The 55,328-nt window shown below is 72.1% G+C and carries 56 protein-coding genes (1 of these 56 running past the window's edge); 25 read left to right on the top strand and 31 right to left on the bottom strand.

Going from position 1 to position 55,328, the window contains the following annotated elements; genetic code table 11:
• Positions 1 to 723, bottom strand: a 723-nt coding sequence (locus tag AQI95_RS31970) for a maltotransferase domain-containing protein (RefSeq protein ID WP_159056614.1), incomplete at its 3' end; no start/stop codon positions are given.
• A gap of 109 nt (positions 724 to 832) precedes the next feature.
• Positions 833 to 1,132, bottom strand: coding sequence for a DUF5133 domain-containing protein (locus tag AQI95_RS31975; RefSeq protein ID WP_067131899.1), 300 nt, complete (start codon positions 1,130 to 1,132; stop codon positions 833 to 835).
• 328 nt (positions 1,133 to 1,460) lie between these two features.
• Here AQI95_RS31975 and AQI95_RS31980 point away from each other — a divergent pair, with 328 nt between their 5' ends.
• Entirely contained in the window at positions 1,461 to 2,072 is a 612-nt protein-coding gene (locus AQI95_RS31980; RefSeq protein WP_244188911.1) for a pep a2, read from the top strand.
• Positions 2,069 to 4,240: a glycogen debranching protein GlgX gene (gene glgX / locus AQI95_RS31985; RefSeq protein WP_107121810.1), complete on the top strand. Its 2,172-nt coding sequence runs from the start codon at positions 2,069 to 2,071 to the stop codon at positions 4,238 to 4,240. The genes AQI95_RS31980 and glgX overlap by 4 nt, the downstream gene beginning before the upstream one ends.
• A 24-nt stretch (positions 4,241 to 4,264) precedes the next feature.
• On the opposite strand, the gene AQI95_RS31990 is transcribed toward glgX, so the two are convergent.
• Positions 4,265 to 5,080 (bottom strand): VOC family protein, encoded by an 816-nt coding sequence (locus tag AQI95_RS31990; RefSeq protein WP_067131902.1) that lies wholly within the window; start codon positions 5,078 to 5,080, stop codon positions 4,265 to 4,267.
• A 128-nt stretch (positions 5,081 to 5,208) separates the two neighbouring features.
• Between AQI95_RS31990 and AQI95_RS31995 the strand changes: the two genes are divergently transcribed.
• Positions 5,209 to 5,523, top strand: a complete 315-nt coding sequence (locus AQI95_RS31995) for an ANTAR domain-containing protein (RefSeq protein ID WP_067131905.1) — start codon at positions 5,209 to 5,211, stop codon at positions 5,521 to 5,523.
• Between the two features lie 39 nt (positions 5,524 to 5,562).
• Here the strand turns inward: AQI95_RS31995 and AQI95_RS32000 are convergent, their stop codons facing one another.
• Positions 5,563 to 6,354 carry an RNA polymerase sigma factor SigF gene (locus AQI95_RS32000; RefSeq protein ID WP_067131908.1) on the bottom strand — a complete coding sequence of 264 codons (792 nt, stop codon included), beginning with the start codon at positions 6,352 to 6,354 and terminating at the stop codon, positions 5,563 to 5,565.
• A gap of 269 nt (positions 6,355 to 6,623) precedes the next feature.
• On the opposite strand from AQI95_RS32000, the gene AQI95_RS32005 reads away from it, so the two are divergent.
• The 4 genes from AQI95_RS32005 (at position 6,624) to AQI95_RS32020 (ending at position 9,633) form a co-directional block, all read left to right on the top strand.
• Positions 6,624 to 7,115 carry a MarR family winged helix-turn-helix transcriptional regulator gene (locus tag AQI95_RS32005; RefSeq protein ID WP_067131911.1) on the top strand — a complete coding sequence of 164 codons (492 nt, stop codon included), beginning with the start codon at positions 6,624 to 6,626 and terminating at the stop codon, positions 7,113 to 7,115.
• Positions 7,116 to 7,151: 36 nt separating this feature from the next.
• The gene (locus AQI95_RS32010) at positions 7,152 to 8,099 is read left to right on the top strand and encodes an ABC transporter ATP-binding protein (protein WP_244188912.1); all 948 of its coding nucleotides are present in this window, start codon (positions 7,152 to 7,154) and stop codon (positions 8,097 to 8,099) included.
• Positions 8,059 to 8,919 carry an ABC transporter permease gene (locus AQI95_RS32015; protein WP_067131914.1) on the top strand — a complete coding sequence of 287 codons (861 nt, stop codon included), beginning with the start codon at positions 8,059 to 8,061 and terminating at the stop codon, positions 8,917 to 8,919. The genes AQI95_RS32010 and AQI95_RS32015 overlap by 41 nt, the downstream gene beginning before the upstream one ends.
• A gap of 189 nt (positions 8,920 to 9,108) precedes the next feature.
• Positions 9,109 to 9,633 (top strand): hypothetical protein, encoded by a 525-nt coding sequence (locus tag AQI95_RS32020; RefSeq protein ID WP_067131917.1) that lies wholly within the window; start codon positions 9,109 to 9,111, stop codon positions 9,631 to 9,633.
• Between the two features lie 94 nt (positions 9,634 to 9,727).
• Here the strand turns inward: AQI95_RS32020 and hemC are convergent, their stop codons facing one another.
• From hemC to AQI95_RS32035, 3 genes are all read right to left on the bottom strand, one after another.
• On the bottom strand, positions 9,728 to 10,669 hold the full coding sequence (hemC, locus tag AQI95_RS32025; protein ID WP_208614320.1) for a hydroxymethylbilane synthase: 942 nt from the start codon (positions 10,667 to 10,669) through the stop codon (positions 9,728 to 9,730).
• Positions 10,670 to 10,711: 42 nt separating this feature from the next.
• Positions 10,712 to 11,668: an ATP-dependent DNA ligase gene (locus tag AQI95_RS32030; protein WP_079071607.1), complete on the bottom strand. Its 957-nt coding sequence runs from the start codon at positions 11,666 to 11,668 to the stop codon at positions 10,712 to 10,714.
• A gap of 133 nt (positions 11,669 to 11,801) precedes the next feature.
• Positions 11,802 to 12,614, bottom strand: coding sequence for an EamA family transporter (locus AQI95_RS32035; RefSeq protein ID WP_067132417.1), 813 nt, complete (start codon positions 12,612 to 12,614; stop codon positions 11,802 to 11,804).
• Between the two features lie 146 nt (positions 12,615 to 12,760).
• Between AQI95_RS32035 and AQI95_RS32040 the strand changes: the two genes are divergently transcribed.
• On the top strand, positions 12,761 to 13,618 hold the full coding sequence (locus AQI95_RS32040) for a LysR family transcriptional regulator (RefSeq protein ID WP_067131925.1): 858 nt from the start codon (positions 12,761 to 12,763) through the stop codon (positions 13,616 to 13,618).
• Positions 13,619 to 13,698: 80 nt separating this feature from the next.
• Here AQI95_RS32040 and AQI95_RS32045 read toward each other — a convergent pair whose 3' ends face one another.
• From AQI95_RS32045 to AQI95_RS32055, 3 genes are all read right to left on the bottom strand, one after another.
• Positions 13,699 to 14,487, bottom strand: a complete 789-nt coding sequence (locus tag AQI95_RS32045; protein ID WP_079071584.1) for an XRE family transcriptional regulator — start codon at positions 14,485 to 14,487, stop codon at positions 13,699 to 13,701.
• Positions 14,488 to 14,689: 202 nt separating this feature from the next.
• The gene (locus AQI95_RS48395) at positions 14,690 to 15,277 is read right to left on the bottom strand and encodes an SH3 domain-containing protein (protein WP_067131931.1); all 588 of its coding nucleotides are present in this window, start codon (positions 15,275 to 15,277) and stop codon (positions 14,690 to 14,692) included.
• Positions 15,278 to 15,485: 208 nt separating this feature from the next.
• The gene (locus AQI95_RS32055; RefSeq protein WP_067131934.1) at positions 15,486 to 15,773 is read right to left on the bottom strand and encodes a putative quinol monooxygenase; all 288 of its coding nucleotides are present in this window, start codon (positions 15,771 to 15,773) and stop codon (positions 15,486 to 15,488) included.
• A 268-nt stretch (positions 15,774 to 16,041) separates the two neighbouring features.
• On the opposite strand from AQI95_RS32055, the gene AQI95_RS32060 reads away from it, so the two are divergent.
• Positions 16,042 to 16,509, top strand: a complete 468-nt coding sequence (locus tag AQI95_RS32060) for a peroxiredoxin (RefSeq protein WP_067131937.1) — start codon at positions 16,042 to 16,044, stop codon at positions 16,507 to 16,509.
• A 79-nt stretch (positions 16,510 to 16,588) separates the two neighbouring features.
• Positions 16,589 to 18,919, top strand: coding sequence for a SpoIIE family protein phosphatase (locus tag AQI95_RS32065; protein ID WP_067131940.1), 2,331 nt, complete (start codon positions 16,589 to 16,591; stop codon positions 18,917 to 18,919).
• On the opposite strand, the gene AQI95_RS32070 is transcribed toward AQI95_RS32065, so the two are convergent.
• Positions 18,920 to 19,354, bottom strand: a complete 435-nt coding sequence (locus AQI95_RS32070) for a cupin domain-containing protein (RefSeq protein ID WP_067131944.1) — start codon at positions 19,352 to 19,354, stop codon at positions 18,920 to 18,922.
• A 108-nt stretch (positions 19,355 to 19,462) separates the two neighbouring features.
• The gene (locus AQI95_RS32075; protein ID WP_067131947.1) at positions 19,463 to 20,326 is read right to left on the bottom strand and encodes an oxidoreductase; all 864 of its coding nucleotides are present in this window, start codon (positions 20,324 to 20,326) and stop codon (positions 19,463 to 19,465) included.
• A 198-nt stretch (positions 20,327 to 20,524) separates the two neighbouring features.
• Between AQI95_RS32075 and AQI95_RS32080 the strand changes: the two genes are divergently transcribed.
• Positions 20,525 to 21,400 (top strand): helix-turn-helix domain-containing protein, encoded by an 876-nt coding sequence (locus AQI95_RS32080; protein WP_067131950.1) that lies wholly within the window; start codon positions 20,525 to 20,527, stop codon positions 21,398 to 21,400.
• A 15-nt stretch (positions 21,401 to 21,415) separates the two neighbouring features.
• Here AQI95_RS32080 and AQI95_RS32085 read toward each other — a convergent pair whose 3' ends face one another.
• Positions 21,416 to 22,246 (bottom strand): aldo/keto reductase, encoded by an 831-nt coding sequence (locus tag AQI95_RS32085; RefSeq protein WP_067131953.1) that lies wholly within the window; start codon positions 22,244 to 22,246, stop codon positions 21,416 to 21,418.
• Positions 22,247 to 22,424: 178 nt separating this feature from the next.
• Here AQI95_RS32085 and AQI95_RS32090 point away from each other — a divergent pair, with 178 nt between their 5' ends.
• Positions 22,425 to 23,399 (top strand): TauD/TfdA dioxygenase family protein, encoded by a 975-nt coding sequence (locus AQI95_RS32090; protein ID WP_067131956.1) that lies wholly within the window; start codon positions 22,425 to 22,427, stop codon positions 23,397 to 23,399.
• Between the two features lie 23 nt (positions 23,400 to 23,422).
• Here AQI95_RS32090 and AQI95_RS32095 read toward each other — a convergent pair whose 3' ends face one another.
• The 3 genes from AQI95_RS32095 to AQI95_RS32105 all read right to left on the bottom strand — a co-directional run bounded on the left by AQI95_RS32095 (position 23,423) and on the right by AQI95_RS32105 (position 26,753).
• Positions 23,423 to 24,451, bottom strand: a complete 1,029-nt coding sequence (locus AQI95_RS32095; protein WP_067131959.1) for an LLM class flavin-dependent oxidoreductase — start codon at positions 24,449 to 24,451, stop codon at positions 23,423 to 23,425.
• A 68-nt stretch (positions 24,452 to 24,519) separates the two neighbouring features.
• The gene (locus AQI95_RS32100; RefSeq protein ID WP_107121816.1) at positions 24,520 to 26,022 is read right to left on the bottom strand and encodes a metallophosphoesterase family protein; all 1,503 of its coding nucleotides are present in this window, start codon (positions 26,020 to 26,022) and stop codon (positions 24,520 to 24,522) included.
• A gap of 200 nt (positions 26,023 to 26,222) precedes the next feature.
• A complete protein-coding gene (locus AQI95_RS32105; protein WP_159056615.1) occupies positions 26,223 to 26,753 on the bottom strand; it encodes a hypothetical protein in 531 nt (176 codons plus the stop codon).
• Between the two features lie 216 nt (positions 26,754 to 26,969).
• On the opposite strand from AQI95_RS32105, the gene AQI95_RS32110 reads away from it, so the two are divergent.
• Positions 26,970 to 29,381 (top strand): M4 family metallopeptidase, encoded by a 2,412-nt coding sequence (locus AQI95_RS32110; RefSeq protein WP_067131969.1) that lies wholly within the window; start codon positions 26,970 to 26,972, stop codon positions 29,379 to 29,381.
• A gap of 47 nt (positions 29,382 to 29,428) precedes the next feature.
• Here AQI95_RS32110 and AQI95_RS32115 read toward each other — a convergent pair whose 3' ends face one another.
• From AQI95_RS32115 to AQI95_RS32125, 3 genes are all read right to left on the bottom strand, one after another.
• On the bottom strand, positions 29,429 to 30,628 hold the full coding sequence (locus AQI95_RS32115; protein WP_067131972.1) for a glycoside hydrolase family 64 protein: 1,200 nt from the start codon (positions 30,626 to 30,628) through the stop codon (positions 29,429 to 29,431).
• Positions 30,629 to 30,801: 173 nt separating this feature from the next.
• Entirely contained in the window at positions 30,802 to 31,557 is a 756-nt protein-coding gene (locus AQI95_RS32120; RefSeq protein ID WP_067132420.1) for a dienelactone hydrolase family protein, read from the bottom strand.
• 118 nt (positions 31,558 to 31,675) lie between these two features.
• The gene (locus AQI95_RS32125) at positions 31,676 to 32,296 is read right to left on the bottom strand and encodes an L-threonylcarbamoyladenylate synthase (protein ID WP_067131974.1); all 621 of its coding nucleotides are present in this window, start codon (positions 32,294 to 32,296) and stop codon (positions 31,676 to 31,678) included.
• A 556-nt stretch (positions 32,297 to 32,852) separates the two neighbouring features.
• Between AQI95_RS32125 and AQI95_RS47520 the strand changes: the two genes are divergently transcribed.
• The 4 genes from AQI95_RS47520 (at position 32,853) to AQI95_RS32145 (ending at position 34,880) form a co-directional block, all read left to right on the top strand.
• Positions 32,853 to 32,996 (top strand): hypothetical protein, encoded by a 144-nt coding sequence (locus AQI95_RS47520; RefSeq protein WP_159056616.1) that lies wholly within the window; start codon positions 32,853 to 32,855, stop codon positions 32,994 to 32,996.
• A gap of 34 nt (positions 32,997 to 33,030) precedes the next feature.
• The gene (locus tag AQI95_RS32135; RefSeq protein ID WP_159056617.1) at positions 33,031 to 33,564 is read left to right on the top strand and encodes a hypothetical protein; all 534 of its coding nucleotides are present in this window, start codon (positions 33,031 to 33,033) and stop codon (positions 33,562 to 33,564) included.
• 80 nt (positions 33,565 to 33,644) lie between these two features.
• Positions 33,645 to 34,067, top strand: a complete 423-nt coding sequence (locus tag AQI95_RS32140) for a hypothetical protein (protein ID WP_067131984.1) — start codon at positions 33,645 to 33,647, stop codon at positions 34,065 to 34,067.
• Between the two features lie 339 nt (positions 34,068 to 34,406).
• On the top strand, positions 34,407 to 34,880 hold the full coding sequence (locus AQI95_RS32145; RefSeq protein ID WP_159056618.1) for a hypothetical protein: 474 nt from the start codon (positions 34,407 to 34,409) through the stop codon (positions 34,878 to 34,880).
• 4 nt (positions 34,881 to 34,884) lie between these two features.
• Here AQI95_RS32145 and AQI95_RS32150 read toward each other — a convergent pair whose 3' ends face one another.
• Positions 34,885 to 35,352: a hypothetical protein gene (locus AQI95_RS32150; RefSeq protein ID WP_067131987.1), complete on the bottom strand. Its 468-nt coding sequence runs from the start codon at positions 35,350 to 35,352 to the stop codon at positions 34,885 to 34,887.
• 208 nt (positions 35,353 to 35,560) lie between these two features.
• The gene (locus tag AQI95_RS32155) at positions 35,561 to 36,670 is read right to left on the bottom strand and encodes a PP2C family protein-serine/threonine phosphatase (RefSeq protein ID WP_067131989.1); all 1,110 of its coding nucleotides are present in this window, start codon (positions 36,668 to 36,670) and stop codon (positions 35,561 to 35,563) included.
• Positions 36,671 to 36,973: 303 nt separating this feature from the next.
• On the opposite strand from AQI95_RS32155, the gene AQI95_RS32160 reads away from it, so the two are divergent.
• The gene (locus tag AQI95_RS32160; RefSeq protein WP_067131992.1) at positions 36,974 to 37,882 is read left to right on the top strand and encodes an N-acetyltransferase; all 909 of its coding nucleotides are present in this window, start codon (positions 36,974 to 36,976) and stop codon (positions 37,880 to 37,882) included.
• 48 nt (positions 37,883 to 37,930) lie between these two features.
• Here the strand turns inward: AQI95_RS32160 and AQI95_RS32165 are convergent, their stop codons facing one another.
• From AQI95_RS32165 to AQI95_RS32180, 4 genes are all read right to left on the bottom strand, one after another.
• Entirely contained in the window at positions 37,931 to 38,818 is an 888-nt protein-coding gene (locus AQI95_RS32165; RefSeq protein ID WP_067131995.1) for a Gfo/Idh/MocA family protein, read from the bottom strand.
• 35 nt (positions 38,819 to 38,853) lie between these two features.
• Positions 38,854 to 39,837: an ATP-grasp ribosomal peptide maturase gene (tgmB, locus tag AQI95_RS32170; RefSeq protein ID WP_067131997.1), complete on the bottom strand. Its 984-nt coding sequence runs from the start codon at positions 39,835 to 39,837 to the stop codon at positions 38,854 to 38,856.
• Between the two features lie 17 nt (positions 39,838 to 39,854).
• Positions 39,855 to 40,046, bottom strand: coding sequence for a putative ATP-grasp-modified RiPP (gene tgmA / locus AQI95_RS32175; RefSeq protein WP_020938095.1), 192 nt, complete (start codon positions 40,044 to 40,046; stop codon positions 39,855 to 39,857).
• Between the two features lie 227 nt (positions 40,047 to 40,273).
• A complete protein-coding gene (locus AQI95_RS32180; RefSeq protein ID WP_067131999.1) occupies positions 40,274 to 41,149 on the bottom strand; it encodes a fructosamine kinase family protein in 876 nt (291 codons plus the stop codon).
• 188 nt (positions 41,150 to 41,337) lie between these two features.
• Here AQI95_RS32180 and AQI95_RS32185 point away from each other — a divergent pair, with 188 nt between their 5' ends.
• Both AQI95_RS32185 and AQI95_RS32190 read left to right on the top strand, forming a co-directional pair.
• Positions 41,338 to 42,048, top strand: a complete 711-nt coding sequence (locus tag AQI95_RS32185) for a cyclodityrosine synthase (RefSeq protein ID WP_244188913.1) — start codon at positions 41,338 to 41,340, stop codon at positions 42,046 to 42,048.
• Positions 42,045 to 43,256 (top strand): cytochrome P450, encoded by a 1,212-nt coding sequence (locus tag AQI95_RS32190; protein WP_067132002.1) that lies wholly within the window; start codon positions 42,045 to 42,047, stop codon positions 43,254 to 43,256. The genes AQI95_RS32185 and AQI95_RS32190 overlap by 4 nt, the downstream gene beginning before the upstream one ends.
• A 137-nt stretch (positions 43,257 to 43,393) precedes the next feature.
• On the opposite strand, the gene AQI95_RS32195 is transcribed toward AQI95_RS32190, so the two are convergent.
• Positions 43,394 to 44,272 (bottom strand): SCO6745 family protein, encoded by an 879-nt coding sequence (locus tag AQI95_RS32195; protein WP_067132004.1) that lies wholly within the window; start codon positions 44,270 to 44,272, stop codon positions 43,394 to 43,396.
• 493 nt (positions 44,273 to 44,765) lie between these two features.
• Positions 44,766 to 45,332: a hypothetical protein gene (locus tag AQI95_RS32200; protein ID WP_159056619.1), complete on the bottom strand. Its 567-nt coding sequence runs from the start codon at positions 45,330 to 45,332 to the stop codon at positions 44,766 to 44,768.
• Between the two features lie 18 nt (positions 45,333 to 45,350).
• Here AQI95_RS32200 and AQI95_RS32205 point away from each other — a divergent pair, with 18 nt between their 5' ends.
• Together AQI95_RS32205 and AQI95_RS32210 are read left to right on the top strand one after the other, a co-directional pair.
• Positions 45,351 to 46,187 (top strand): hypothetical protein, encoded by an 837-nt coding sequence (locus AQI95_RS32205; RefSeq protein WP_067132010.1) that lies wholly within the window; start codon positions 45,351 to 45,353, stop codon positions 46,185 to 46,187.
• 179 nt (positions 46,188 to 46,366) lie between these two features.
• Positions 46,367 to 47,104 carry a class F sortase gene (locus tag AQI95_RS32210; RefSeq protein WP_067132013.1) on the top strand — a complete coding sequence of 246 codons (738 nt, stop codon included), beginning with the start codon at positions 46,367 to 46,369 and terminating at the stop codon, positions 47,102 to 47,104.
• A gap of 42 nt (positions 47,105 to 47,146) precedes the next feature.
• Here AQI95_RS32210 and AQI95_RS32215 read toward each other — a convergent pair whose 3' ends face one another.
• From AQI95_RS32215 to AQI95_RS32225, 3 genes are all read right to left on the bottom strand, one after another.
• A complete protein-coding gene (locus AQI95_RS32215) occupies positions 47,147 to 48,313 on the bottom strand; it encodes a GDSL-type esterase/lipase family protein (protein ID WP_067132016.1) in 1,167 nt (388 codons plus the stop codon).
• Positions 48,314 to 48,379: 66 nt separating this feature from the next.
• Complete coding sequence (locus AQI95_RS32220; protein WP_067132019.1) at positions 48,380 to 48,949, bottom strand: TetR/AcrR family transcriptional regulator; 570 nt, start codon at positions 48,947 to 48,949, stop codon at positions 48,380 to 48,382.
• A gap of 200 nt (positions 48,950 to 49,149) precedes the next feature.
• Positions 49,150 to 49,512, bottom strand: a complete 363-nt coding sequence (locus tag AQI95_RS32225) for a winged helix-turn-helix transcriptional regulator (RefSeq protein WP_067132022.1) — start codon at positions 49,510 to 49,512, stop codon at positions 49,150 to 49,152.
• A 74-nt stretch (positions 49,513 to 49,586) separates the two neighbouring features.
• Between AQI95_RS32225 and AQI95_RS32230 the strand changes: the two genes are divergently transcribed.
• The 3 genes from AQI95_RS32230 to AQI95_RS32240 all read left to right on the top strand — a co-directional run bounded on the left by AQI95_RS32230 (position 49,587) and on the right by AQI95_RS32240 (position 53,825).
• Positions 49,587 to 50,474, top strand: a complete 888-nt coding sequence (locus AQI95_RS32230; RefSeq protein ID WP_067132025.1) for an NAD(P)-dependent oxidoreductase — start codon at positions 49,587 to 49,589, stop codon at positions 50,472 to 50,474.
• Between the two features lie 253 nt (positions 50,475 to 50,727).
• Complete coding sequence (locus AQI95_RS32235) at positions 50,728 to 51,681, top strand: LysR family transcriptional regulator (RefSeq protein WP_067132028.1); 954 nt, start codon at positions 50,728 to 50,730, stop codon at positions 51,679 to 51,681.
• Positions 51,682 to 51,857: 176 nt separating this feature from the next.
• Complete coding sequence (locus tag AQI95_RS32240; RefSeq protein ID WP_079071588.1) at positions 51,858 to 53,825, top strand: collagenase; 1,968 nt, start codon at positions 51,858 to 51,860, stop codon at positions 53,823 to 53,825.
• 73 nt (positions 53,826 to 53,898) lie between these two features.
• On the opposite strand, the gene AQI95_RS32245 is transcribed toward AQI95_RS32240, so the two are convergent.
• A protein-coding gene (locus AQI95_RS32245; RefSeq protein WP_067132031.1) for a glyceraldehyde-3-phosphate dehydrogenase crosses the window boundary here: on the bottom strand, positions 53,899 to 55,328 show its 3' portion. Its footprint extends 16 nt past the window's final position; 1,430 of the gene's 1,446 nt are visible here — the last part of the coding sequence; its start codon lies off the right edge, out of view; the stop codon is at positions 53,899 to 53,901.

Raw genomic sequence — 55,328 nt, forward strand, 5'->3', positions numbered from 1 at the left:
CAGGTAGACGACGTCGAAGCCCATGTCCGCGATGGGTCCGAGCCGGTGCACGGCCGTGCGGAAGGTGCCGTGCGGCTGCTCGGCGGTGCCCTCCGAGCGGGGGAAGAACTCGTACCAGGAGCCGTACAGGGCGCGTTCGCGCTCGACCAGCAGCGGCATCGCATCGGAGGCCGTGACCAGCTCCCGCAACGGATGACGGGCCAGCAACGCCTCCACCTCCGGCGCCAGCGCCGCCTTCATGCGCTCGTGCACCGGCAGGCGGTCGTCGCCGAGCGCCTGAGCGGCGGCGAGGACGATGTCCCGCTCCGGCCCCTTCGGCACCCCGGCGGCCGCCCGCTCGTACAGCCCGGCGCCCTCCTCCAGCACCACCCCGATGTCGATCCCGGCCGGCACCTTGACCGCGGCGGTGTGCTGCCAGGTCGCCAGCGGATGACTCCACGCCTCCACCCGAAAGGTCCAGCGTCCCGTCGCGTCCGCAGTGATGTCCGCTCCCCAGAGATCACTGCCGGGCGACAGCTCCCGCATCGGCGTCCACGGGCCGCGACGGCCCTTCGGATCGCGCAGGACGACATTGGCGCCCACGGCGTCGTGCCCCTCGCGGAACACGGTCGCCGTCACTCGAACGGTCTCCCCGGCCACCGCTTTCGCCGGGCGCCTGCCGCACTCCACGGCCGGCCGGACGTCGCGTACCGGTACACGGCCGATGGCCGGGGTCCTGCGCATGTGTTTCACCTCCGCCGTGCGCGAAGCCGGGCACCCGGCCCGGCTTCGCGATCCGAGAGGGGGCCGGCCGATGCCGGCCCCCGTGGGGAACGCCTTGTACGGTGCCAGGTCAGGGCCTTGGCGCCGTGGAACGCCGCTCCGATGGCGGCGCTCTTCTGGCCGACCGGCGTGACCGCGGCCGTCCGTCCTGCTCGCGCAGGTAGCTGACCAGAGTGGTGCGCAGATAGCGCTCGGCTGCGTCCGCGGCCTCGCGGGCGCAGCGTTTGCCCATCAGTACGCACAGCGTGTAGCCCGAGTCCTCGAAGGCGACCCGGACCGTGCGGTCGTGGGGCGAGGCGAGCATCACGCGCTCCCACGCCCGGTAACGCCGCAACGCCCGGGCCACTTCGGCCTTGGCGGGTAGCAGCATTGCCCTCTTCACCTTCCACGCTCTCGACTGGGCGCGTTCCCGACGGTCGGGTGGTGTTCGCGCACGGAAGCGCACGGCACCGTTACGGCGATCGAGGCTTTCACTTATGGTGCACGGACGATGACGCAGCGTCTTGTTGGATCTTCAACGACGAGTGGTGTCGCCTGCTCGTGTTGCACGAATGGCGTAGCACCCGCACCGTAAGAGGTGACTCTGAAGCGATCAACGCTCACGCTCAGTGTTCCGGGACTCCTTCCGGACGCGCATCCGGGATCCCTCCCGGACGGGTGAGGGGAGCGAGAGCTTCGCCGGTGAGGAGCAAGCGACGATGAAGACCGCAGTGCCCTGCTACTACCACATCGATGTGGAAGTCAGTTCGGAACGGGTGGGACAGGTCAGCCGCATCCTGGCCGCCCACCTTCGCTACTGGGACCTCGACAACCTCGCGGTCCCCGTCTGCCGCGGCGCGGAACTGCTGCTGCGGGCGATCGACCAGCACGTCACCGACAAACGCACCTCGATCGAGATGTGGTGGAACGGCCAGCATCTCATCACCGCCTTCGGCGACGACGATCCGGATCTGCGTCCCGATCAGGACCTGCGCGCCGCTCTCGCCGACATCGCCGCCATGAGCGACGGCTGGGGCTGCTGCACCTCGGACAGCGGCAGCAAGATCATCTGGTTCTCGCAGCGTGCCCGCGCCGGTCAGCGCGTCCCGCTGGTGCCGACCGCCCCCGCGCCCACGCTGCGAAACGGGCTGACGGTGCCGCGCGAGATGCCGATGGCGGTGCTGGCCGCCCCGGCGGCGGCGGTGGACGACGCGCTCGCCGCGTCGGCCGCCTTCGCGGGCAGCGTAGTCGCCGCGCGGGCTGCGGTTCCGGTCGGCGCGCCTGCCGCGTGGGGCGCCGTTCCGGGCGGCGCCCTGAAGGGCAGCCGGTGACCGCCCGCTCCACTCGGAAGGGGCTGCCCGTGTGGAGCGGGCAGCCCTACCCTTTGGGCGCCGCGTTCGACGGACAGGGCACCAACTTCGCCCTGTTCAGCGAGGTGGCCGAGCGGGTCGAGCTGATCCTCGTCGACGACGCGGGCACCGAGACCCCCGTCCGGCTGCACGAGGTGGACGGATTCGTCTGGCACGCCTATCTGCCGGGCATCGTGCCGGGCCAGCGCTACGGCTACCGGGTGCGCGGCCCCTGGCAGCCCCAGCTCGGCCACCGCTGCAACCCGGCGAAGCTGCTGCTCGACCCGTACGCCCGGGCCGTGGACGGCCAGATCGACAACCATCCCTCGCTGTACGAGCGCGCCCCGGACGGCCCCGCCCCGGCCGACAGCGCCGGGCACTCCATGCTGGGCGTGGTCACCGATCCGTACTTCGACTGGGGCGACGACCGCCCGCCGCGCACTCCCTACGCGGACTCGGTGATCTACGAGGCCCATGTGCGCGGCCTGACCCGCGCCCACCCGGACGTCCCCGACCGGCTGCGCGGCACCTACGCGGGCCTCGCCCACCCCGCCGTCATCGAGCACCTGACCTCGCTCGGGGTGAGCGCGGTGGAACTGATGCCGGTGCACCAGTTCGTGCAGGACGGAGTGCTGCAGGACCGGGGCCTGTCCAACTACTGGGGCTACAACACCATCGGCTTCTTCGCCCCACACAACGCCTACGCCGCCTTCGGCACCCGCGGCCGGCAGGTCGACGAGTTCAAGGCCATGGTGAAGGCGCTGCACGCGGCCGGTCTCGAAGTGATCCTCGACGTGGTCTACAACCACACGGCCGAGGGCAACGAGAAGGGTCCGACCCTGTCCTTCCGGGGCATCGACAACGCGTCCTACTACCGGCTGGTGGACGGCGACTGGGCGCACTACTACGACACCACCGGCACCGGCAACAGCCTGCTGATGCGGCACCCCTACGTGCTCCAGCTGATCATGGACTCGCTGCGGTACTGGGTCACCGAGATGCACGTCGACGGCTTCCGCTTCGACCTCGCGGCGACCCTGGCCCGGCAGTTCCACGAGGTGGACCGGCTGTCGGCGTTCTTCGACCTGATCCAGCAGGACCCCGTGATCAGCCGGGTCAAGCTCATCGCCGAGCCCTGGGACGTGGGGGAGGGCGGCTACCAGGTCGGCAACTTCCCGCCGCTGTGGTCGGAGTGGAACGGCCGATACCGGGACGCCGTACGGGACTTCTGGCGGGCCGAACCCGGCTCGCTCGGCGAGTTCGCCTCCCGGCTGACCGGCTCCTCCGACCTCTACCAGCACAGCCGGCGCCGGCCGCGCGCGAGCGTCAACTTCGTCACCGCGCACGACGGTTTCACGCTGCGCGACCTGGTGTCGTACAACGACAAGCACAACGAGGCCAACGGCGAGGACAACCGGGACGGCGAGAGCCACAACCGGTCCTGGAACTGCGGTGCGGAGGGCGACACCGAGGACCCGGCCGTCCTCGAACTGCGCGCCCGCCAGCAGCGCAACCTGCTCGCCACGCTGCTGCTCTCGCAGGGCATCCCGATGCTCTGCCACGGCGACGAACTCGGCCGCACGCAGCGGGGCAACAACAACGCCTACTGCCAGGACGACGCGCTGTCCTGGATCGACTGGCGGCCGACCGATGAGCAGCGCCGCCTCATGGACTTCACGAGGCGGCTGATCGCCCTGCGCGCCGCGCACCCCGTGCTGCGGCGCCGCCGCTTCTTCCGCGGCGAGACCGCGACCAACGCCGCGCAGCCGCTGCCCGACCTGATGTGGCTCAGACCCGACGCCCGCGAGATGACGGCCCGGGACTGGCAGCGCGACGACGCGCACTCGGTGGGCGCGTTCCTCAACGGCGACGCCATCGCCGAACGCGACTCCTACGGGCGCCGGATGGTCGACGACTCCTTCCTGCTGCTCGTCAACGGCTACTGGGAACCGGTCGACTTCCGCCTGCCCGACGCCTCCTTCGGCGAGCGCTGGACGACCCTGATCGACACCGCGGACCCCGACGGCGTCCCCGACGAACGCGAACACAAGGCCGACACGAGGCTTCGCGTGGAGGCACGCGGCCTCGTTGTGCTGTCGCGCCCGTCGCGCCCGTCGCGCCCGTCGCGCCCGTCGCGTTCTTCGCGCTGAGCACCCGTCCGCGGGGCCGTCGGCTCAGCGGACGCGGTGCGAGGTCACCGTGAACTGCGCCCCGTCCTGGTCCCGCAGGATCGCCTCGTCCTCGTCCTCCCTCAGCACGCTGCCGCCGTGCTTCTCCGCGGTCCGGGCGCAGTCGATCACATCCGCGACGGCGAAGTGGATCTGCCAGTGCGGTCGTACGGAGGGGTCCGGCGCGGCTTCCTCCGCGCCCGAGTCGATCCGCGCCACGATGTCGCCCCGGCTGCGCAGCACCACCTCACCGCCCTCGTACTCCACCTCGCAGCAGCCCGGCTGCCCGGACGCCCAGCCGAGGATCTCGCCGTAGAAGATCGCGGAGTCGAAGGCGTTGCGGGTGTGCAGCCGCACGAAGGTCGGCGCCGCCCGCCGCCACGCCTCCCAGTTGGAGACCAGCTCCCCCTGCCAGATCCCGAAGGTGGCCCCGTCCCGGTCGGCGAGCAGCGCGGCCCGGCCCGGCGGGAAGGACAGTGGCCCGACGGCCGCCGTACCGCCGCGCTCGCGGGCCCGCGCCACCGCCACGTCGGCGTCCGGCACGGCGAAGTACGGCGTCCACGCCACCGCCATCTGCCACATGGCGGCGACGGCGGCGATCCCCGCCACCGGCACGCCCTCCGCCAGCGCGATACGAAAGTGCTCGCCGAGCTTGGCGCCGCGCCAGCGCCAGCCGAGCACGGCCGTGTAGAACTCCTGGGTGGCCTGAAGATCACGGCTGGTCAGGCTCACCCAGCACGGGGCGCCGAAGACGGAGTGCGTGGAGACGATGTCTCGCTTGCGCGGTCCGCCGGCGGCGGGGGCGGGGGCGTCATGGTTCATGGCAGTCGCGTCCTGCTCTCGGGGCCGGGCGGCCACCGGTCTGGCACCAGTGTCCAACCTCGAAGGGGTCGGATGCCTGTCGAGCACCCCGGCTGGCATCGGTGCAGGTCGCCGAGGACGATGGGGGCATGGGAGCGAGCGAGCCCGAAAGGATCTCCGAGCTGCAGGCGGAAGTCGACCAGTTGAAGGAGGCCGTGGCCTCGCACGCGGTCGTCGACCAGGCGATCGGGATGATGGTGGCTCTCGGCCGGGTGACGCCGGACGAGGGGTGGGAGGTCCTGAAGGAGGTCTCCCAGCACACCAACATCAAGCTGCGCAACATCGCGGAGCTGATCCTCATCTGGGGCCGCCGCGGCGACATCCCGCCCGCTGTGCGCGCCGCCCTGGAGGACACCCTCGACCGCTACGGCCCCACACAGGTGCCCGGGGCCCTGGAGGAGTGAGCCCCGGCGCGCCGCAGGGACCGGCGGGGCCGAGCCGGTTCAGCGGGCCTCGGCGAGCAGCTCCTCGCGCAGCCGGTCGCAGCAGCCGCTGAGCAGCCGGGAGACGTGCATCTGCGAGATGCCGAGCTGCTGGGCGATCCGGGTCTGCGTCATTCCCCGGAAGAACCGCAGGTAGAGAATGGTGCGCTCGCGTTCCGGCAGGGCCTGCAGACATGGCCTGACGGCGGCCCGGTCGACCACGAGGTCATAGCCGGGGTCGGGGTCGCCGAGGGAGTCCCCGAGGGCGTAGCTCTCGGTGCCGGCGATCTCGGCGTCCAGGGACAGCGCGGAGAAGCACTCCAGCGCCTCCATGCCGGTGCGCACCTCGTCCTCGCTGAGCCGCGTGTGGGCGGCGATCTCCGCCACGGTGGGCTGGTGGCCCGAGGTGCTCTGGGTCAGCTCCTTGGCGGCCGAGCGCACCCGGTTGCGCAGCTCCTGCACCCGACGGGGCACATGCAGGGTCCACATGTGGTCGCGGAAGTGGCGCTTGATCTCTCCGGTGACGGTGGGGACGGCGTACGCCTCGAAGGCGCGCCCGCGTCCCGGGTCGTAGTGGTCGACGGCCTTCACCAGGCCGAGGGCGGCCACCTGGTACAGGTCCTCCAGGGCCTCCCCGCGGCCGCGGAACCGTACGGCGATCCGCTCGGCCATGGGCAGCCACAGCCGGACCAGTTCGTTGCGCAGCGCCCGCCGCTCGGGGCCGTCGGGCAGCCGTGTGAGCCGGGCGAAGGACTCGGCGGTGTCGGGGGCGTCGTCGTGAGGGTGTGGTTTCGTGCTACCGGTGACACGCATGGTGCGCACCTCTCTCAGCAGGTGCTGGATGAACAGACACCGTGGGAGGCGCGCTCGGACCGGATCGACGGGACAGGGGCACCGGGGCGGCCGGGCGAGAGCCGGCTCCCACGGACGTGCCTCCGGTCCGAAGCACTGACCTCCGTTTTCCCTCTCGCGGACATCACCAAACAAACCAGGGCAATGAGGATGCGGTCCGACCGTTCTTGACCCGCTCTTGGAAGGCATTATCTCTGTAACAGAGATAATATTCTGATGTGGAACCCGAGATGGCCCGGCGGGCGGCGACGGAGTCCGAGACCTTCCCCGAAGAGCTGGCGGACGCGCTGACGCGCATCCAGCGGCTGATCCGGCGACGGCTGCGGGGCGGCATGAGCGTGCCCCGGCTGCGGGGCGCCGAGGTGGAGCTGTTGCGACTGGTCGAGTCCCGGCCCGGCATCGGCATCTCGGACGCGGCGCGGGCGCTGCACCTGGCGAGCAACTCCGTGTCGACCCTGGTCAACCAGCTCGTCCGGGACGGCTACCTGCTCCGCGAGACCGACCCCGCCGACCGGCGTGCCGCACGGCTGCATCTGACCGAGGCCGCCGAGAAGCGGCTCGGGGACTGGCAGCGACGCCGGGCCGAGCTGGTCGTGCGCCATGTGTCCGGGCTCGACGAGGCCGACCGGGCGGCCCTGCGCGCGGCCCTGCCGGCGCTGCGCAAGCTCGCCGCCGGCCTGCACGAGGAGGCCGAGGACGAGGACGGAGGCCGACGATCATGACGGAGGTCCAGACACCGTGACGGAGGTCCAGACACCATGACGAGGGACACCACCGACACGCCCGCCGACACCGCGGACGACGGCCCCGGCGTATCCGCAGACACCCTGGCGGCGACGTCCGGCGCATCCGCCGAAGCCGCCGCCGACGGTACGCCCGGTGCGGGGCGGGCCGCCGTCAGCTGTAGTCGGCTCGACTACGCCTTCGGTGACACCCGTGCCGTCGACGGGCTCGATCTGGCCGTCCACGAGGGCGAGGTGTTCGGGCTGCTCGGGCCCAACGGCGCCGGCAAGACCACCGCCATCCGCTGCATCACCACCCTCCTGCCCGTCCCCACCGGCATGGTCCGCGTCTTCGGGCACGACGCCGCGAAGGAACGGATGGCGGTACGCCGTCTGCTCGGCTACGTCCCGCAGCAGTTGTCCGCCGACAGCGGGCTCACCGGCCGGGAGAACGTCGCGCTCTTCGCCCGCGTCTTCGACGTGCCCCGCCGCGAGCGCGCCGCACGCGTCGCCCAGGCGCTGTCCGCCGTCGGTCTCGCCGACGCCGCCGACCGGCTCGCCGGCACCTACTCCGGCGGTATGGTCCGCCGTCTCGAACTCGCCCAGGCCCTGGTCAGCGCCCCCCGATTGCTGATCCTGGACGAGCCCACCATCGGCCTGGACCCGATCGCCCGCACCGACGTCTGGGACCACATCAACGCCGTCCGCGCGGCCACCGGCATGACCGTCCTCGTCACCACCCACTACATGGACGAGGCCGACCAGTACTGCGACCGCGTCGGCCTGATGCACCGCGGCCGTGTCCGCGCCCTCGGCACCCCGGACGAGCTGCGCCGGGGCCTGGCGGAGCGCCGGGGCGCCGACGCCCTGCCCACGCTGGAGGACGTCTTCCGCGACGTCGCGGGCAGCAGTCTCGACGACAACTCCAAGGGAGGTTTCCGCGATGTCCGCAGCACCCGCCGCACCGCGCGCCGCGTCGGCTGACCGCACCCGTGCCGACGGCACCGACCTGCTGCTGCGCCCGCCCGTCCCGCGCGCCGGCTGGCGGCTGCTGCCCGCCCGGGTCGTCGCCATGTGCGCCGTCGAGCTGCAGAAGCTGCGGCACGACCGGACCGAGCTGTACACCCGCGCGGTCCAGCCCGCCCTGTGGCTGCTGATCTTCGGCCAGACGTTCACCCGGATCCGGGCGATCCCCACCGGCGGCGTCCCGTACATCGACTTCATGGCGCCCGGCATCATCGCCCAGTCGGCGATGTTCATCGCGATCTTCTACGGCATCCAGATCATCTGGGAGCGCGACGCGGGCATCCTGAACAAGCTCCTCGTCACCCCGACCCCGCGCTCGGCACTGATCACCGGCAAGGCGTTCGCCGCCGGCGTGAAGTCGCTGATCCAGGCGATCGTCGTCATCGTCATCGCCGCCCTGCTCGGCGTGGCCCTCACCTGGAACCCGCTGAAGCTGCTCGGCGTCGCCGTCGCGGTGGTCCTCGCCTCCGTCTTCTTCTCCTGTCTGTCGATGACCATCGCGGGCATCGTCCTCAGCCGCGACCGGCTGATGGGCTTCGGGCAGGCGATCACCATGCCGCTGTTCTTCGGCTCCAACGCGCTGTACCCCGTCTCGGTGATGCCGGGCTGGCTGCAGGCCGTCAGCAAGGTCAACCCGCTGAGCTATCAAGTCGACGCCCTGCGCGGCCTGCTGCTCGGCACGCCCGCGCATCTCGGCACCGACTTCGCCGTCCTGGTCGTGGCCGCCGCGCTCGGCATCGCCGCGGCCTCCTCGCTGCTCGGCCGCCTGGCCCGGTGATCTTGCCGTGGACGTGATGTGCGGCACGCACCCGCAGGGTGTCGAAAGCGCTGCCCGCGCATACTTCCTGGGCAGCGCTTGATCACCGATCAAAGCGGGCGAACCCCCTGGCCACAGCGCATTCTGCTCATTTGACAGTGCGCTCGGAGCACAGATAGACAGCAGCTCTCGAAGGTCGAGAGGGGCACTGTGTACGAGCCGAACGTGGTCGGGGACTGGCACGAGTACGACGAGCATGCCGGTCTGCGGGTCCGCGTCCACCGTCTGGAGGCGGCCGAGCCGCCGCGCGGACGTGACGACGCGGCCGTCGGCCTGACGTACTTCAGTGTCCGGGTGACGGTCGAGAACCGCGGTGCGCGGCACTACGGCATCCATCTGGAGGACGGTCAGATCGACGTCCGGGTCGGCCCCGACGGCGAGGGCGCGTTCATCGACTGGCGCAACTCCCAGTTCATCGAGGGCTTCGACGTCTACCCGCTGCGCCGGGCCACCGCCGTGGTCTACGCCGCCGCCCCCGAGGCCGCCCTGACGCACGTGGATGTGCAGGTGCAGCTGCGGGTGGAGGAGGAGTGGGCCGACCGCCGGCTGTGGGCGGGCGGCATCGGTGTGCTGGAGTCGACCGCGGCGGCCGCCCCCACGACCGCCGGGCAGGGCAGCCTCGCCCACCAGGTCAGCGCCTTCCTGCGGGACCAGACGGAGCCCGGCACCGCCTGACGCGGGCGGCGCGAGCCCCTGCCTCGGGCGCGCGAGCCCCTGTTCCGGGCGGCGCCGCGCGCCGTAGGGCCGATACCGGGCCGCCGTACGCGGCTCAGTGCGGGATGCCGTCGATGATCTCCCGGGCGCCCTGCCGCAGCAGCGCCACCGCGACCGAGGTGCCGAGCGTGGCCGGGTCGAGCCGGCCGGCCCACTCGTGGGCGTTCAGCCGTGTCTTGCCGTCCGGAGTGAACACACAGGCCCGCAGGGACAGTTCCCCGCCGCCGTCCACGCGCGCGTAGCCGGCGATGGGGCTGTTGCAGTGCCCCTGCAGCACATGCAGGAACATCCGTTCGGCCGTCGCCTCGCGATAGGTGTCCGGGTGGCCGAGCCCGCTGACGGTGTCGATCAGATCGGTGTCGTCCTCGCGGCACTGCAGCGCGAGGATGCCCGCGCCGATCGGCGGCATCATCGTCTCCGTCGACAGCACCTCGCTGATCACGTCCGTCCGGCCGATCCGCTCCAGACCCGCCACCGCCAGCAGCAGCGCGTCCGCTTCGCCCTCGGCCAGCTTCTGCAGCCGGCGGTTGTCGTTGCCGCGGAAGGGCACGCACTCCAGGTGCGGGTGCGTCGCGGCCAGTTGGGCCACTCGGCGTACCGACGAGGTGCCGATCCGGGTGCCGGCCGGCAGTTCGTCCAGGGTGAGACCGTCCGGGTGCACCAGGGCGTCACGGATGTCGTCCCGCTTCAGGAACGCGGCGAACACCGTCCCGGCGGGCAGCGGCCGGTCGGCGGGCACGTCCTTGACACAGTGCACCGCGAGATCGGCCTTCCCGGCCAGCAGAGCCGCGTCCACCTCCTTGGTGAACGCCCCCTTGCCCTCGACCTTGGCCAGATCGCCGAGCCATTTGTCGCCGGTGGTCTTCACCGGAACCACCTCGGTGCGCACACCCGGGTGGAGTACGGCCAACTCGGCGCGGACCCGCTCGACTTGGGCCAGGGCCATGGGGGAGTCGCGGGAGACGATACGGATCAGTTCGGGAACCGGCATGCGCACACGATAGACCCCGCGGCCTGAGCCGGGCTCGACAGCCCGGTCTCACCCGAGGCCCTCGGGCAGGTCGGCCGCCGACCCCTGCGGCGTCAGATCCGGGCGCAGCCGCAGCCACGACGGCTGGCGCAGCAGCCCGGCCCGGGTACGGGTGCTGTAGCCGACCTCTCCCACCAGTTGGGGCAGCACCCAGCGGGCGTCCGGGATCCGGGGCGCCGGCTCGAAGGGGCAGCGGGCGCTCGCGGCGGCTGCCAGCAGCCGCGCCAGTTCGGCCCGCTCCGCCTCGCTCCAGCCGGTGCCCACCCCGCCGACGTACCGCAGCCGGCCGTGCGCGTCACGCTGACCGAGCAGCAGAGCGCCGGGCAGCCCGCTCAGCCGCCCCTTGCCCGGCAGCCAGCCGCCGACGATCACATCCTCGGTGCGCAGGTTCCGGATCTTGATCCAGGCGCGGGAGCGCACTCCGGGCTCGTACACCGAGTCCAGCCGCTTGCACACCAGGCCCTCCAGGCCGTGCTCCCTGGTCGCCGCGAGTGCCTCGGCGCCGTGTCCGGTCACGGCACCCGGCGTCGACCAGTACGGCCCGGCCAGGCCCAGCTCCGTCAGCCGGGCCCGCCGCCGTACGTACGGCTGCCGTACCAGGGACTCGCCGAGATGGGGCACGTCGAACAGCACCAGGTGCACCGGCACCCGGGCGGCCCGGCGTGCCGCCCGTGCGGGGGAGTGCGCGAGGCCCATCCGGCTCTGCAGCAGCTGGAAGTCGGCCCGGCCCTGCTCGTCGAGGGCGAGCACCTCGCCGTCCAGTACGGCGGGCGTGGTGCCCAGCGCGTCGGCGAGCGGCCGCAGTTCGGGATAGGCCGCGGTGATGTCCTCGCCCGAGCGGGCGCGCAGCCGCACGCTGCCGTCGCCGGGCAGATAGACCATCACCCGCTGCCCGTCCTGCTTGGTCTCGTACGCCCACCGCTCGTCCTGGGCGGCGGACGGCAGGGTGCCGGCGGTGGCGAGCATCGGTGCGATGAGCGGCAGGGGTACGGCGGTCACGGCTCAAGTTCTCGACCGCTCCCGGCCCCCTCACTCGCACGGGCCCACCGGTTCCCCTGATCGGGCCTGGGCGCGTGAGGGGGCCGGATGACCGCTCGGTTCAGGTGCGGGTCGTCGCGATGCTGACCGCGTTCGCGGCGACCACGGCCCCGATCCCCGCCCACTCCGGCAGGCCGAGCCCCTGTCCGAGGACCACCCGGCCGACCACGGCCGCCAGCACCGGGTTGACGCTCATGAACAGCCCGAAGGTCCGGGCCGGCACTGTGCGCAGGGTGAGCAGATCGGCGAGGTAGGGCACGGCCGACGACAGCACGCCCGCCGCCACCGCGCACAGCACGGCCCCGGCCGTCGGCGGATGCCGTACGGCGAGGAGGATCCCGGCCGGCAGGAAGGCCACCGCGGACGCGCACGCGGCCGCCGCCGTTCCCTGCGCACCCGGGACACGCCGCCCGACGATCCGGTTGAGCACGATGTACGACGCCCAGCAGCAGGCCGCCACGAGTCCCAGGCCCATCCCCAGGTAGTCGGCGGACGGCTGAGGGCGCATCAGCACCACGACTCCGGCCGCCGCCAGCGCCGCGCACCCGGCGTCCAGCCGGCGCCGCGAGGCGGCCAGCGCGATGCTCAGCGGCCCCAGGAACTCCAAGGTCACCGCCAGCCCCAGACCGATCCGGTCGATCGCGCTGTACAGGCTCAGGTTCATGGTGCCGAAGACCCCGGCGAGCAGCAGCACCGGCCACCACTGCCGCCGGGTGAAGGCGCGCAGCCGCGGCCGGTCGACGGCGACCAGGACCAGCGCGGCGACGTACTGGCGTACCGCCACCACCCCGAGCGGACCCAGCACCGGGAAGGCCAGCGAGCCGATTGCCGCGCCGGTCTGGTTGGAGAGGCCGCTGCCGAACATGGTCGCCAGCCCGGTCGGCCGGGCCGGCGCGAGGCGCCGGCCCGCCGGGGACGTCGTCGGCGCGGGACGGGGGAGGACTCGTCGCATGAACGGAGCGTCCGCCCGCCCGCACCTTGCGCAAAATGCATGCGTGTCTCGATCTATACGCTGGCCGTATGGATGAGGTCGAGCTTCGGCAGCTGCGCTGTCTCGTCGCCATCGTCGACGAGGGCACCTTCACCGACGCGGCGATCGCCCTGGGGGTGTCCCAGGCGGCGGTCTCCCGCACCCTGGCGGGTCTCGAACGGGCCCTGGGGGTACGTCTGTTGAGGCGCACCTCGCGCGAGGTGACCCCGACGGCGACCGGATCGCGGGTGGTGGCACAGGCCCGGCGGGTGCTGGCGGACGTCGCCGACCTGGTCCAGGAGGCCACGTCGGGGCACACCCGGCTGCGGATCGGCTACGCGTGGTCGGCGGTCGGCCGCCACACCGTCGCCTTCCAGCGCCGCTGGACCGCCGCGCATCCCGGGATCGATCTGCATCTGATCCGTGTCAACACGGCTTCCGCCGGTCTCGGTGAAGGCGCCTGCGATCTGGCGGTGGTGCGCCGGCCGCTGGAGGACCGCCGGTTCGACTCGGCCATCGTGGGTCTGGAGCGCCGCCTGTGCGCGATGGCCGCCGACGATCCGCTGGCCCGGCGCCGCTCGGTGCGCCTTGCCGACCTCACCGCCCGCATCCTCCTGGTCGACCGGCGCACCGGCACCACCACCCCCGAGCTGTGGCCGCCGGACTCCCGCCCCGCCGTGGCGGAGACGCACGACGTCGACGACTGGCTCACCGTCATAGCCGCCGGTCGCGGCATCGGTGTCACCGCGCAGTCGACCGCGAACCAGTACCCGCGGCCCGGCATCGTCTACCGGCCGGTGCGCGACGCCGAACCCGTCGCCGTACGGCTCGCCTGGTGGCGCGACGATCCGCACCCCGCCCTCCAGGCGGTCCTCGAACTGCTCACCGAGCTGTACCGGACGAACTGAAGACGACATTGCTGACGATCCTGTGTGGCTGGATCTGCGCTCGCAATCCCTGACCGGGCGCCCCGTCCGCTTCCCGGTGCTCACCCCTGCTCGTTCGGTTCCACGTCGAGGCCGGTGCAGGCCAGTTCCCCGTCCACCTCGGCGCACGCCTCCACGCCCCGGGGCGAGGACACCGAGAGCATGGGGCTGCTGTCCCCGGCCGGGTCGTTCGCCGGATAGCCGGCCGAGAGGACGTTCTGCCCGGCCCGCACCGACACCTCGTGCGGCTCGGCCGACCTCAGCCGCACCTCGGACCAGGCGGTTCCACAGGCGGGCGAGTAGCGCAGCCGGACGGTGTAGGCGGGGTCGGTGACCGTGCTCGTGGTCTGCGCGTCCCTGGCGCACGCCGATGCGTCGGGCAGCTCGCCCTGGCAGGAGCGGCCGTGGCAGCGGGGCACCGCCGACACGGGCTGTGCGGCGGGCGCGGTGCCCGGCCGCGCGCACAGGGCGACGGCGGCGGCCACCGCCGTCGCCGCGCCGCACAGCGCGAGCACGGACAGCGGCAGCCAGGGCGCCCGCCAGGACGGCGGCCGCCACAGCCGCCGCATGCGGCCCGGCCGCTCGGGCGCGGCGTCCGCGGCCGGGGGGACGTCGGCCGCCTCCCACAGCGCCAGCACGGCCTCGGGATCGGCGCCGGCGAGCCGGCACAGCGCCTCCACGGCGGGTCTCGGCGGCGGTGTGCCGCCGGACAGATAGCGATGCCACGCGGACTTGCTGTACGGGGTGCGCGCGGCCAGCGCCGCGAGGCTCAGCCCCGTACGGTCCTTCAGATCACGCAGTCCCACCACCAGTGGCTCGTCCGCTGTGGTCGACGCTTGGGGGTGCCGCATCGTGCGTCCTCGACTCCCTTTCCACCACGGGCTTCCCCTATGGGTGTTTTCGCCCCTGTTGTCGGAATGGCTTCCCAGGGGCGGGGCGCCTGCAACGCCTTGTGAGGTATGAGGAAGGTGAAGTGCGCGGGCGTACCGAAGGCCCGTTCGGGGGTCGTCGAACGGGCCTTCGGCGGTCAGGTGGTGCGGCGGTGTTGTGCCGTCAGCACCAGGGGAGGGCGGCGCGGTTGGCGCGGACGTAGTGGGCCGTGACGTAGCCCGTGTGGTGCGGCAGCCGGTACCAGGTGCGGTTGCCGTGCACCCAGGAGCCGTGCGTCTTGCAGACGAGCACCAGGTGCCGGCCCGTGTGCCGGTGGCCGATCACCCGGTAGCCGGTGCCCGGACCCGAGCGTACGTTCAGCCGGGTGTGACGCGTGGCGACCCGGCCGGTGACGGACCGGACGTGACGGTACGACACCGGCTGCGCCAGGAGCCGGTAGTGCATGCGGTACGGCGCGGTGCGCAGGGTGAGCCGGTAGGCCATGGCCCGCTCGAAGGAGCGGTACACCGCGCCCTGGGCCGCGAGCCGGTGGCCGCGGTACACGCGGTGGGCGTGGTGCCTGCGCAGGTGGTGGAAGCGGTGTGCGGCGTGCCGGTGGTGGGCGCGGTGGTGGATGTCGTACTGGGCGACGGCGCTGGGCGCCGGGTGCTGGGCGGCGGCGCTCGCCGCCGTGGCACCGGCCGCCGTGGGCAGGAGGGCGAGCACCGCGACCGCGGTCAGCAGGCCGCTCTTGAGAGCCCGTCGGATCATGGAAACCTCCGGCTGTCGTTCTCGTGACCACGAGCAGTGATCACGACAGCCAGCGTTTCCGTGACGCGCCGTCAGGATGCCGTTCCGCCGTCCCCGGGGACGGCCGGGACGTCCCACGGGACGAGCGCCGCGAACCGTGACCCGTACGGCGCCCCGCCCAGCGGCGTTCCGGCGTCCTGCCCGTCCCGGCGGGAGTCCGGGTGACGTGTCAGAGCGTCTCGGTGAAGGTGACGGACCGCTCCTTCAGCAGGGGGAACACCGTGCCCCGGATCAGCTCCGCGAAATGGCCCGTCTCCTTGTGCGCCTCGAAGCCGGCCCGGTCGGTGTAGCGCTCGTACAGTACGAACGCCCCCGGCTGGTCGACGACCTCGTGCGCCTCGTAGGCGAGGTTCGCGGGCTCCGAGGGGACCAGTTCGCGCATCTTGCGCAACGCGTCACGCACGGTGTCCGCGTCGGCGGGGGCGCACTGGTACTGGGCGACGACGGCGAAGGCCATGGGGTTTCTCCGGTGTCAGGAACGACGGTGGACTCGCCGATTCCAGCACGCCCACGGCGACGGGCGGGCGGTGCGACACGCGGCGCCCACCCGCCGGCGCGGGCGGAGCACCGGGCCGATGCCGTGCGGCAGGCGGGGGCACCCTCGCGCCTACCGTCCAGTAATATCCCGCGCGGTACCCGCCCGCGCGCTCGCCCCGGCGTGGCCGCCCCCCGGGTGCCGCCGCTGCCGTGGGCCCGGGAAGCGCCCGGAGACGAGGAGGACCGTCATGACGGAACGCATCGAGGTCGGGGACAAGGCCGAGGACTTCGCCCTGCCCGACGAGACCGGCGCCACCCGCCGGCTCGGCGACCTGCTGGCCGACGGGCCGGTGGTGCTCTTCTTCTACCCGGCCGCGCTCTCCCCCGGCTGCACCGCCGAGGCCTGCCACTTCCGCGACCTCGCCGCCGAATTCGACGCCGTCGGAGCCCGGCCCGTCGGCATCAGCGGCGACAGCGTCGACAAGCAGCAGGAGTTCACCGGCCGGCACGGCCTCGGCATGCCGCTGCTCTCCGACGCCGACGGCACGGTCCGTGAGCGGTTCGGCGTCAAGCGCGGGTTCTCGCTCGCCCCCACCAAACGTGTCACGTTCGTGATCGCCGAGGACCGCACGGTGCTGGAGATCGTCCGCAGCGAACTGCGCATGAACACCCACGCGGACCGGGCTCTCGCCGCCCTGCGCGCCCACAAGGCCTGAACGGCTCCGGCCCCGCGCCGGACGCCCCGGTGCGCTCCCGCGCTTGATGTGCCGAGGCAATCGGAACATCCTGGGGCATATGAAGCATGGCGCCGCCGTGGCGGTCATCGACGCCCTGGGTACGGTGACCGGGTGGAGCGAAGGCGCGCGGCGGCTCACGGGCCGTCCCGCCGCGGAGGTCGTGGGCCGGCCCGCGACCGAGCTGCTCGCCGAGGGCATCCCGCGGGACACGCGCGCCGCGCTCGCCGGCACGGTCGCTCTGCGTCACCGGGACGGCCGGCGCATCGACCTCTCCGTCACCGCCTGCCCCCTCGCCGGACCAGACGGCCGGCCCGTCGGCTTCGTCGTCACCGCCGAGCCGCCCGGCACCACCCTGGCCGCCGCGGCCTTCGAGCAGGCCTCCATGTCCATGTCGGTCTTCGACCTCCAGCAGCGCTATCTGCGCGTCAACGACGCCGCCAGCAAGGTCATGGGCGTCCCCGAGGCATCGCTGACCGGCCGGTTCTTCCCGGAGACCGTGGCCGACGCCGAGTACAACCGGGGCTTTGCGCGCCACCTCCGACAGGTCGCCGAGACCGGCCGGCCCGTCCGCTACGAGAGCTTCGCCGGCGCACCCGCGCTGAACCGGGAGCACCTCTGGAGCATCGAGATGTGGCCGCTGCACGCCGCCGACGGCGAGCTGTCCGGCGTCGCCATGGCCGCCTTCGACAACAGCGAGCAGTACTGGGCCCGGCGCCGCCTCGCCCTGCTCAACGAGGCGACCACCGGTATCGGCACCACCCTGGACGTGGTGCGCACCGCCGAGGAACTGGTCGACATCCTCGTCCCGCGCTACGCCGACTTCGCCAGCGTCGACCTGCTCGACTGGGTGCTCGGCGCGGACGAGCCGCCGATGATGCCGGACGCCGGTGTCGTACTGCACCGCATCGCCCACGGCTCGACCCGCGAGGGCAACCCCGGCGCGGCCGTCCGCATCGGCGAGACCTACGTGTATCCACCGAACTCGCCGCCCGCCCGCGCCCTGCGCGAGAGCCACGCGATACTCGGCCAGGCCGGCGAACCCGAGTTCGTCGAGTGGCTGGAGGAGCGCAACGCACGCTCGCCGGAGGGCCGCCCCTATCGGCAGGGCGTCCACTCCGTGGTCGCGGTGCCCCTGCGGGCCCGCGGCACCACCCTGGGCGTCGCGGTCTGCGTCCGCTCGACGCACCCCGACGACTACGGCCCCGACGACGCCGTCTTCGCCGAGGAGCTGGGCAGCCGCGCCGCCGTCAGCATCGACAACGCCCGCCGCTTCGCCCGCGAACGCACCACCGCCCTCGCCCTCCAGCACAGCCTGCTGCCGCGCGGCCTGCCCGGGCAGGCCGCGGTCGAGGTGGCCCACCGCTATCTGCCCTGCGGATCACTGGCCGGCATCGGCGGCGACTGGTTCGATGTCATCCCGCTCTCCGGCGGCCGGGTCGGCCTGGTCGTGGGCGACGTCGTCGGCCACGGCATCCAGTCCTCGGCCACCATGGGACGGCTGCGCACCGCCGTACGCACCCTCGCCGACGTCGATCTGCCGCCCGACGAACTCCTCACGCACCTGGACGACCTGGTCACCCACCTGGGCGCCGAGGACATCGGCCAGGAGGTGGCCGAACTCGGCGCCACCTGCCTGTACGCCGTGTACGACCCCGTCTCCCGGCGGCTCAACCTGGCCGCCGCCGGCCACCCGGCCCCGGCCGTCGTGCTGCCGGGCAACGCCGCCGAGTCCGTCCCCATGAGCGCCGGACCGCCGCTCGGCGTCGGCGGGCTGCCGTTCGAGGCGACGGAACTGGTACTGCCCGAGGGCTCCGTCGTGGCGCTCTACACCGACGGCCTGATCGAGGACCGCGGCCGGGACCTCGACGGAGCCACCGAGGAGCTGCGCCGGGCCCTCGGCGCTCCCGCCGCCTCCCTGGACGCCCTGTGCGACGGCGTCCTGAAGGCCGTCCTGCCCGACCAGCACAGCGACGACGTGGCCCTGCTGCTGGTGCGCACCCGCGCCCTCGGCGCCGACCGGGTCGCCACGTGGGACGTGCCGCCCGACCCCGCCGAGGTCGCCGCGTTCCGGCAGGCGGCCGGCGAGCAACTGGCCGCCTGGGGACTGGACGAAGCCGCCTTCGTCACCGAACTCGTCGTCAGCGAGCTCGTCACCAACGCCATCCGCTACGGCGAACCGCCCATCCAGCTCAGGCTGATCCGCGACCGCGCGCTCATCTGCGAGGTCTCCGACGCCAGTTCCACCTCACCGCATCTGCGCCGGGCGCACGCCTACGACGAGGGCGGGCGCGGACTGCTGCTGGTCGCCCAGCTCACCCAGCGCTGGGGCAGCAGACAGACCGGCCGGGGCAAGACGATCTGGGCCGAGCAGGCGCTGCCCGGCACCTGATCACTGGAACGGGCAGCCCGGGTTCGGCGCGTCCTCCGAGAACGGGGAGCCGTGCGGCAGCACGTAGAGCACGTCGAGCACGAGCGGGGTGTCGCCGAGGTTGCGCCCGATGTGGACGTACCCCCGGCCGGCCGGTTCCTGGATGACCGCGCCCGTCCGGTACACGCCGTCCGTGGTGCAGCCGGAGTCGAAGTGGCTGAGGGTGCCCTGCTTCACCACGCCGTACACCGGGCCGTCGTGGAAGTGCCAGCCGGTGCTCTGGCCGGGCGGGATGGTGATCTCCCGGAGCGTGTAGTCGGTACCGCCGACGGTGGCCCGGCTGATGATCCGGCCCGTCATACCCGGCCCCGGAGGGGTCGCGTGGGCGGGGGTGCCGGCCAGAGCGGCGGCGACGGTCAGCGCGCCGGTGACGGCGGCACGGAGAGCGGTACGCATGCGGGGCCTTTCGGGACGCGGTCGGGTGTCGCGGTGAACATAGAGCCGGCGAGGGCGCGTCGGGGCCGGAACCCATGCATCCGGATGTCTGTCCGCAGGAGCCCCCGTTCAGTCCCCGATGCCGTCCAGCTCGGCGACCGCGTCGTCCGGCAGCACCAGGCTCGCGGCGGCGATGTTCTCCCGCACATGCTCCGGCGAGGAGGTGCCGGGGATGAGCGCGATGTTCGGCGACCGGCGCAGCAGCCAGGCCAGCGCCACCTGCTGCGGCGACGCCTGCAGCCGGGCCGCCACCTTCGCCAGTGTCTCGGACTGCAGCGGGGTGAAGCCGCCGAGCGGGAAGTACGGCACGAAGGCGATGTTCTCGGCGGCCGTGCGCTCCACGAGGGCGTCGTCCCGCCGGTTGGCCAGGTTGTACAGGTTCTGCACGCTCACCACGGGCGCGATCGCCAGGGCCTCGTCCAGCTGCGCGGCGGTCACCGTGCTCAGCCCCAGATGCCGGATCAGTCCCCGTTCCCGCAGCTCGGCCAGCGCGCCGAACTGCTCGGCCAGGGAGTCGTCGTTCGGGGCGTCCACATCGCCCAGCCGGAGATTGACGACGTCCAGGCACTGCACGCCGAGGCTGCGCAGGTTGTCGTGGACCTGCGCCTTCAGGTCCTCGGGGTGCCGCGACAGTATCCAGCTGCCGTCGGCTCCTCGGCGGGCGCCGACCTTGGTGACGATGCGCAGATCCGCGGGGTAGGGGTACAGGGCCTCCTTGATGATCTCGTTGACCACCACGGGCCCGTAGAAGTCGGCGGTGTCGATGTGCGTGATGCCCGCGTCCGCCACCGCCCGCAGCACCGTCAGGGCCCGCGCACGGTCCTTCGGCGGGCCGAAGACGTTCGGGCCGGCCAGCTGCATGGCGCCGTAGCCCATGCGGGTCAGGGTCAGGCCGTCGGCCGGGGTGATCGTGCCACCGAGCTGTGCGGTCATGTCGTACCTCTCAAGATGAAGACCGGGATGAAGACCGGGATGAAGATCAGGACGAGGATCGGGACGTCCGGGCCGCCGGTCCCTTCCGGCGGCCTCGCTCTCCACCCTGCGCTCGGCGCCCGCGCAATGGCAGTACCCCCGTGATCCTGGGAGTGACGGGGACAGTCACCGCGGGCAGCGCGGCCGTACGGTGGGGCCATGGACGGATCGAACGCGCTCGGTGAGTTCCTGCGCGCCCGCCGGGCCCTGGTACGGCCCGAGGACGTGGGGCTGCCCGGCGGCGGCCTGCGGCGGGTGCCGGGCCTGCGCCGCGAGGAGGTCGCGATGCTGGCCGGCATCAGCTCCGACTACTACCTGAGGCTGGAGCAGGGCCGGGATCGCAACCCGTCCGTGCAGGTCCTGGAGGCCATCGCCCGCGTGCTCAAGCTCGACGCCGACGCCACGACCCACCTCGTCGGCCTCGCCCAGGACCGGCCGGCCCCGGGCCTGCGGTCCGGGCGCCGCACCGGGCAGGTGCCGACGAGCCTGCTCCAGCTCGTCGACAGCTGGTCGCGCAACCCCGCCTACGTCCAGAACCGGTACACCGACTGCCTGGCCGCCAACGCCCTCGCCACCGCGCTCACCTCGAACTACCGGCCCGGCGTCAACATCCTGCGGGCCGTGTTCCTGGACCCGGCCGAGCGCGAGTTGCGCCGGGACTGGGAGGACCTCACCGAGGAGGGCGTGGCCGTGCTGCGCTCCGAGGCCGGTGCGGACGCCGACGATCCCCGGCTGCGCGACCTGGTCGGCGAGCTGTCCCTGCGCAGCGAACGCTTTCGCACGCTGTGGGCCCGGCACGAGGTACGGCCCCGGCGCGGCCGGCTGAGCCGCCTGACCCATCCGCAGGTCGGTGAACTCGACCTGCAGTCGAACAAGCTGTCCGTGGACGGCACCGACGGACTCACCCTGGTCGTCTTCCACGCCGAGCCCGGCAGCCGCAGCGCCGAGCTGCTGGACATCCTCGGCAGCCTCGCCGCGCCCCCGGGTGAGAAATCCCGGCGGCGCGGGGCGCAGGAGCGGATCGAGGAGCCGTAGGGCCGGGCGCCGGTCTCAGAACTCCTCGTGCCGCTCGGGGTCCGCGCCGAGCCGGCGCGGGGCGCGGCGGGCGATGGCCGCCAACTGGTCGGAGTCCAGCTCGAAACCGAAGATGTCCAGGTTGGCGCGCTGCCGGTCAGGATCGGCCGACTTCGGGATGGGCAGCGCCCCCAGCTGCACATGCCAGCGCAGCAGCACCTGCGCCGGGCTCACCCCGTGCGCCTCGGCGACCTCGGCGACCGCCGGATCGTCCAGCAGCGCGCTGCCCCGGCCCAGCGGGCTCCAGCTCTCGGTGACGATGCCGTGGTCCGCGTGGAAGGCGCGCAGCTCCTCCTGCGGGAACAGCGGGTGCAGCTCGATCTGGTTCACCGACGGCAGCACGCCGGTCTCCTTCTCCAGCAGCGTGATGTGCTCGGCGGTGAAGTTCGAGACGCCGATCGAGCGGACCAGCCCGTCCTCGCGCAGCCGGATCATCGCCTTCCAGGAGTCCACGAACCTGCCGACCCGGGGATTGGGCCAGTGGATCAGGTACAGGTCCACGTACTCCAGGCCGAGCCTGCGCCGGGACTCCTCGAAGGAGGCGAGGGTCTCCTCGTGGCCGTGGTGCCGACCGGGCAGCTTGGTGGTCACGACCAGTTCCTCGCGGGGGACGCCGCTGCCGGCTATGCCCCGCCCGACTCCGGTCTCATTGTCGTAGTTCGTCGCGGTGTCCACCAGCCGGTAGCCCAGGTCGAGCGCGCAGCGCACGGCCCGCTCGGCCGCCGCGTCGTCGAGCGGCCAGGTGCCGAGGCCGATGGCGGGGATCGTCGTACCGTCGTTGAGCGAGTGCGCAGGAATGCCGTTCACGATGGGACCTTCCCTCGACTGTGTTCTCCCCCAGCCTCATGGACGGGGGGAGGGGTGATCAAGTGGGCGGGTGGGGACAGGGCATCGGCCGGACGACGGCTGTCCGGGAGTTCGCCGTGCGGGGCGTGGGGATGCCACGATCTGCGGGAAGCCGGTACCGACGAGCATCGGAGGGCACATGACGACGCACAGGGCCTCTGCGGAGCAGCCGGAGCGGGTCGAGGGCGTGGCGGTGAACCCGGTCGCCGGACACATCGGAGCCGAGATCACCGGGGTCGATCTCGGCGGGCCGCTGGACGACGCCGTGGTGGCCCTGATCCGGCAGGCCGTGCTGCGCTGGAAGGTGGTGTTCTTCCGCGGGCAGGAGCTGGACCACGCCGCGCACCTCGCCTTTGCCCGCCGCTTCGGCGTACCGGTCGTCCTGCCGCGCCGCGGCCCCCACTCGCCGCCGGACTTCCCCGAGATCGAGACGACCGCCGACCGGCTGGAACTGGCCGGACGGTACGGCATGGAGCGCGACGAGTGGCTGCACCGGCGCCGGCACACCCTGCTGCGCGGCTGGCACTGCGACTACGGGACCCGCATCGACCCGCCGGCCGCGACCGTGCTGCGCGCCGAGGCCGTCCCGCCCTACGGCGGCGACACCACCTGGGCCAACCTGGCCGCCGCCTACGCAGGGCTCTCGGCGCCGGTGCGGGACTTCGTGGACGGGCTGCGCGCCGAGCACCGGCTCGGCGTGGGCTACCAGCCCCGGCCCGGTGACGACACGTACGCCCGCCAGCTCCTCGACCACCAGGTCGTCTCTGTGCACCCCCTGGTGCGGGTGCACCCGGAGACGGGAGAGCGGGTGCTGTTCGTCAACGGCTACTACGTCGAGGAGATCGTCGGTCTCTCCCGCCCGGAGAGCACGGCGATCCTCCAGATGCTGGTGGAGCAGGCGGTCCGCGCCGAGTACACCGTCCGCTTCCGCTGGGAGCCGGGCAGCGTCGCCTTCTGGGACAACCGGGCCACCATCCACCTGGCCCCGAGCGACCACACCCACGTCGGCTCTCCCCGGATCATGCACCGGGTGATGCTCCAGGGCGATGTGCCGGTGGGGGTGGACGGCAGGGCGTCGGAGCCGGTCGTCGGTACGGAGGCGGGCCGCTGGTGAACCGTGGCGGGCCGCGATCCCGGTCAGGCGGCCGGCTTCCAGCCCAGCGCCGGGCCGAGTCTTGTCGCCATGTCCGTCAGGATCTGTACGTAGTCCTCGTGCTCGAACGTGAACGGCAGCGCGAACGCCACCTCGTCCACCTCCTGGAACGCGGCGTGCTCGTACAGCCGTTCGGCGATCTCCTGCGAGGTGCCGACCAGGTCCGGGGCGAAGAGCAGCCGGCCCGGTCCCTGCGGGGCGGATGTGCGGGGCAGGCGCCGTGCCGCGTACGCCTCGTACGTCGCGCGCTGCCGCGGGCTCGCGGAGTCGGTCGGGATCACCACCAGCCCCTGCGAGACCCGGGCCGCCGCACCGTCGGGATGGCGGTCCCGGAACTCCCTGATGAGAGCCAGCTGGATCGCGGCGAAGTCCCATGGCCCGTCCGGCTGTTGCGCCCTGACCACGCTGCTGGTCAGGAAGTTCATCCCGTGCTCGCCGGCCCAGCGCGCCGAGCCGAGGCTCGCGCCGCCGTACCACAGCCGTCGGCCGAGACCGGGGGAGTGCGGCTGGACCACCTGCGAGAACTCCTCGAAGCCCTCGGTCCCGCTGAAGTCGCTCGCGGGCTTGCCGCGCACCAGGTCCAGCAGCCGTCGCACCCGCTCGTAGGAGAAGTCCTCCTCGTCGGCGGTGTCCGGATACAGCGCCGCCCTGACCTGCTCGTAGTGCATCGGCGGGCCCACGCTGACGCCCGGGTTCAGCCGGCCGCCGGACAGGACGTCCACCGTCGCCAGGTCCTCGGCGAGGCGCAGCGGATTCTCCCAGCCGAGCGGGGTCACCGCCGTGCCCAGCTCGATGCGCCGGGTGCGCTGGGAGGCGGCGGCGAGGACGGCGACCGGGGACGAGATGCCGTACTGCAGATGGCGGTGGCGCAGCCACGCGCTGTCGAAGCCGAGCCGCTCGCCCAGCTCGATGATCTCCAGCGTGGACTCGTGTCCCCGGGCCGGCTGCGCCGGGTCGAACAGGCCGATGGTGAGGAAGCCCAGCTTGCGCAGCGGACGGTCGGTGGACGGCACGGGTTCCTCCCACGGTCGTACGTCGGTTCCGCCTCCGATTCTGGCAGGCGAGTGTGACAACCGTGTGATCACTTCAGTGGGATGACGACCTCGTCCTCGACCGGAGGATCGATCTCCTGCGCACGGTTGCCGGTCGCGGCGAAGCAGCGCAGCCGCAGCTCCTCCGGGGCGACGTCCAGCCGCAGGAAGCACTTGAAGAACGGCGGGCTGTAGGTGGCCGAGCCGGGCGAGAACAGCTGGGTGTAGAGCTTGCGTACGGGCAGCCGGAGACGGGACGCGCGGTCCGGGCGGCCACCGGTGCCGAGCAGGCTCGCGACCAGCCGGGTGCGCCGGGTCACGCGGGTGTCAGGACCGGGCGCGCGGCCCGGCTCGATGCCGAGCCGTTCGGCGACGACGGCCGTCGCCTCGGACTCGCTCAGCGCGAACAGGCGCCGCAGCCCCAGCCGACGGCCGTACAGGCGGCTGTAGAAGGCGAGCGAGTCGCCGCGCAGCGGATAGCAGCGGAAGTCCCGCTCGGTGACGCCGCCGACCGACACCCGGGCAATGGTGTGCGTGGCGTGCATGAACGCCCCGCCGCCGCCCGCGACCACGTACTGGACGGTGCGGCCGTCCACGTCGACCGGGTAGCGCTGGTAGTTGTGGATGTCGCCGCCGATCGCGGCCACGTAGTGGTGCTCCGGGTCCCGCACGATCTCGTCCACCGTCCCGCCGCCCTCGATCGCGCACGGGTGGTGCTCGCCGTCGACGTACAGCGGTGACCCGGTGATGAGGATCTTCGGCTTCGGCCCGCGGGACACCGCGCGCAGCCAGGCGCCCTGTTCGGCGTCGATCGTGCCGAGCAGACCGGTGTCGATGCCGACGATCCGCACCGGACCGGCGTCGATCGCCCAGTACGGCCCCGGCTGCGCGGCCTGTTGACCGGGTGCCGAGCGCAACTTCCGGGCGGTGGCGAGTCGTTGCTCGTCGGTCGGGCGCGGCCGGTGCCACAGCAGGGCGCGCCACCAGGCGCGGCTGAGCGGGCGGGGCCGGGGCTCGGGGGCGAGCGGCGGGGTGTCCGCGCAGAAGACACGCATGAACGCGCCGAGGTCCTCGTACCAGTCGTGGTTGCCCGGTATCGCGTATATGGGCGCGGGATAGTCCTGGTAGGGCCGGAAGAACTTGTCTTCGTAGTCCCGGGCGCTGCCCACGGGGTAGATCACATCGCTCGCGATCACCGCGAAGTCGGTGCCCCGACTCGCCTTCAGGAAACCGGGTACGACGGCGTACTGGGAGTCGTCGCCCTCGCCGGTGTCCCCGATGACCATGAAGGAGAACCGGTCGGTGTCCGAGCGCCGGATCACCTTGTCGGCGGGCGCCCCGGCCGTCTGCCTGCGCGCGACCCAGCGGCCGCGGGTACGCCCGGTCGGATCGCCGAACCACGAGGCCAGCACGCCGTTGCGGGCGGCCCACAGAGTCCGCGGGTTCAGCCACGACACCTTCTCGACGTGGTCCGGCATCAACTGCTTGTAGGCACCGGGCTCGGCCGAGCCCCAGCCGGCGCCCTGTGCGGTATCGCGTGAGGAGTCAGACACGCCGTTCACCGTAACAATGCGCCGTTCAGCGGTGATTGGAGGTCCGGCACCCGGGCGTGTCGAACGGAGGGCGGGCGGCCGGGTACCGGACCGGAACACCCGACTCTGCGACGGAGGGGGAGAGTTGCCCACGACGTGCCGCTGCCCTGTGGATCTCCTTCGCGAGGCCTGATCGGCGGTGGACCTGATCGGCTCGGACGCTATTCGTAGCCCTGTGCGGCCCCGAGCTGCAGGCGATGGAGCGCCAGGTGACCGGTTCGAGCCGGGCGTGGGCCGGCGCGGCGGCCCCGACCCACGACGACCAGGCGCCCAGCCAGTCGCACAGGGCGCTGTGCGCCCAGGTATCCGCGCAGGTCCTGGGCGCTGACGACGTCGTCCCGGGCGATGCCGGAACCGGTGGGCCCTCGGTCGTCGTCGGGGGAGGCCGTGCGTGCGGCGTCCACGAGCCTGGCCAGCCCCCGCCAGCCGGGTTCGCCGGGTGCCTCTTCGGGCACCGCGATGCCATGGCCGGCCCGGGGGCCGAGCAGCCGGGCCCAGCCCAGGAGGAACTCGTCGACGGTCCGGTTGCCCCACGCGAGGACGGCGGGCCGCGCGGCGGAGGTTGCGCCGCAGGCCCGTTCGCAGTCGACGGCGAGGAAGTCCAGATAGGCGCCGAAGTCCCGACTCCCCGTAGAGCGGATTCCCGGTTCGGGCCGGCGGCCCCGCACCGCCCTTCGAGCGCAGGCCCCCATAGGGAAAACCCTTGAATGGCTTGCATGCGACTGACATGCGCGGGTCAAGGCTGGAATCCTTCCTCCACGCACCGCGCATCTCCGGTGCGTTCACGGATCACGGTTCCGCACAGCTCAGCTCACCCGGGCAGCAGACCCGTCTGCCCGTCTGTCATCGGCCGCGACCCGGCGGCCGCAGCAGAAGGAGTACGAGTGAGAAGCCAACCCCACAGATCCATGCCCCACAGACCCGGCTCCCGCACAGGTCGGACGCGGACCACGGTCGGAGTCGCCCTGCTCTCCACCGCGGCCTTCCTCGCCGTCGGCCTGCAGGCCGCCCCGGCGATCGCGACACCCGCCGCCGCGCACCCCGGATCGCTGCGCACCGGCGGCATGGAGGCCAAGCTCAGCCCGGCCCAGCACCAGGCTCTGATGAAGTCCGCCCGGCAGCAGACCGACGCCACCGCCCGCACCCTCGGGCTCGGCGCCAAGGAGAAGCTGGTCGTCAAGGACGTCGTCAAGGACAACGACGGCACCCTGCACACCCGCTACGAGCGCACCTACGCGGGCCTCCCCGTCCTCGGCGGCGACCTCGTCGTGCACACCCCGCCCGCCTCCCTGGCCAAGGGCACGGTGACCACGACCTACAACAACAAGCACACGATCAAGGTCGCCTCCACCACCGCGACCATCACCAGGTCCGCCGCCGAGAGCACGGCTCTGAAGGCCGCGAAGTCCCTCGCCGCGAAGAAGCCGACCACCGACAGCGCCCGCAAGGTGATCTGGGCCGGCAGCGGTACCCCGAGGCTCGCCTGGGAGACGGTGATCGGCGGCTTCCAGGACGACGGCACGCCCAGCCAGCTGCACGTCGTCACCGACGCCGGCACCGGCAAGGAGCTGTACCGGTACCAGGCGGTCAAGACCGGCACCGGCAACACCCGGTACAGCGGGCAGGTGAACCTGACCACGACCCAGTCGGGTTCGACGTACACGCTGACCGACGGGGCGCGCGGCGGCCACAAGACGTACAACCTCAACCACGGCTCCTCGGGCACCGGGACGCTGTTCTCGCAGAACAACGACACCTGGGGCGACGGCACCAACACCAACGCCGCGACCGCGGGCGCGGACGCCCACTACGGCGCGCAGGAGACCTGGGACTTCTACAAGAACACCTTCGGCCGCAGCGGGATCAAGAACGACGGCGTCGGCGCCTACTCGCGCGTCCACTACGGCAACTCGTACGTGAACGCCTTCTGGGACGACAGCTGCTTCTGCATGACCTACGGCGACGGCTCCGGGAACAACGACCCGCTGACCGCCATCGACGTCGCGGGCCACGAGATGAGCCACGGCGTCACCTCCAACACCGCGGGCCTGGAGTACACCGGTGAGTCCGGTGGCCTGAACGAGGCCACCAGCGACATCATGGGCACCGGCGTGGAGTTCTACGCCAACAACAGCTCCGACCCCGGTGACTACCTCATCGGCGAGAAGATCAACATCAACGGTGACGGCACCCCGCTGCGCTACATGGACAAGCCCAGCAAGGACGGCGGCTCCGCCGACAGCTGGTACTCCGGCGTCGGGGGCCTGGACGTGCACTACTCCTCGGGCCCGGCGAACCACATGTTCTACCTGCTGTCCGAGGGCAGCGGCACCAAGGTCATCAACGGCGTGACCTACAACAGCCCGACCTCCGACGGCGTCGCCGTCACCGGCATCGGCCGCGCCGCCGCGCTGCAGATCTGGTACAAGGCGCTGACGACGTACATGACGTCGAGCACCGACTACGCCGCCGCCCGCACCGCCGCGCTGAACGCGGCCACCGCGCTGTACGGCGCCAACTCCGCCCAGTACGCCGGAGTCGCCAACGCCTTCGCCGGCATCAACGTCGGCAGCCACGTCACCCCACCGGGCAACGGTGTGACGGTCACCAACCCGGGCAACCAGACCTCCACCGTCGGTACCGCCGTCAGCCTCCAGGTCCAGGCGAGCAGCACCAACAGCGGCGCGCTGTCCTACAGCGCCTCCGGTCTGCCCGCGGGCCTGTCGATCAACAGCTCCACCGGCCTGATCACCGGTACCCCCACCACGGCGGGCACCTCCAACACCACGGTGACGGTGACCGACTCCACCGGGGCGACCGGTACCGCGACCTTCAGCTGGACGGTCAACTCCAGCGGCGGGGGCGGTTGCACCTCGACCCAGCTGCTGGCCAACCCCGGCTTCGAGTCCGGCGGCACCGGCTGGACCGCGACCAGCGGCGTCATCACCAACGACACCGGTGAGGCGGCCCACGGCGGCTCGTACAAGGCCTGGCTGGACGGCTACGGCTCCTCGCACACCGACACCCTGTCCCAGTCGGTGACGATCCCCGCGGGCTGCAAGGCGACCCTGACCTACTACCTGCACATCGACAGCGCCGAGACGACCACGAGCACGCAGTACGACAAGCTGACGGTGACCGCGGGTTCGAAGACCCTCGCGACCTACTCGAACCTCAACAAGGCCTCCGGCTACAGCCAGAAGTCCTTCGACCTGTCCTCGCTGGCGGGCTCGACGGTCACGCTGAAGTTCAACGGCGTGGAGGACTCCTCGCTGCAGACGAGCTTTGTCGTGGACGACACCGCCCTGACGACCGGCTGAGCCACCCGTCGCGGCCCCGCACCCGAGCGGTGCGGGGCCGTGGCATGTCAACTCAGCGGATCCAGCGTGAGATACGCCTGCTGCGGGCTGTCGTCGTGGACCAGCGACTCCTGGTTCCCGACGTCGTCGAAGGCGAACGCGTACGCCTTGCCGTCGGCCATCCGTGCATGGACGGCACGCGCGTACTGATTGGTCACCGCGTCCTCGTAGAAGCCGGCCGTCGAGGTGTCCGGCTGGTTCGGGTTGATCAGCAGCGTGGAGCGGTTGAAACCGGCGCACAGGGTGCGGGAGATGGGGCCGCGTACGGTGTCGTTGGGCGCGTCGAGCAGCTTGTGGCAGCCGAAGACGCTGTCCGCGTCCGGCTTTCGGAAGCTGGTGACGACCGCGCCCGAGCCGTCGGTGAAGTTCATGACGTCACCCGAGACACGGCCGTAGTACTTGGTGTCCGGCCGGTCGCCGAACGGTGTGACCGTCAGCGTCGACGTCGTGTACTTCTGCCAGACCCGGTCGACGTAGTCGTCCATCGCGTTCGCCGGCAGGGCGCCGGTCTCCACGCCGTACAGCGGCGAGAGCGCCCGCAGCACCGTGCCGTCGGAACGGGTCTGGATCAGCCCCGACCAGCCGCCCGACTGGCTGCGCAGCGCGTCGAAGAAGCCCGTGTAGCCCCCGGACTTCAGGTGCCCGGTGGTGCTCACACCGCCGTCGGAGCGCTGCACCCCGACCGCGTACGGCGCCGAGAACATGTCCACCTGGGTGCTGTTCAGCCACAGCCCGGAGTCGTTCAGGGTGTACTCGGACCAGTTGAACAGGATGTCACGGTTGGGGTCGGAGGGATTCTGGACGGCCGGCTGCACCAGGCCGCCCGTGGTCAGCCGGAAGTCGAGCTTTCGGCCGTAGGAGAAGTAGATCCGGCCGGAGAACTTCGGTATCCGGATCGTCTTCGACTGTCCGGGAGCCGGGCCGTCGATCGCCGCGTCCGGAGCGGGCGTCGGGGGGTTGCCGCCCGCAGGCCAGGCGTGGAAGGCGCCGTCCGCGTCGGCCCAGCCCTGCTGCCCGGAGGACAGCTGGGTGCCGAGGTCGTAGACGTAGACCGGTTCGGAGCGGCCCGAGTCGTTGGTGATCTGCAGGGGGATGGTGTCGGGTACGGCTGCGTCGGCGCGGTCCGGGGCACCGACGGCGAGCACTCCGCCGACCAGGGCCGCGGCCGCCGCCAGGGGCAGCGCCCGGCGCGTGCGGGTATGAGGCACTCTCCTACCTCCGTGTGGGGTCGGGGTCGTACGGATGTTGGTCCGTACCTGTCTGAGAGCGCTCTCAGACTCGTGCCGAGACGCGAGCATGTCAATGAGGTGGACGTGATGGGGTGGCGGGATCGGCCCGGCGCCCGCCGCGAGTCTCGCGCGGGCGGGCGCCGGGCGCGGTGTCAGAAGGTGCGCTTGAGCAGGTCCAGCAGCGCCGCCCAGTGCCGCTCGTCGGCCTCGTGGTTGTACGCGGGCGTGTCCGCCTGCGTGTAGCCGTGCTGCGCGTCCTGGTAGACCTCGCAGGTGTGCCGTACCCCAGCCGCGGTCAAGGCTTCCTCGAAGCGTGCGATCTGCTCCGGGGGCAGCGCCCGGTCCTTGTCGGCGTGGCCGAAGTACAGCTCCGCCGTGATGTTCGGCGCGCCCAGGTGCGGGCTGGTCGGCTCGTCGGTGGCGAGGCCGGCGCCGTGGAACCCGGCCGCCGCCGCGACCCGGTCCGGATAGGCGGCCGCCGTCAGCAGGGACAGCCGGGCACCCATGCAGTAACCGGTCAGCGCGACCGGACCGTCGGCGACCAGCGGACTGTCGGCCAGCCAGCGCAGATAGGCGCCCGCGTCCGGCTCGATCTGGTCCGGCGTCAGTGAGGAGACCATCGGCATGAGCCGCTCCCAGATCGTCGGATCGACGCTCGGGTCGATGAACTCGGGCAGTTCGACGACCGGGGTCCGGCCGAGGCGGTAGAACACGTTCGGCACCAGCACGGTGTAGCCGGCGGCGGCCAGCCGGTCGGCCATCGACCTCAGATGCGGACGCAGTCCGAAGGCGTCCTGGTAGAACAGCACGCCGGGACGGGGGCGTCCGTCGGCGGGATGGGCGAGATAGGCGTCGGCGACGCCGTCCTCGGTACGGATGTCGACTTCGGTTCCCTGGACATCGGTCATGGTGAGCAGACCCTCCCTCGGGGAATCGGCGTCGGGCGGGGGGTGCGCCTCGACGCCACGGCTACGGGCCATGCTGTCACGCAAGATCCTTGGAGCCGGCACCCGGTGTGCCGGACCGTCACTCGAAGCGGGTGGTGTCCCCGGCGCCCCGCCGCACGATCTCCGGCTCGCCGCCGGAGAAGTCCACGACCGTCGTCGGCTCGGTGCCGCACTCGCCCGAGTCGACCACCGCGTCCACCACGTGGTCCAGCCGGTCCTTGATCTCCCAGCCCTGGGTCAGCGGCTCCGCCTCGTCCGGCAGCAGCAGGGTGCTGGAGAGCAGCGGCTCGCCCAGCTCCGCCAGCAGGGCCTGGGTGACCACGTGGTCGGGGATGCGCACACCCACGGTCTTCTTCTTCGGGTGCAGCAGCTTGCGCGGCACTTCGCGGGTGGCCGGCAGGATGAAGGTGTAACTGCCGGGCGTGGAGGCCTTCACGGCGCGGAACACGTCGTTGTCCACCCGTACGAACTGGCCGAGCTGCGCGAAGTCCCGGCACATCAGTGTGAAGTGGTGCCGGTCGTCCAGATGTCGGATGGAGCGGATCCGGTCCATGCCGTCCCGGCTGCCCAGCCGGCAGCCCAGTGCGTAACAGGAGTCGGTCGGATATGCGATGAGTGCTTCCGAGCGCACCGCGTCGGCGATCTGGGAGATGCTGCGCGGCTGCGGGTTGTCGGGGTGCACGTCGAAGTACTTCGCCACACGTCGAGCTTATGCCGTCCCGGACGTCCCACGCGCCCACGCGCGCCCACCCGCCCCGTCGTGGCGCCCCTGCGCACTGGTGCGGCGGCGGAAGCCGGCCGAGGCGTGTCCGGTGCTGTCCTGAATGCGCGGGACCACTTGTGGGATTCCAGATCGGGGGGAGTACTTCTGGGAATCGGGGGCATCCGATCCTCAGCCGTCCTTGGTAGCCCCCCCACCTCGGACGCGAGGTCTCCGCCGGCGTCCCACCCCCCCCCGGGCCGTCGGCGGAGCCGTGTCCGGCGCGGGAGTTGCTGGATCATCTGCGCGGCCCGCCGGACGCGATCCTCGCCGACGAGAAGGACCGGGCGAAGCTGGACGTGCCGAAACAACTGTGGCTCACAGGTGACGACTTCACGACCGCCGAGTTCCAGGCCATGCGCGCCGTCGTCCTCAGGCGGATGAAGGAGCGCCGCCGAAAGACGTCGAACGACCGATCGTCGTCCTGGAGGGCATCGCCGGGCCGGAGGCCGAAGCCGACTGGGGGAGGCTGGAGAAGGAGGAGGACGGTGCGCGCGTGAACGCGATCTACCGGTTCCGGTTCGCCGCTGTCGTCGTCCGCCCGCAGACGAGGAAGGGCAGGGGGTTCGACACGGACCGGGTGGACATCAAGCCGAACCCCTGGACCGACTTGGCCATTTGGCATGTGGGCGCGCCGTGACCGCGCCCATCTCGCCAGTGCGTACGGACGCGCCATGGCCCGTCCGATTCGGTCACCTCGCGAACTCACCCAGGAAGAGTACGGCTGGGCCGATGACCAGGTGTTCAAGGGGTCTCTGCCGCCGCGGGACCGCCTCGTGCTCACGGACACCATCGGTGGCGGAGACCGGGCCTTCACCTTCCCGAGGTTCGATGGGAAGATCACGCTCAACCTCGGTGCCGGCGCGTTCGACGACCCGCGCAAGTACCCCGACCGCAAGTACGGTGAGACCTTCATCCACGAACTGGTCCACGCGTGGCAGATCCACCACACCCCGATGGATCTCACGTTCCTGGCCGAAGCCTTCGCCACGAAGGTCTGCGAGGCCACGGGGGGGGGCGATCCCTACAGCTACGGTCCCGCAGGTGCGTCCTGCGGCGAGTTCGGCATCGAAGCACAGGCACAGATCGTCGAGGACTGGTTCGCCGGAAACACGCCCGCGGGAACCGACCAGACCGGGCAGGCCTGCGATACCGGCAGCCCGTACTTCCAGTACGTCACCGGGAACATCCGCACCGGAAGCACCTGAACACGTCTGTCGCCGCGGGCCGGGTCGGCCGACCGTGCCGACCCGGTCCCGGCTTCCGGTTCAAGTCGAGGAGAAGCGGCATGACGTGGCAGTACGACGACCTCACTCGTGCCGGCGGTGGCCCACCGTCGGTGGGCAATCCCGCCGGGTACACCGTGGACGCCGACAAGACCGAGCGTGTGGTCCACCGTGGTGCGGACGGCCATATTCACGAACTGTCGTTCGATGACACCTGGCATCACACCGATCTCACCGACACGGCACAGGGCGACCCACCGGACTCCACGGACGAGCCCATCGGCGTCATCCTCAACGACTTCGACGAACCGACCGTGCTCTACCGGAGCGACGTCGGCTCCAGCGCCCTCTTCGCGCCGGACACGCCTCCGGAAGCGGCCGGCGGCCCGACCGCCGTCTACTACTGGGCGTTGGACAACGGCATGAACGTGGTCTATCGCAGCACCGACAACCACATCCACGAGTTCTGCTTCACCACGAGCTAGTAGTACTTCAAGCAGGGCCGAGGAGCCGCCCGAGCCGCGCGGCGCTCTTCGGCCCTGTCCGTGTCGGGAACTCGGCCACCTTGATATCGAAGTGGCCGACGTGGTGGGCGCGTTCGGCACGCCGACCAGGACTCGCCGGGCGGAGGCGTGCACGGCGTTGATGAGCCGGTCCACAATGCCCCAGGCCGGGGTTCCTCGTCGGGTCCGTCAGGGCCGTCGAGGCGCACGAAGGCGTGTACGCGGACGGCCGCTCGTTCCTCGGTTCCGGCATTGCGGCGGCGTACTTCCGTGCCGTGGAGACGGCTTCCTCGGCGTGCCGCCTGCGGGGTGAGCACACGCATGCCCGGCTCCGAGGGGGACGGGCTGGGCGGGTCCGCGCTGAGCGCGGCCGGTACGACGGCAGGAGTCGCCCCCGCGGGCCCGTCGGGGAGCGTTCCCGCCGGCACAGCGTGGTGCGGCCTGCGGGACGGTTGTCCGATGGACGGCTGGGCCGTTCGAGCGATGGCCTCACTCGACCCGGCGAGCCGGTGGCGCGAGGGCGTGGCCGCGGCGGCGCACGGGCGTTGCCGGGGCATGCACCGCTCGGACGCCCCGCCGAACCGCTCGGCTCGGCCGGACCGGACCGACCGGTTGGAGCGGATCCGCCGGGCGGCCCGGCCGGTGCAGCAGGATCGGGCCCGGGAGCCGATCTATGTCGGGCTCGTCGCCGAGTGGCGGGCGCAGGGCCGGACCGTGCCCGCGGAACCGGACGTGCCGCGAGCCGCCTTTCCCGGGCCCGCGACGGGCCGGCGGGCTACGCCCGAGCGCGGCTGAACCGTCACCGCCCGCACAGCGGCGCGAGCACGGCGAGGGTGCCGTCCGCCTGCCGCAGCGCCGCTTTCAGGGCGCCGGGCGAGTGGAGCGTGCCGGTGCCGTCGGGCGGCACCAGCCACTCCAGGAAGCGTGCGGGCCGGTACGGCGGCGGTACGGCGACCCAGGCCCCCTCGGTCGCGTACCGCACACCGGCACCCGTGCAGCCCCCGGACGGGTCCGGCGGCACGAAGAACCCCACGCGGCCGGCCGCCGTGTCGACCAGTGTGGGCCCCGGCGGCGGCAGTCCGGGCCGCCACAGCAGGTCCAGGGCGAGCAGGCCCAGCCGGTCGGGGACGCTCAGCACGTCCCAGAAGCGGCCCGCCTCCAGCAACGCGGTGCCCTCGCCGTGATCCCACTCCCATGTGCAGGAGCGCGGGTCGGCCGCCGCGGCGGCCAGCCACTCCACGCCCCGCGTCCACATCGTGTTCGTCATGCACTGCTCCGGGTGTCCTCGCTCGCCCGTGCTCGTCGGGGAACGGTCGTGTCCGGGCACTTCGTGCGCCTGCACGCCAACCCGGCATATGCATGCTCGTGGATTCTCCTGCGTGGCGGAAGGGTGGCGAGGCCTGGCGTTTGAGTCGGGACGTTCGAACTGTGGCTGAGGGTTCGTCAGTTGGGGACCGGCCGACCGGAGGGAGCGGTCAGGCGGTCGGCGGTTCGGGCGTCAGCACCAGCATGGTGACGTCGTCCCTGACCTCGTAGCGCAGCCGTGCCACGTCCGCCCAGACCGCACCGGGCAGCTCGGCCGAGACCGCGCCGGTCAGGGCGGCCAGCCGTACCGACAGCGGATAGAAGGCGCCGTCGGCGTTCCGCGCCTCCCACACCCCGTCGGACGCCAGGAAGAGCCGGTCGCCCGGCGCGAGCGGCACGGTGACCTCCTTCGGCGGGTCCACGCCGACCAGCCCGAGCCCCAGCGGCGGTCCCGGCACGACCGTCACGTCCAGGGCGTGCGCCTCGTGCAGCAAGACGGGCACCGGATGACCGCAGGTCACCACCCGCACCGCGCTCCCGTCGGGGGAGAACTCCAGCAGCACCCCCGTGGCGAACAGCTCCCCGTGCCGCACGCCCGCCGAGTCCACCGTCAGCCTGCGGTCCATCCGCGCGGCGACCGACTCCAGTCCGGGCTGGTCCAGCACCGCCTCGCGAAACGCGCCCAGCAGCGACACCACCGTCGCGACCGCCGCCAGCCCGTGCCCCTGCACATCCCCCATCACCGCCCGCACCCCGTACGGCCCGGCCCGCACGTCGAAGAAGTCCCCGCCGACCAGCGTCCCGTCCTGCGCGGCCCGGTAGAAACCCGAGCACCCCACGATCCCGACCCGCTCCGGCAGCGGCGGCATCACGGCCCGCTGCACGGCCTCGCCGATCGCCCGCTCCGTGTCCAGCTGGGCGTCCCGGTGACTGCGCACGTACGACACGAACACACTCAGCACCGCCACGAACACGATGGTGAGCAGATCGGTGTTGCCGGGCCGGTTGAGATGGGTGGCGGGGATGTTCAGCGCCACGACCACCCCGACGCCGAGGAGCGCGGTGGCCATCGGACCGTACGACAGGACGGCGAGCGGCGGAATGGCTCCGAGCAGGAAGCCCAGGTCACGGGCGTGCGGAGTGAGCAGCGTGGCCGTGCAGACGGCCAGGAGCAGCAGCACGGGCAGCACCCGCACCCAGCGCGGCGGCGGCGCGCCGCGCAACCAGCCGCGTTCGTCCCGGTTCCGACGCGACCACCTGCCGCCGCGCACCGCATTCACATCCCCAAGCTACGCCGCCCTCCGCACCCGGGCCTCTCGCCCGGGACGACACCGCGTCCGTGCGCCGGGGGCGGGCCGAGGACGGGGGCGACGCACGGCGGGCGGCCCGCGCGGCCGGCGAAATGCGCTGGACGTCCCCGGCGCGGCCCGCATAGCGTGGACCGGCACACCCGAGACGGACGGAAGGAGGCGAGCGTCATGGCCACTGTGATCCCGCGCTCCCACCTCCCCGTCACCCGGGTGTGCCGGGCCTGACCGGGAGCGCAGCCCCGCCGCGACGCGGCACGCACCCCGGAGGACCCCATGACCACCCTGGTCGTCCGCGCGCTCGACGACAGCAGCGCGCACCTTTTCGACACCATGCCCGACCCGCTGGCGTTCCGGGACAAGCACCGGCACACCCGCTACCGCGCCGACTGGCGGCGCATCGCCGTGCGCGACGGCCGCACCGTGGCCCGCGCCGCATGGTGGGGCAAGCCCGAGGACCCCGAACCGCTCGTGATCAACTGGTTCGACGTGGCCGAGGGCGAGGAGGAGGCCGGCGCCGAACTGCTGCGCACGGCACCCTGGCAGACCGATGAACTCGAACTCGACCTGCCCTCCGGCTGGCGCACGGACCCACGGCTGCGCGCCGCCGTGGACCTTCGGGCCGCCGCCGCGCGCGCGGCCGGCTACGCGCCGTTGGTGGAGCGCTTCCTGTACCGCTGGACCCCGGACCGGGGCCTGCCCGCGCGCCCCGGCCGCCTCCGCTTCGCCCCCGAGCCGGACGACGCCGTGTTCCTCGGCCTGCTGCGCCGCATCCACTCCGCGACCCTCGACGCCCACGCCCGCCGCGCCGTCGAGCAGGGCGGACCCGACCTGGCCGCACAGCAGGAACTGGACGTCTTCCACTGGTTTCCGTCGCCGCGCGCGTGGTGGCGGATCGCCCGCACCCCCGACGGCGAGACGGCCGGAATCCACATCCCCGCGCGCAATCCGTCCGGACCCTGCGTCGGCTTCATCGGTGTCGTGCCGGAACAGCGCGGGCACGGCTACGCCTACGACCTGCTCGCCGACTGCACCCACTTCCTGGCCGGTCAGGGCGCCGAGTTCATCGCCGCCGCGACCGACCGGAGCAACTTCCCCATGGCCGCGCACTTCACCACCGCCGGCTACCCCGTCGTACGGGAACGCATCAACTTCTGGGCCGACGCCGCTGCCGGTGCCGGGTGACATACCGGCCCAGTGGTGCGCGGGGGCCCCGTCCGCCGGGACCGCGTGTCAACCCCCGTCCGCCGTCAGGCGGGCCCGGGCCGTTGCCAGGATCTCGGTGACGCGGAGCCCGAACGCGGCGTCGCAGGCGTGCGGACGGCCCGTGCGGGCGGCTGTCACGAGGGTGTCGAGGGCGCGGGCGAGTGCCGGGACCGCGCCCTCGGAACTCCCCGGCATCAGCGCCACGCCCGCCTCGCCCCGCAGTTCCACATCGGCGCCGGCCGCCGCGGGCGGCGCCGTCAGGCTCAGCGTGAGCGTGCTCGACGCACCGGTGGCGTGGTCGAGGACCAGATGCACGGTGTCGGCGGGACCGTGCGCCGCCGACACGACCTGCCGTACGTCGCCGAGGACCGGCAGCAGCACGGACAGCGCGTGCGGGCCGACGTCCCACAGCGCGCCCTTCTCCCGCCGCCAGGGCGAGGCGGCGAAGGGGCTGTCGGAGGTGAACACGGCTCCAAGCCACTGTGCGCGAGCCGTGAACCAGCCCGCCACGGAGGCCTGTTCCTCGATCCAGGCTTCCGGCTCCTTCTGGAAGCGGGCGGTGAAGAAGACGACCGAGGCCACCCCGGCCCGTTCCGCCGCGGCCACCACGGCCCGGCCCTCGGCGACCGTCACCGCGAGCGGCTTGTCCAGCAGCAGATGCCGGCCGGCCCGCGCCGCGCGCACCGCCAACTCGGCCTGCACGGAGGGCGGCAGGGCCACGGCCACCGCGTCCACCTCGGCCAGCAGCGCGTCCACGTCGTCGTGGGCGGGCACGGCGTACTGCTCGGCCAGCGCCGTTGCCGCCTCCGGGCGCCGGCCCCACACTCCGGCGAACTCCACGCCGGGGTGCCCGGCGAGGGCGGGGGCGTACGCCGCCTGGGCCCACGGCCCCGTTCCCAGCAGTCCGATGCGCATGAAGCGATCCCTTCTCCGAGCCGATCCCCGCACCCTCAAGAGGCTGCGCCCCGACCGCCCTGCGCACACCTGCCGTCGGGATCCCCGTCACCGGCGAGCCACGTGGCGATGGTCGCGGCGATGGGCTGACCTGTGTCCATCTCGACGAATCCGAACTGGCCCGACTGGTTGCACTCCAGGAACCACCAGATTCCGTCGGCGTCCTCGGCGAAGTCGAACGCGCCGTAGGCCAGTTCCGCGCCCCTCATGTACCGCCGTACGCCGTCGGCGACGCGCCGGGGCACGTCCACGGCCAGCCAGGGAGAGACCGAGGGCGCGAAGCGGACGTCGACGTCGTCCGGGTCGGCGTCCGGGTCGGCGGGCTTGCGCGCGGCCAGCAGGGTGTCGCCGACGACGGTGAGGCGGATGTCGGCCCGCTTGCCGATCCGCCGCTGCAGCAGCGTCGGACCGAAGGCCACCGCCGAGAAGTCGGTGTCCGGTGCGACCCGGCTGGTCGGCACCGCGCGCGGCGGCTCCTGCGGATGCGCGCCGGACACGGGCTTGACCACCAGGTCCGGGAAACGCTCCGCGAACTCCCGCGCCGCCTGCGGAAACGTCGTGATCAGCGTGGCGGGCACCGCGAGGGTGCTGCGCTGTGCGAGGTGCAGCTGCCAGGGCTTGTGACGTGCGCGCCGGGCCGCGTCCGGGTGGTTCATCCAGCGTGCGTCGGTGATGCGCAGCATGCCGTAGAGCGCCTGCGACGCCTCCTGCGTCAGCCAGGCGGACGGCTGGGCGGCGCGCGTGGCCGCCTCTCCGGGCCTGCGTACCCAGACGGAGCGCAGGCCGCTCATGGTCACAAGGCGCCCGCCGACGGACAAGTGCCCACTGCAGGCGCCTTGCACGTACTCGCCCGACAGCGCCACCCCGGTGGTCAGATCGGCCGGATCGAGCCGGACGACGGGCACACCGGCTTCGCCGAGCCGGAGCACCACCATGTCCGCCGTCACATCTTCTTCATTGGTCAGGATGAGCACGGTCATAGGTCGGGGTCCGCGGTTCAGTCGTCGAAGTGGGTCTTGGAACCGGCGGTCGACGTCGTGGTCCCCAGAGCTCTCAGGGTCGCGTGGTCGGTGGCGGCGATCCGCCCGTCCGGGAGGACGTTCAACTGCAGTCCGGAGTCGTACGCGTACGGAGTGGTGACGTCCAACTGCACAGCGGGGCGCGCGTAGTTGAGCGTGAACGGTTGCATGGTCTCTCCCTGATTCGGCTTTCACGTCCTTATACGAATCGAACGGGTGATTGGTTTCCTCACTCTGCGTAATCGCAGGTCGGAGAGGGTGCCGGACGGCTCTTCGGGCGTGGAGGTGACAGAACGCCGCTCTGGCGTGCGTACGGGACGGCGTGCCCGCACGGCTCATGACGCCTGTGGCGCCCATGGCGTTGCCCGGCCGCGGCGAACGGGCGGCCGGGGTGGCGTCATGCCGCGAGCGCGTCCCGGGCCACGGTCAGGGCCTGTTCGGCGTACCCGCGTCCGAACAGCACCGCGTGGACCAGCAGCGGGAACAGTTGGTGCAAGCCCACCCGCTCCCTGCGGCCCGGTGCGAGCGGTGCCGCCTCCTCGTACCCGGCGAGCACCCGGTCCAGATGAGGGCAGCCGAACAGTTCGAGCATCGCCAGATCGGTCTCCCGGTGCCCGCCGTGCGCGGCCGGGTCGATGAGCCGGACCTCGCCGTCGACGCCCCACAGGACGTTCCCGTTCCACAGGTCGCCGTGCAGCCGCGCCGGCGGCTCGGCCGGGCCAGCCAGCTCCGGCAGCCGGGTGCAGACCCGCTCGAACACGGCCGCCTCGTGCTGCCGGAGCGTGCCGCGGTCGACCGCGCCGCGCACGTACGGCAGCACGCGGTGCTCGGCGTACCAGCGGGGCCAGTCGGTGCCCGGCGCGTTGCGCATGGGCGCGAGGCCGATGAACGCGTCCTCGGGGCCGTCGGGCGGCGCCGCCCCGAGGTGCGGGGCACCGGACGCGTGCAGGGCTGCCAGGGCCCGACCGAAACGCAGCGCCGCCCCGGGATCCGGCCGACCGGTCGGCACCCGCTCCGTCACCATCCAGCGCTCGTCGTGCCCGAGCACCGCGGGCACCCGGACCGCGTCCGCGGCGGCCAGCCAGCGCAGTCCCGCCACCTCGGCCCGTACGGCTCCGGGAGCGTCGCCGCGCTTGACCATCACCCGGGCGCCGCCGTCCAGCGTGACCTCGGTCGGTGATCCGGGGGCCGTCGGGGCCCCGGTGACCGGGCGTCCGGTGAGCCGGGACGCCGCCCGGCCCGGATCCTCGTGAGCCTCGTCTCGGTTGACCACGGCCCCAGGGTACGGCCCTCAACAGATGCACGTTGCACGGAACTTCGAGCATTACTACGACTGTTTTCGGCCAAAACCAGGCAGTAACTGCCCGTGCTGATCCCGTACGGTTAGCGTGAGGGCGCCGCGCAGCCACACCGGGGGCACAGGGCCCCGCCGGGACTAGCGCGCGGCGGAGGATTTCCCCTTTGACCACAGCATCCGTGCTGATGGCCGACGTCTTCGAAGTCCAGCCGTACACCTCCCACTGCGAGGTCATCATGGATGAGGGCGCGCACGCCGTGATCGGTGTGTCTCCGGGCAACAGTTACTTCTCGGCCCGTCGCCTCCATGACCTCGCCCGCTGGGGACTGGGCCACTTCGACAGGGTCGACTTCGTCTACACCGACCTGTACGTCGCCGAGATGTACGAGGCATCCGGCTATCCGCCGGACGAGGCGCGGCGCAAGGCGGTGAAGAATCTGCGCGGTGTGCGCGCCAAGGTCCGTGACGCGGTGTCGGCGGCGGATCCGCAGGGACTTCGACTGGACTGGCACCCGATGTCGGAGTTCCGTACCAACCCCGCCTACCAGGACATCCACCGGCAGCTCAAGGACCGGCTGGGTACGGACGGCGCCTTCCGGGCCGTCTGCGACGCTCTGGTGAATCGTTTCCTCACCGCGCGCGGCGAGACACCGACCGAGCAGCAACGCGCCGTGTGCCTGGACTATGTGTGCGCCGAGGCCCCGCTGTTCCTGGACACCCCCGCCATCCTCAAGGTTCCCTCCTCGCTCAACTGCTACCACCAGCTGCTGCCGATGGCCGAGCTGCTGTACTCCCGCGGCGCCGGCCTGCGCGCCTCCCGCAACCAGGGCCACGCCGTCGTCACCCCCGCCGCCCTTGAAGGAGCCGTGGCATGACCGCCGCCCCCGGCATACGCGCCGCCGAGGCGCCCCTGCTCGATTTCCCGTTCTCCTGGGACGGCACCCAGGTCCCCGCCGAGGTCGAGAACCTGCGCGCCGCCACCCCCGTACGGCGCGTACGGACCATCGCCGGCGCCGAGGCCTGGCTCGTGTCGTCGTACGAGCTGTGCGCACAGGTGCTGAAGGACGACCGGTTCTCGCTGAAGGACACCTCCGCCCCCGGAGTGCCCCGGCAGTACGCGCTCACGATCCCGCCCGAGGTCGTGAACAACATGGGCAACATCACCGGCGCGGGGCTGCGCCGGGCGGTGATGAAGGCGCTCAGTCCGAAGTCGCCCGGTCTGATGGAGTGGCTGCGCGAGGAGGCGCACCGCCTGGTGGACCGGATGGCGGCCGACGGCCCGACGGCCGATCTGCGCAGCGCGTTCTGCGAGCCGTACTCGGCGGGCATGCACTGCCGCATCCTCGGCATCCCGCAGACCGAGGCCCCGGCGTTCCTGCGCAGCCTGGACATCGCCTTCATGAACTCGCCGTGCCCGATCACCGGTGCGAAGATCAACTGGGAGCGGGACATCGCCCGGATGGCGGTCCTGCTGGACGACCCGGCGACGCACGGCCTGATGGGTGAACTCGCCGCCCTGCGCGACGATCCCGACTACGCGCACCTCAGCGACGAGATGCTGGCCACGGTCGGAGTCACCATGTTCGGCGCCGGCGTCATCTCCACCTCCGGCTTCCTCGCGATGGCCCTGGTCCACCTGCTCACCCACCCCATCGCCCGCGACCTGCTCCGCGACCGCCCCGACCTGATCGGCCCGGGTGTCGAGGAACTGCTGCGGGTCAACCTCTCCATCGGCGACGCGTTGCCCCGCCTGGCGCTGGAGGACGTCCGGCTCGGCGACGTCGACGTGAAGCGGGGCGAACTCGTCCTGGTGCTGGTGGAGGGCGCGAACCTCGACCCGCGGAAGTTCCCCGATCCGCACCGCTTCGACGTCCACCGCGACAACACCGCGGACCATCTCTCCTTCGGCGGCGGGGCCCACTACTGCCCCGCGACCGCGCTCGGCCGCGCGCACGCCCGGATCGCCCTGGAGGTCCTCCTCGACCGGTTCCCCGACCTCGCGCTCGCCGTACCGCCCGGGCAACTGGTGTGGCGCACCGGTTTCATGAAGCGGATCCCCGAGCGCCTGCCGGTGACCTGGTAGTCGGGAAGACCCCGTCACCCGTACGGCACCCTCGGCCCGGCACAGCGGGCGGGGGGCCGTACGGGGCGGGCCGGAGCGGCCCGCAGTCGACGGGGTGCGTTCCGGGGGGCGCCGCGGCGGACGTGCCCGCGGCGCGCTCAGCGGCCGACCGGGTGGGAGCCCCGGGGCAGGCCCACCGGATTGCCCGCAGGCAGCAGACCCGAGTCCGCGACGATCCGGGCCAGCGGCTCCAGCAGCGAGGCCAGGCGTGTGGTGCGCTCGGCGCCGAGCACGGTCCAGGGGCCTTCGGCCGCGGCGTCCGTCAGCGCCTCCACCCGCGCGCGCACGGCCGCCCCGGCCGGGGTGAGGGAGCCGTCGGCCGTGAGCAGCCCACCCTCGCGCAGCAGTGTCGTGGCCGCGTCCCAGTCCGTCCGCTCCCACGCGCGGGTCTCCCGCAGCAGCGCCCCGTCGGACTCGCCCGACGCCGCCTTGAGCACCATGGCCTCGACCGGCCCGAGTCCCTGCCCCACCAGCACCGCGACATGCGAGTCGCCCCGGTGCTCGCGCAGCGTCGTCAGGCCCTGCCACAGCCGAGCGGCGGGGCGGTCCGGTCGCTCCAGCGTCCGGTTGGCGGCGGCCAGCACCCGGCCCGCGGTGTCCGCCCCGGCGGCGGCCTCCCAGGCGAGGTCGGCGGCCTCGGCGAAGTCCGCGCAGCCGACGACGTCCGCTCCGAACAGCCCGGTCATCGCCGCTTCCAGGGCGTCCAGGCGGGCGGCCAGCACATCGTCGGGGGTCGCATGAGTCCAGGCGTCCGGCAGGGCCCGGGCCACCCGGGCGGGGTGGAAGACGTAGAAACAGCTCGTCACGACGGGCGCGGGGACCGGGCCGAGCGGCGCGGCACGCAGCGCGAAGTACCCCATCCAGAACCCGCGCATCCCGAGGGCGTCCGCCGTCCGGCGGACCTCCGGTGCGAAGTACACGAGGTCGTGCACCGGCTCGTACCGTTCCCACAGATCCCGCGCCCTGGTGTCCGCCACCGCCTGCTCCCCTCTGTCGGCCTGCCGTGTCTGCCGGCACCAGCCTGCTTTATGACGACGGTCATAACAAGAGGGCCGCCCGCGCCGGCGTCCGTGCCGGCGGCGTCGAGGTGTGACGGGACTTCACGCCCGAGAGGGTGAGTAAGGGACGCCAGGGCCTTTGCCCGTTACGTGCATCCTCGTGAGCCCGCGGGTGCCGATGGCAACTGAGCCTTCCAGGAGGGACGTTGGCCGGGTCGTGGACGCGGGCGCGGTGCCCGCCGAGCGGGTGGCCGGGGTGCGGGAGGGCGGGGAAGGGGGCGCTGGGCCGACCGGGAGGGGTGCGCCACGCTGGGATTCCCCCGGAAGAGGGCACGCGGAGCGCGATCTTTGGGTCAGATGGGTGGCTTGGTGACCCGGCTGGGCGGCTCGAATGGTGGGAGCTTGCGTACTCACTGACGGTGGTTCATGTCGAGGCCGGGTCCATCCAGCTGATGAGGTATCCGCTGCCCGGTCACGGCGGAAGGACATCGCTATGCGATCTGCCCGCATGCTTCTGGCTACGGCGGCCGCCACTGCCGCCCTCGCCTTCGCAGTACCCAGTGCCGCGCTCGCCGTTACCGCGGGTGACGACAGCGGCCGCGACGACTCTTCCTACAGCCAGGACCGAGGTTCCGGCGACGACCACGGCAGCAATGACAGCGGCCGTGGCGGCGACGGCCACGGAAAGGGCGGCAACGACCAGGGCAAGGGTGACGACGACTCCGGCCGCGATCACGACAATGGTCGCGGTGGCGACCACGGCAACGGCCACCGACACGGCGGACCGCACGGTGGAATGCACACGGGTGGCGGAGCGCTGGCCATGGTCCGTGCCGACGGGGGTACCAACAGCCACGGCGGCAATGACGGCGGCAATGACGGCGGCCGTGGCGGAAACGACCACGGAAAGGGCGACAACGACCGCGGCGGTGGCGACCACGGCCGCGGGGGCGACGACGACCACGGCGGTGGCGATCACGGCCGCGGTGGTGACGACGACCACGGCCGTGGTGGTGACGACGACCACGGCCGTGGACACGGCGGGCCGCGTGGCGGTATGCACACCGGCGGCGGCGCGCTGGCCATGCTGAGAGTCAACGCCGGGGGTTCCGACGACGACCGGGGCAGCGATGACGGCGGCCGTGGCGGCAACGGCAACGGCAACGGCAACGACAACGGCGGCCGTGGCGGCAACGGCAACGGCAACGGCAACGACAACGGCGGCCGTGACGGCAACAGCAACGGCAACGGCAACGACAACGGCGGCGATGACGGCGGCCGTGGCGGCAACGACCAGAGCAAGGGAGGCAACGGCCAGGGCAAGGGCAACGAAGGCCAGGGCAAGGGCAACGAAGGCCGCGGCGGCGATGACGGGGGCCGCGGCGGCGACGACCACGGAGGGGGCGATGAGGACCACGGCGGTGGCGACCACGGCCGCGGTGGCGACGACGACGACCACGGCGGTGGCGACCACGGCCGCGGCCGCGGACACGACGGGCCGCGCGGCGGCATGCACACCGGCGGCGGCGCGCTCGCCGCGGTGCGTGGTGGCGACTGGGGCTCGGACCGGGACGACGAGAACGGCCGTGGCGGCGACAACGGCCGCGGCGGTGGCGACGAGAACGGCCGCGGTGGCGACAACGGCCGCGGCGGTGGCGACGAGAACGGCCGCGGTGGCGACAACGGCCGTGGCGGTGGCGACGAGAACGGCCGCGGTGGCGACAACGGCCGTGGCGGTGGCGACGACAACGAGCGGCCGCACGGTGGAATGCACACGGGTGGCGGCGCCCTCGCCACGCCGAGTGTCACCGCAGGCGGACTGGCCGTGCTGGCCGTAGGCGCAGGCGGGATGTACATGCTGCGCCGCAGGAAGGCGGGCCGGCCGTCGAACTGATCTGACACTCCTTCCAGAGGCTGCGGCAGCCGCCGACGCGTCCACCGCGTCGGCGGCCCGCGCCCCGGGCGGACGGTCCGCCGAGGCCGTCGTCCACATCCCTGCTCTGCGCGCCGGCCGCGTGACCGGCGCACTTGTTCTGATCCCCGTGCTGCCGTGCCCGAGTGAGGTGGTTTTCGATGGCAGCAGAACCCTCCTCCCCGACCCCCGCGGAATCGCCGGGGGGCGGGCGGAGTTCCGGCCGGTGGCTGACCCTGTGGGGCGTGGCGATCGTCCTCCTCGTCGTCAGTGTGTTCGGCGGCCACCACGGTTCGGACGACGCGCCACAGGCCACTCACACCGGATCGTCGCACCACCCCCGTGCCGGCGCTTCGCACGCCCCGCAACCTTCTGGCGTGCACGCTCCGTCCAAGGTCGACACTCCTGAGCCCGAGTCCCGGTCCGAGCCCGAGGACCGCACCGACCTGCCCAGATCCGAACCGACCCGCCTGCTCATCCCCGAGATCTCCGTGGACGCCCCCTTCACCACCCTGGCCATCGGCGACGCGGGTCAGCTCGAGCCGCCGCCGGCCGGTGACACCAACCTCGTCGGCTGGTACTCCAAAGGTGCCGCGCCCGGCGAGAACGGCACCGCGATCATCGCCGGGCACGTCGACACGACGACCTCCGCGGCCGTCTTCGCCAATCTCGGCGACCTGGAGCCCGGCGACGAGTTCACCGTGCAGCGTGCCGACGGGCGCGACGCCGAGTTCGTCGTGGACGACAGCGAGACGTTCGCCAAGGACAACTTCCCCAGCAATCGTGTCTACGCCGACGCCGACCGCCCCGAGGTCCGGCTGATCACCTGCGCGGGGGCCTACGACACGGGGGCGAGGGACTACACCGACAACCTGGTGGTCTTCGCCCACCTGGTGTGAGCCGGGTCCGTACGGGACACGGTGCGAGCGGTCCCGTACGGGTCAGACGGTGCCCTTCCCGAAGGGCCCGCCAGGAGTGAACGCCAGCGCCGCGAACCGCTCGCCGATGCGGCGGTGCGCGGCGGCGTCCGGGTGGAGGCCGTCGGGCAACGGCAGTTCGTCGACGTCGGCCGCACCGTACAGATCACGGCCGTCGAGGTAGTGCAGATGCGGGTCCTCCGCCGACCGATCGCGCACGATCCGGGCCAGCTCCTCCCGGATGACCCCGAGGGTGAGTTTCCCGCTCGCCGTCTCCGCCGGATCCCCGGCCGCCTGGAACCGCAGCCGTCCCTCGCTCAGGGCGGAGGCGTCCATGAGGCTGGGGCCCGGCGTGTCCTCGTGCATGGGGCACAGGATCGGCGAGACGACGAGCAGCGGGGTGCCGGGATGCCCGTCGCGGATGGTGTCGAGGAAGCCGTGGACCGCCGGACCGAACGCGCGCAGCCGCATCAGATCGGTGTTGACCACGTTGATGCCCAGCTTGACGCTGAGCAGGTCGGCGGGCGTGTCGCGCAGCGTGCGAGCCGTGAACGGGTCGAGCAGGGCGCTCCCGCCCAGCCCCAGATTGATCAGTTCCACCCCGCCGAGGGACGCGGCGAGCGCCGGCCAGGTGGTGGTCGGGCTCGCGGCGACCGAGCCGTGGCTGATGGAACTGCCGTGGTGCAGCCACACCCTGCCGCGCGGGTCCGGTACGTGCTCGACGGGCGCGTCGGTGCGCAGCGCGACCAGCTCGGTCGTCTCGTCGTACGGCAGCCAGATCTCCACGACCTTCACGGTGTCGGGCAACCCGGTGAAGCGCAGCGTGCCCACGGGGCCCGGTCGGTGTTCGGCGGTGCCGTCGGCCAGGTCGACGGTGAGCGTGTGGCCGCCGGTGACATGGCCGCTGCCGGCCGGACGTCCGTCGACGAGCAGGTCGTACAGGCCCTGCGGGCGGGGCGGTGCGCCGAGGTAGACCCGTTTGGTGGGCAGGGTGTCCAACTCGACGGTGGTGGCGCGGGTGCGGAAGACGAGCCGTACGCCGGAGGGCTGGGACTCCACCATGGCCAGCTGGGGATCGGCGCACTGTGCGCGGGCGCGGGCCGGCAGCCGGTGCGGCAGCAGCCCGTGGGCGGTGCGTTCCAGTTCGAGGGCGCCGCGCACGAGTTCGGGTGTGATCGGGGTGGTCTGCATGGTGTCGGCCTGCGATTCGAAGAGGTCGGGGGATGCGGCGAGGGCGTGGGAGGGGCGCGGACGGGGTCAGTCGCCGGGCCAGTTGCGCAGTGTGGAGTCGAGGGCGTCCAGGATGCGCGTCCAGGACTCCTGGGAGTCGGGGGCGCTGTGGCTGAAGCCGCCGGCCAGCTCCAGGCCGACGTAGCCGTGGAAGACGCTGCCGAGGAGCCGCACCGCGTGGGTCTCGTCGGGCTCCGCCAGGTCGTAGCCGCGCAGGATGGCCCGGGTCATCTGGGAGTGCCGCCTGCCCGCGCTCGCGGCCGCCGCCTCGGGGTCCAGCGGGTGGCGGGTGGCCGCGTACCGGCCGGGGTGGGTGCGGGCGTAGTCGCGGTACACGTCGGCGAACGCGGTGAGGGCGTCCTTGCCGGCCCGCCCGGCGAGCGCGTCGGCGGCGCGGTCGGCCAGTTCCTCCAGCGCCAGCAGGGCGATCCGGGTCTTGAGGTCCTGGGAGTTCTTCAGGTGCGAGTACAGGCTCGCGACCTTGACGTCGAACCGCCGGGCCAGCGCGGACACGGTCACCTGCTCGAAGCCGACCTCGTCGGCCAGCTCGGCGCCGGCGTGGACGAGGCGTTCGGTGGTCAGGCCCGCGCGCACCATGTTCTCTCTCCCCTCAGCTCCCTCACCTGCCGAAACTGATTATGCAGCTTCCTAAAGCTATTAGGCAAATGACAGAACCCTCCTCGCCCATACCCACTTTTTTGTGCGTACTTGGCAGCCGCCACCCGGCCGGGAGAGGCTGTTCCACGAGGTCAGGGGGCTAGGGCGACGGCGCGCGAGGAGGTGTTTTCGGTGGTGCGTCAGGATGCCGCCTCGTGGTCGTGGTCGCGTTCGCGCAGGCGGTCCAGGCGGCGGTGTCCCCAGTCGGACACGGGCCCCAGGGCCTCGGACAGGTCGCGGCCGAAACCGGTCAGCGTGTACTCCGTCTTCGGCGGCAGCACGTCGTACACCTCCCGGTGCACCAGGCCGTCCTCCTCCATCTCGCGCAGCGCCTGAGTCAGCACCTTCTCGCTCAACCCGGGCAGCAGGCGCCGCAGTTCGGCGGGCCGGTGCGGGCCGGACTCCAGCAGCCACAGCAGGGACGTCTTCCATTTGCCGTCGATCACGGCGATCGCGGCGGTCACTCCGCAGACGTTCGGATCCTGGGCGCGGCCGCGTGTCATCGGCGTCCTCCTCCTGTTTCCCAGCAGGCCGTACGGCCACATTCACGTACACGTATCCCCACGGGAGTTGAAACATGTCCATGTCCACGAATCTTCCTGCCGTCACCGTGCTCGGTCTCGGCCCGATGGGTCGCGCGCTGGCCGGCGCGTTCCTGACGGCGGGCCTGCGGACCACGGTCTGGAACCGCACACCGGGCAAGGACCGGGAACTGATCGAAGCGGGAGCGCACGGAGCGGGATCGGCCGAGGAGGCCGTCGCGGCCGGTGATCTGACCGTGGTCTGCGTGGTGAACTACGACGCGGCCGACGCCCTTCTGCGCACCGAGCCCGTCGCCCGCGCGCTCAAGGGCCGTACCGTCGTGAACCTGACCGCCGACACCCCGGACCGGGCCCGGCGCACCGCGCAGTGGGCGGCCGACCACGGCATCCGCTACCTGGACGGCGCGATCATGACCCCGGCGCCCAGCATCGGCACACCGCAGGCCGTCTTCCTGCACAGCGGACCGCGGGCCCTGTACGAGGAGCACCGGCCCGTGCTGGAGGAGCTGGGCGGTCGGCACACGCACCTCGGCGAGGAGATCGGGCGCGCCGCGACCTTCGACATCGCGCTGCTCGACCTCTTCTGGACGGCCATGGCCGGCTATGCGCACGCCGTGGCCGTCGCACGGGCCGAGGGGGTCACCGCGGGGGAACTCGCGCCTTTCGCGCAGGGCATCGGCGCGATCCTGCCTCCGCTCTTCGCACAGTTCGCGCGGGACGCCGACGACGGCACCTACTCCGGGGCGATCAATCCCCTCACCTCTGCCGCCTCGACCATGGCTCATGTCGTCGACGTCTCCGAGGCCCACGGGATCGACGCGGGCGTGATGCGTGCGGTGGAGGGCATGGCCCGGCGCAGCATCGGCCTCGGCCACGGCACGGACGGCTTCATCCGGGTCGCGGAGGTCCTGGGCCGCCACTGAGCCCAACCGGCCCGGCCGGGCCACGGGGCCGCGCACCGACGTGTTCGGTCGCCGTGCTCGGGCCAGGGGCCGATCCGCACGGCGGCGGGGTCCCGAGGTCGGCGGACCTGCGACTTGTGCCGGACGCGGCACAGTGCGACGCTTCGGTCCGCCGACCGCGACCACGGTCGGCGGTGCAGGTGAGCACCGGTTTTCCCGCAGGGACGAACGGATGTCCAGGGACCGGCCGTGGACGGAATCGGGGAGTGGCGCGATGGAGCTGGAGCTGCGGCATCTGCGGGTGCTGTGTGCGATCGCCGACGCCGGCAGTGTGGGGCGCGCCGCGGCACAGCTCGGCTACTCGCAGCCCGCCGTGAGCACCCAACTGCGCCGCATCGAGCGCCACCTGGGCGAGCCGCTCTTCGAACGCGGCACGAGCGGGGTCCGGCCGACCCGCTACGGCGCCGAGGTCGTCGCCCAGGCCCGCGACGTGCTGACCCGCGCCGATGCGATAGGCCACCGTCCTCCCGCCCTGTGCGAGAGCCGTACCCTGCGCGTGGCGGCGACCAACTCGCCCATGCTGTCCGGCACGGTCTCGCGCGTCCGTGCCCGGCTGCCGGAACTGTCCGTCGCGCTCACCAGCGTGTACGCCTCCTCGCGGATCGTGGAGCTGCTGGAGGAGGGCGCGGTGGACGCGGCCATCGCCGCCGACTATCCGGGCATGGAGCTGCGCCACTCGGACGCGGTGCGGCACCGCGGCATCGTCACGGAGCCCACGTTCGTCGCCCTGCCCTCGCGGCACCGGCTGCGCCAGTGTGCCCAGGTCCAGCTCGCCGATCTGGCCGAGGACGCGTGGTTCGTGACCCCGGACGACGGGGCAGGCTGGCCCGGCGTGTTCTACGACGCCTGTGCGGCGGCCGGGTTCACGCCGGTCACCGTCCATGAGTTCCTCGGTGACCAGACCCAGCTGCAGAGCATGATCGCCGACGGCCTCGGTGTGTCTCTCGTCCAGCCGACGCTGCGGCCGATCCCGCACGTCGTGGTCAGGCCGCTGGTCGGCTCCCCGCTGTGGTGCCGTTATGTGCTGGCCTGGCGGCCCGACACCGTCACCGCGGAGGTCGTGGAGGCCCTGTCCCAGTCCGCCACGGCCGCCTACCGCGAACTCGTCGCGCAGGCGCCCCACCTGCGGGCCTGGGCCTCGCGCACCTGGAGCGCCACCGGGGCGTAGTGCTCCGACCGGTCCCCGAGCGGCCCCCCGACCAGCCCCCGCCCTGCCGCGATGTTATGGACCATCAGTGGCATGTGCTATGTCACACGGCATTGTTGGGGTCGAGGGCCCGCTGAGACAGTGCCTCACACGCCTCAACACCCCACCGAGGCGCATCCTTTCGTGGAGGAATCCAGATGCGCTATCGCTTCGCGCCGCCCAGACGTCTGCCCGGCCGTGCGCACCCCCGTACGGCCGGACGCGTGGCCGGCGCCGCGGCCGTCTGCGTCACCCTGGCCGGGCTGCTGTCCACGCCCGCGCTGGCGGCACCGCAGCCGCACACCGGCCCCGCCCCGTCGCCCCGCGCGCACGCGTCGGTGCCGTCGCCGACCGGTGCGACCACCGCCGTCACCGAGCGCTCCGAGAGCCGGTCCCGGCGGCTCAGCCCGGCCCAACTCCCGCCGCTGCAGCCGCTGTCGGCTCCATCGGCTTCTTCGACCCGCAGAGCCGCCAAGGCGGCCTCCTGCACCCCGGCCGACTTCGGCAGCCGCAGCGGGGCCGCCCTCGTGTCCTTCGTGAAGGCGTCGACGACGGAGTGTGTCAACACCCTCTTCTCGGTGACCGGCAAGGACGCGCACGACGTCTTCCAGCAGTCCCAGATGCTCAGCGTGGCGGCGGCGTTCACCCGCACGGCCGGACAGTACCGCGGCGACGACTCCGGCGGTCTGGAACAGCTCGTCCTGTTCCTGCGGGCCGGATACTACGCGCAGTTCAACCACCCCGGGGACGTCGGCTCGTACAGCAGTCGCCTGACCACGGCCGTCACGGCCGGCCTGGACGCCTTCTTCGCCCGGTCCCACTCGCGCGATGTGACGGCGGTCAACGGCGACATCCTCGGCGAGACCGTCATCCTCACCGACAGCGCCGACCAGCAGGGCCGCTATCTCCCCGTCTACCAGCGGCTGCTGAACGACTACGACAGCTCCTACGACTCCGTGGACAGCATGGTCAGGGCGGTCAACGACGTCTACACCCCGCTGTGGCGCGGCAACTGGAACCCCGACTACGTCGCGGCGGTCGCCGCGGATCCGTCGATCACCGACACCCTGTACGACTTCGCGCTGGAGCACACCGAGCTGCTCGGCACCGACCAGGCCTTCCTGGACTCCAACGCCGGGATGAACCTGGCCCGTTACGTCGAGCACCCGGAACTCCAGGCGACCGTACGGCCCCTGGCCAAGGGCCTGCTGGACCAGTCCGCGATCACCGGCCCGACCGCCGCGCTGTGGGTCGCCGTCGCCACACAGGCCAACGCGTACGACGGCACCGACTGCTCCTACTACGACGTCTGCGACCTGCCGGCCAAGCTCACCGACGCCGCCCTGCCGATCACCCACTCCTGCGACGCGGACCACACCATCCGCGCCGAGTCCCTCGCCGCCACCGACCTCGACGCGGTCTGCGCCAGCGTGCTGCACCAGGACGCCTACTTCCGCGGACTCGTGAAGGCCGACGGCGCGATACCCGGCCAGTACGCCTCCACCATCCAGCTCGTGGTCTTCGCCAGCCGCGCCGACTACCAGACCTACGCCGGCGCGATCTACGGCGTCAGCACCGACAACGGCGGCATCACGCTCGACGGCGACCCGTCCGACCCGAACAACCACACCACGTCGATCATGTACCAGAAGGATTCCGACGACGGCTTCACGGCCCGGATCTGGAACCTCAACCACGAGTACACGCACTTCCTCGACGGCCGCGACGACATGAAGGGCGCTTTCGACCAGCAGATCTCGGTGCCCGACGTGTGGTGGATCGAGGGCCTCGCGGAGTACGTGTCCTACGGCTACCGCAGCCTCGCCGACGACCAGGCGATCCAGGAGGCGGCCGAGCACACGTACCGGCTGAGCACCCTCTTCGAGAACACCTACGACAACAGCGACACCATCCGCACCTATCCGTGGGGCTATCTCGCCGTGCGCTACATGGCAGAGAACCACCCGGACGACATCCAGCAGATGCTCGCCCGCTTCCGCGTCGGTGACTACGCCGGCGGATACGCCGTCTACCACGACGGCATCGGCACCCGTTACGACGCCGACTTCGACCAGTGGCTCACGGCGTGTGCCGCGGGCGCCTGCGCCAAGCCCGCCAAGGCCTGAGCGCACGCGCCGCAGTACGACGGCCGCCGACCGGATGCCCGGTCGGCGGCCGTGGCCGTACGGCGAGCAGGCGTCAGACCGCCGTGGCCGGGTACGTCGGGTACTCGACGCCCGACACGTGCTGGACGACCCGGACGACCTGGCAGGAGTAGCCGAACTCGTTGTCGTACCAGAGGTAGAGGATCGCGTTGTCGCCGTCGACCTTGAGCGCGCCGGCGTCCACGATCGAGGCGTGGCGCGAGCCGATGAAGTCGCTGGAGACCGCGTCGGGCGCCGTGATGAAGTCGATCTGGCGCTTGAGCGGAGAGGTCAGCGACACCTCACGCAGGTAGTCGTGGACCTCCTCGCGGGTGGCCTCGCGGGACAGCTGCAGATTGAGGATGGCGATCGAGACGTCCGGCACGGGGACGCGGATCGAGCTGCCGCTGATCTTCGCCTTGAGGTCCGGCAGGGCCTTGGCGACGGCGGAGGCGGCACCCGTCTCGGTGATCACCATGTTGAGCGGCGCGGAGCGGCCGCGGCGCTCGGACTTGTGGTAGTTGTCCAGCAGGTTCTGGTCGTTGGTGAACGAGTGGACGGTCTCCACGTGGCCGCGCAGCACGCCGTACTCGTCGTCCATCGCCTTCAGCGGCGGGACGATGGCGTTGGTGGTGCAGGAGGCGCAGGACAGGATCTGCTCGTCCGGCTTGATCGTGTCGTGGTTGACGCCGTGCACGATGTTCGGGACGTCGCCCTTGCCCGGCGCGGTGAGGACGACCTTCTCGATGCCGGGGCGCAGATGCTTCGAGAGGCCCTCGCGGTCGCGCCACTTGCCGGTGTTGTCGATGAGGATGGCGTCGCGGATGCCGTACTCGGTGTAGTCGACGACGCTGGGGTCGTCGGCGTAGATCACCTTGATGGCGTTGCCGTTGGCCACGATGGTGCTCTCGGCCTCGTCGACCGTGATCGTGCCCTGGAACTGGCCGTGGATGGAGTCGCGACGCAGCAGGGAGGCGCGCTTGACGATGTCCTGCTCGCCGCCGCCGCGGACGACGATGGCGCGCAGCCGCAGACCGTTGCCGGAGCCGGACTTCTCGATCAGCAGACGGGCGACGAGGCGGCCGATACGGCCGAAGCCGTAGAGCACGACGTCGCGCCCCTCGCCGCGCTCGATCTTGTTGGCGCCCGTGGCCCCGGCGACGGCCTCGGCGGTGAACTCCGCCACGCTCAGACCGCGGTCGTCGGCCTTGTAGGTGGTGACCAGCATGCCGAGGTCGATCTGGGAGGGACCGAGGTCGAGCGCGGTCAGAGCCTGAAGGAACGGCATCGTCTCGATGACCGACAGCTCGGCGCCCGCGATCTGCCGGGCGAAGCGGTGGGTCTTGAGGATGCTGACCACCGACTTGTTCACCAGGGAGCGGCTGTGCAGCAGGACGGTCACGTCCCGCTCGCGGTGCAGCTTCCCGATGAGCGGGATCATCGACTCCGCGATCTCCTCGCGGGTCTTCCAGTTGGTGAACGAGT

The organism is Streptomyces yokosukanensis (genome assembly GCF_001514035.1).
Classification (GTDB): domain Bacteria; phylum Actinomycetota; class Actinomycetes; order Streptomycetales; family Streptomycetaceae; genus Streptomyces; species Streptomyces yokosukanensis.

Excerpts from the sequence above, each read along its gene's own strand:
- AQI95_RS31975 (WP_067131899.1), bottom strand. The coding sequence starts at position 1,132 with ATGCTGCTACCCGCCAAGGCCGAAGTGGCCCGGGCGTTGCGGCGTTAC.
- AQI95_RS31980 (WP_244188911.1), top strand. The coding sequence starts at position 1,461 with ATGAAGACCGCAGTGCCCTGCTACTACCACATCGATGTGGAAGTCAGT.
- AQI95_RS31990 (WP_067131902.1), bottom strand. The coding sequence starts at position 5,080 with ATGAACCATGACGCCCCCGCCCCCGCCGCCGGCGGACCGCGCAAGCGA.
- AQI95_RS31995 (WP_067131905.1), top strand. The coding sequence starts at position 5,209 with ATGGGAGCGAGCGAGCCCGAAAGGATCTCCGAGCTGCAGGCGGAAGTC.
- AQI95_RS32000 (WP_067131908.1), bottom strand. The coding sequence starts at position 6,354 with ATGCGTGTCACCGGTAGCACGAAACCACACCCTCACGACGACGCCCCC.
- AQI95_RS32005 (WP_067131911.1), top strand. The coding sequence starts at position 6,624 with ATGGCCCGGCGGGCGGCGACGGAGTCCGAGACCTTCCCCGAAGAGCTG.
- AQI95_RS32010 (WP_244188912.1), top strand. The coding sequence starts at position 7,152 with ATGACGAGGGACACCACCGACACGCCCGCCGACACCGCGGACGACGGC.
- AQI95_RS32015 (WP_067131914.1), top strand. The coding sequence starts at position 8,059 with ATGTCCGCAGCACCCGCCGCACCGCGCGCCGCGTCGGCTGACCGCACC.
- AQI95_RS32030 (WP_079071607.1), bottom strand. The coding sequence starts at position 11,668 with ATGCTCGCCACCGCCGGCACCCTGCCGTCCGCCGCCCAGGACGAGCGG.
- AQI95_RS32040 (WP_067131925.1), top strand. The coding sequence starts at position 12,761 with ATGGATGAGGTCGAGCTTCGGCAGCTGCGCTGTCTCGTCGCCATCGTC.
- AQI95_RS32045 (WP_079071584.1), bottom strand. The coding sequence starts at position 14,487 with ATGCGGCACCCCCAAGCGTCGACCACAGCGGACGAGCCACTGGTGGTG.
- AQI95_RS48395 (WP_067131931.1), bottom strand. The coding sequence starts at position 15,277 with ATGATCCGACGGGCTCTCAAGAGCGGCCTGCTGACCGCGGTCGCGGTG.
- AQI95_RS32055 (WP_067131934.1), bottom strand. The coding sequence starts at position 15,773 with ATGGCCTTCGCCGTCGTCGCCCAGTACCAGTGCGCCCCCGCCGACGCG.
- AQI95_RS32060 (WP_067131937.1), top strand. The coding sequence starts at position 16,042 with ATGACGGAACGCATCGAGGTCGGGGACAAGGCCGAGGACTTCGCCCTG.
- AQI95_RS32065 (WP_067131940.1), top strand. The coding sequence starts at position 16,589 with ATGAAGCATGGCGCCGCCGTGGCGGTCATCGACGCCCTGGGTACGGTG.
- AQI95_RS32070 (WP_067131944.1), bottom strand. The coding sequence starts at position 19,354 with ATGCGTACCGCTCTCCGTGCCGCCGTCACCGGCGCGCTGACCGTCGCC.
- AQI95_RS32075 (WP_067131947.1), bottom strand. The coding sequence starts at position 20,326 with ATGACCGCACAGCTCGGTGGCACGATCACCCCGGCCGACGGCCTGACC.
- AQI95_RS32080 (WP_067131950.1), top strand. The coding sequence starts at position 20,525 with ATGGACGGATCGAACGCGCTCGGTGAGTTCCTGCGCGCCCGCCGGGCC.
- AQI95_RS32090 (WP_067131956.1), top strand. The coding sequence starts at position 22,425 with ATGACGACGCACAGGGCCTCTGCGGAGCAGCCGGAGCGGGTCGAGGGC.
- AQI95_RS32105 (WP_159056615.1), bottom strand. The coding sequence starts at position 26,753 with ATGGGGGCCTGCGCTCGAAGGGCGGTGCGGGGCCGCCGGCCCGAACCG.
- AQI95_RS32110 (WP_067131969.1), top strand. The coding sequence starts at position 26,970 with ATGCCCCACAGACCCGGCTCCCGCACAGGTCGGACGCGGACCACGGTC.
- AQI95_RS32120 (WP_067132420.1), bottom strand. The coding sequence starts at position 31,557 with ATGACCGATGTCCAGGGAACCGAAGTCGACATCCGTACCGAGGACGGC.
- AQI95_RS32135 (WP_159056617.1), top strand. The coding sequence starts at position 33,031 with ATGGCCCGTCCGATTCGGTCACCTCGCGAACTCACCCAGGAAGAGTAC.
- AQI95_RS32140 (WP_067131984.1), top strand. The coding sequence starts at position 33,645 with ATGACGTGGCAGTACGACGACCTCACTCGTGCCGGCGGTGGCCCACCG.
- AQI95_RS32145 (WP_159056618.1), top strand. The coding sequence starts at position 34,407 with ATGCCCGGCTCCGAGGGGGACGGGCTGGGCGGGTCCGCGCTGAGCGCG.
- AQI95_RS32150 (WP_067131987.1), bottom strand. The coding sequence starts at position 35,352 with ATGACGAACACGATGTGGACGCGGGGCGTGGAGTGGCTGGCCGCCGCG.
- AQI95_RS32160 (WP_067131992.1), top strand. The coding sequence starts at position 36,974 with ATGACCACCCTGGTCGTCCGCGCGCTCGACGACAGCAGCGCGCACCTT.
- AQI95_RS32165 (WP_067131995.1), bottom strand. The coding sequence starts at position 38,818 with ATGCGCATCGGACTGCTGGGAACGGGGCCGTGGGCCCAGGCGGCGTAC.
- tgmB (WP_067131997.1), bottom strand. The coding sequence starts at position 39,837 with ATGACCGTGCTCATCCTGACCAATGAAGAAGATGTGACGGCGGACATG.
- tgmA (WP_020938095.1), bottom strand. The coding sequence starts at position 40,046 with ATGCAACCGTTCACGCTCAACTACGCGCGCCCCGCTGTGCAGTTGGAC.
- AQI95_RS32190 (WP_067132002.1), top strand. The coding sequence starts at position 42,045 with ATGACCGCCGCCCCCGGCATACGCGCCGCCGAGGCGCCCCTGCTCGAT.
- AQI95_RS32205 (WP_067132010.1), top strand. The coding sequence starts at position 45,351 with ATGCACACCGGCGGCGGCGCGCTGGCCATGCTGAGAGTCAACGCCGGG.
- AQI95_RS32210 (WP_067132013.1), top strand. The coding sequence starts at position 46,367 with ATGGCAGCAGAACCCTCCTCCCCGACCCCCGCGGAATCGCCGGGGGGC.
- AQI95_RS32215 (WP_067132016.1), bottom strand. The coding sequence starts at position 48,313 with ATGCAGACCACCCCGATCACACCCGAACTCGTGCGCGGCGCCCTCGAA.
- AQI95_RS32220 (WP_067132019.1), bottom strand. The coding sequence starts at position 48,949 with ATGGTGCGCGCGGGCCTGACCACCGAACGCCTCGTCCACGCCGGCGCC.
- AQI95_RS32225 (WP_067132022.1), bottom strand. The coding sequence starts at position 49,512 with ATGACACGCGGCCGCGCCCAGGATCCGAACGTCTGCGGAGTGACCGCC.
- AQI95_RS32230 (WP_067132025.1), top strand. The coding sequence starts at position 49,587 with ATGTCCATGTCCACGAATCTTCCTGCCGTCACCGTGCTCGGTCTCGGC.
- AQI95_RS32235 (WP_067132028.1), top strand. The coding sequence starts at position 50,728 with ATGGAGCTGGAGCTGCGGCATCTGCGGGTGCTGTGTGCGATCGCCGAC.
- AQI95_RS32240 (WP_079071588.1), top strand. The coding sequence starts at position 51,858 with ATGCGCTATCGCTTCGCGCCGCCCAGACGTCTGCCCGGCCGTGCGCAC.